Origin of the sequence: Micromonospora parva (assembly GCF_000718515.1) — a bacterium.
Classification (GTDB): domain Bacteria; phylum Actinomycetota; class Actinomycetes; order Mycobacteriales; family Micromonosporaceae; genus Micromonospora; species Micromonospora parva.
Window position 1 is genome coordinate 57033 of sequence record NZ_JNZS01000005.1, and the last position, 57081, is coordinate 114113.

At 72.3% G+C, this 57081-nt stretch carries 51 protein-coding genes (2 of these 51 running past the window's edge); 33 read left to right on the forward strand and 18 right to left on the reverse strand.

The window, feature by feature from the left end; all coding sequences use genetic code 11:
- Window positions 1-1017, forward strand: partial view of a LacI family DNA-binding transcriptional regulator gene (locus IF22_RS0107235; protein ID WP_030329762.1) — the 3' portion only. The gene continues 9 nt to the left of window position 1, outside the view; only the last 1017 of its 1026 coding nucleotides appear in the window; its start codon lies beyond the left edge, outside the window; it ends in the stop codon at window positions 1015-1017.
- Here the strand turns inward: IF22_RS0107235 and IF22_RS0107240 are convergent.
- From IF22_RS0107240 to IF22_RS0107250, 3 genes are all read right to left on the reverse strand, one after another.
- Entirely contained in the window at window positions 997-1722 is a 726-nt protein-coding gene (locus IF22_RS0107240; RefSeq protein WP_030329763.1) for a methyltransferase domain-containing protein, read from the reverse strand. The two genes, IF22_RS0107235 and IF22_RS0107240, sit on opposite strands and share 21 nt — an antisense overlap.
- 385 nt (window positions 1723-2107) lie before the next feature.
- A complete protein-coding gene (locus IF22_RS0107245) occupies window positions 2108-2416 on the reverse strand; it encodes a hypothetical protein (RefSeq protein ID WP_030329764.1) in 309 nt (102 codons plus the stop codon).
- Between the two features lie 38 nt (window positions 2417-2454).
- Window positions 2455-4092 carry an ABC-F family ATP-binding cassette domain-containing protein gene (locus IF22_RS0107250; protein WP_030329765.1) on the reverse strand — a complete coding sequence of 546 codons (1638 nt, stop codon included), beginning with the start codon at window positions 4090-4092 and terminating at the stop codon, window positions 2455-2457.
- 62 nt (window positions 4093-4154) lie between these two features.
- Here IF22_RS0107250 and IF22_RS0107255 point away from each other — a divergent pair, with 62 nt between their 5' ends.
- From IF22_RS0107255 to IF22_RS0107265, 3 genes are all read left to right on the forward strand, one after another.
- Window positions 4155-4925: an ROK family protein gene (locus IF22_RS0107255; protein WP_030329766.1), complete on the forward strand. Its 771-nt coding sequence runs from the start codon at window positions 4155-4157 to the stop codon at window positions 4923-4925.
- Window positions 4926-5044: 119 nt separating this feature from the next.
- Window positions 5045-5413 carry a tetratricopeptide repeat protein gene (locus IF22_RS0107260; protein WP_030329767.1) on the forward strand — a complete coding sequence of 123 codons (369 nt, stop codon included), beginning with the start codon at window positions 5045-5047 and terminating at the stop codon, window positions 5411-5413.
- A 118-nt stretch (window positions 5414-5531) separates the two neighbouring features.
- A complete protein-coding gene (locus IF22_RS0107265) occupies window positions 5532-5786 on the forward strand; it encodes a Smr/MutS family protein (protein WP_030329768.1) in 255 nt (84 codons plus the stop codon).
- Between the two features lie 297 nt (window positions 5787-6083).
- On the opposite strand, the gene IF22_RS0107275 is transcribed toward IF22_RS0107265, so the two are convergent.
- The gene (locus IF22_RS0107275) at window positions 6084-6710 is read right to left on the reverse strand and encodes a class I SAM-dependent methyltransferase (RefSeq protein ID WP_030329769.1); all 627 of its coding nucleotides are present in this window, start codon (window positions 6708-6710) and stop codon (window positions 6084-6086) included.
- Between the two features lie 144 nt (window positions 6711-6854).
- On the opposite strand from IF22_RS0107275, the gene IF22_RS0107280 reads away from it, so the two are divergent.
- Window positions 6855-8303: an ATP-binding protein gene (locus tag IF22_RS0107280; protein ID WP_030329770.1), complete on the forward strand. Its 1449-nt coding sequence runs from the start codon at window positions 6855-6857 to the stop codon at window positions 8301-8303.
- A gap of 84 nt (window positions 8304-8387) precedes the next feature.
- Here the strand turns inward: IF22_RS0107280 and IF22_RS0107285 are convergent, their stop codons facing one another.
- Window positions 8388-8729 carry a hypothetical protein gene (locus tag IF22_RS0107285; protein WP_030329771.1) on the reverse strand — a complete coding sequence of 114 codons (342 nt, stop codon included), beginning with the start codon at window positions 8727-8729 and terminating at the stop codon, window positions 8388-8390.
- Between the two features lie 288 nt (window positions 8730-9017).
- On the opposite strand from IF22_RS0107285, the gene IF22_RS0107290 reads away from it, so the two are divergent.
- Window positions 9018-10625, forward strand: coding sequence for a hypothetical protein (locus IF22_RS0107290; RefSeq protein WP_030329772.1), 1608 nt, complete (start codon window positions 9018-9020; stop codon window positions 10623-10625).
- An 88-nt stretch (window positions 10626-10713) separates the two neighbouring features.
- On the opposite strand, the gene IF22_RS0107295 is transcribed toward IF22_RS0107290, so the two are convergent.
- A complete protein-coding gene (locus tag IF22_RS0107295) occupies window positions 10714-13137 on the reverse strand; it encodes a M28 family peptidase (RefSeq protein ID WP_387219823.1) in 2424 nt (807 codons plus the stop codon).
- A gap of 288 nt (window positions 13138-13425) precedes the next feature.
- On the opposite strand from IF22_RS0107295, the gene IF22_RS0107300 reads away from it, so the two are divergent.
- The 7 genes from IF22_RS0107300 to IF22_RS0107330 all read left to right on the forward strand — a co-directional run bounded on the left by IF22_RS0107300 (window position 13426) and on the right by IF22_RS0107330 (window position 22104).
- Complete coding sequence (locus tag IF22_RS0107300) at window positions 13426-14625, forward strand: PP2C family protein-serine/threonine phosphatase (protein WP_051708243.1); 1200 nt, start codon at window positions 13426-13428, stop codon at window positions 14623-14625.
- Window positions 14622-16355 carry a sensor histidine kinase gene (locus IF22_RS0107305; protein ID WP_030329775.1) on the forward strand — a complete coding sequence of 578 codons (1734 nt, stop codon included), beginning with the start codon at window positions 14622-14624 and terminating at the stop codon, window positions 16353-16355. The genes IF22_RS0107300 and IF22_RS0107305 overlap by 4 nt, the downstream gene beginning before the upstream one ends.
- Complete coding sequence (locus IF22_RS0107310; RefSeq protein ID WP_030329776.1) at window positions 16352-16804, forward strand: response regulator; 453 nt, start codon at window positions 16352-16354, stop codon at window positions 16802-16804. The genes IF22_RS0107305 and IF22_RS0107310 overlap by 4 nt, the downstream gene beginning before the upstream one ends.
- Window positions 16797-17600, forward strand: coding sequence for an inositol monophosphatase family protein (locus IF22_RS0107315; RefSeq protein ID WP_030329777.1), 804 nt, complete (start codon window positions 16797-16799; stop codon window positions 17598-17600). Before IF22_RS0107310 ends, IF22_RS0107315 begins: the two co-directional genes overlap by 8 nt.
- A gap of 180 nt (window positions 17601-17780) precedes the next feature.
- The gene (locus IF22_RS0107320) at window positions 17781-18797 is read left to right on the forward strand and encodes a coiled-coil domain-containing protein (protein WP_030329778.1); all 1017 of its coding nucleotides are present in this window, start codon (window positions 17781-17783) and stop codon (window positions 18795-18797) included.
- Window positions 18798-18833: 36 nt separating this feature from the next.
- Entirely contained in the window at window positions 18834-20396 is a 1563-nt protein-coding gene (locus IF22_RS0107325; protein ID WP_030329779.1) for a fused MFS/spermidine synthase, read from the forward strand.
- Window positions 20397-20466: 70 nt separating this feature from the next.
- The gene (locus tag IF22_RS0107330; protein WP_030329780.1) at window positions 20467-22104 is read left to right on the forward strand and encodes a serine/threonine-protein kinase; all 1638 of its coding nucleotides are present in this window, start codon (window positions 20467-20469) and stop codon (window positions 22102-22104) included.
- Between the two features lie 60 nt (window positions 22105-22164).
- Here the strand turns inward: IF22_RS0107330 and IF22_RS0107335 are convergent, their stop codons facing one another.
- Together IF22_RS0107335 and IF22_RS0107340 are read right to left on the reverse strand one after the other, a co-directional pair.
- Complete coding sequence (locus tag IF22_RS0107335; RefSeq protein ID WP_030329781.1) at window positions 22165-22833, reverse strand: potassium channel family protein; 669 nt, start codon at window positions 22831-22833, stop codon at window positions 22165-22167.
- 17 nt (window positions 22834-22850) lie between these two features.
- Window positions 22851-24185 (reverse strand): TrkH family potassium uptake protein, encoded by a 1335-nt coding sequence (locus IF22_RS0107340; RefSeq protein ID WP_030329782.1) that lies wholly within the window; start codon window positions 24183-24185, stop codon window positions 22851-22853.
- Window positions 24186-24525: 340 nt separating this feature from the next.
- On the opposite strand from IF22_RS0107340, the gene IF22_RS0107345 reads away from it, so the two are divergent.
- The 8 genes from IF22_RS0107345 (at window position 24526) to IF22_RS0107385 (ending at window position 33609) form a co-directional block, all read left to right on the forward strand.
- Window positions 24526-25725, forward strand: a complete 1200-nt coding sequence (locus IF22_RS0107345) for a substrate-binding domain-containing protein (protein WP_030329783.1) — start codon at window positions 24526-24528, stop codon at window positions 25723-25725.
- A gap of 3 nt (window positions 25726-25728) precedes the next feature.
- On the forward strand, window positions 25729-26472 hold the full coding sequence (locus IF22_RS0107350; protein ID WP_030329784.1) for an ABC transporter ATP-binding protein: 744 nt from the start codon (window positions 25729-25731) through the stop codon (window positions 26470-26472).
- Window positions 26472-27251, forward strand: coding sequence for an ABC transporter ATP-binding protein (locus tag IF22_RS0107355; protein ID WP_036411002.1), 780 nt, complete (start codon window positions 26472-26474; stop codon window positions 27249-27251). Before IF22_RS0107350 ends, IF22_RS0107355 begins: the two co-directional genes overlap by 1 nt.
- Complete coding sequence (locus tag IF22_RS0107360) at window positions 27251-28141, forward strand: branched-chain amino acid ABC transporter permease (RefSeq protein WP_030329786.1); 891 nt, start codon at window positions 27251-27253, stop codon at window positions 28139-28141. Before IF22_RS0107355 ends, IF22_RS0107360 begins: the two co-directional genes overlap by 1 nt.
- Window positions 28138-29247 (forward strand): branched-chain amino acid ABC transporter permease, encoded by a 1110-nt coding sequence (locus tag IF22_RS0107365; protein ID WP_030329787.1) that lies wholly within the window; start codon window positions 28138-28140, stop codon window positions 29245-29247. The genes IF22_RS0107360 and IF22_RS0107365 overlap by 4 nt, the downstream gene beginning before the upstream one ends.
- Window positions 29248-29352: 105 nt before the next feature.
- A complete protein-coding gene (locus IF22_RS0107370) occupies window positions 29353-30099 on the forward strand; it encodes an SDR family NAD(P)-dependent oxidoreductase (protein ID WP_030329788.1) in 747 nt (248 codons plus the stop codon).
- 109 nt (window positions 30100-30208) lie between these two features.
- Window positions 30209-32341, forward strand: coding sequence for a RecQ family ATP-dependent DNA helicase (locus IF22_RS0107375; protein WP_030329789.1), 2133 nt, complete (start codon window positions 30209-30211; stop codon window positions 32339-32341).
- 287 nt (window positions 32342-32628) lie between these two features.
- The gene (locus IF22_RS0107385; protein ID WP_425339841.1) at window positions 32629-33609 is read left to right on the forward strand and encodes a hypothetical protein; all 981 of its coding nucleotides are present in this window, start codon (window positions 32629-32631) and stop codon (window positions 33607-33609) included.
- 52 nt (window positions 33610-33661) lie between these two features.
- On the opposite strand, the gene IF22_RS0107390 is transcribed toward IF22_RS0107385, so the two are convergent.
- Window positions 33662-34078, reverse strand: a complete 417-nt coding sequence (locus IF22_RS0107390; protein ID WP_030329791.1) for a helix-turn-helix domain-containing protein — start codon at window positions 34076-34078, stop codon at window positions 33662-33664.
- Between the two features lie 245 nt (window positions 34079-34323).
- Here IF22_RS0107390 and IF22_RS0107395 point away from each other — a divergent pair, with 245 nt between their 5' ends.
- The gene (locus tag IF22_RS0107395) at window positions 34324-34767 is read left to right on the forward strand and encodes a hypothetical protein (protein WP_030329792.1); all 444 of its coding nucleotides are present in this window, start codon (window positions 34324-34326) and stop codon (window positions 34765-34767) included.
- A gap of 15 nt (window positions 34768-34782) precedes the next feature.
- Here the strand turns inward: IF22_RS0107395 and IF22_RS0107400 are convergent, their stop codons facing one another.
- Both IF22_RS0107400 and IF22_RS0107405 read right to left on the reverse strand, forming a co-directional pair.
- Complete coding sequence (locus tag IF22_RS0107400) at window positions 34783-35943, reverse strand: class I SAM-dependent methyltransferase (protein ID WP_030329793.1); 1161 nt, start codon at window positions 35941-35943, stop codon at window positions 34783-34785.
- An 88-nt stretch (window positions 35944-36031) separates the two neighbouring features.
- Window positions 36032-37732 carry a DEAD/DEAH box helicase gene (locus IF22_RS0107405; protein WP_030329794.1) on the reverse strand — a complete coding sequence of 567 codons (1701 nt, stop codon included), beginning with the start codon at window positions 37730-37732 and terminating at the stop codon, window positions 36032-36034.
- Window positions 37733-38124: 392 nt separating this feature from the next.
- Here IF22_RS0107405 and IF22_RS0107410 point away from each other — a divergent pair, with 392 nt between their 5' ends.
- A complete protein-coding gene (locus IF22_RS0107410) occupies window positions 38125-38760 on the forward strand; it encodes a ferritin-like fold-containing protein (protein ID WP_245233560.1) in 636 nt (211 codons plus the stop codon).
- Between the two features lie 100 nt (window positions 38761-38860).
- Here the strand turns inward: IF22_RS0107410 and IF22_RS0107415 are convergent, their stop codons facing one another.
- Window positions 38861-39088 (reverse strand): DUF3107 domain-containing protein, encoded by a 228-nt coding sequence (locus IF22_RS0107415; protein WP_030329796.1) that lies wholly within the window; start codon window positions 39086-39088, stop codon window positions 38861-38863.
- A 64-nt stretch (window positions 39089-39152) separates the two neighbouring features.
- Entirely contained in the window at window positions 39153-39791 is a 639-nt protein-coding gene (locus IF22_RS0107420) for a TetR/AcrR family transcriptional regulator (protein ID WP_030329797.1), read from the reverse strand.
- 1496 nt (window positions 39792-41287) lie between these two features.
- Here IF22_RS0107420 and IF22_RS0107425 point away from each other — a divergent pair.
- The 6 genes from IF22_RS0107425 (at window position 41288) to IF22_RS0107450 (ending at window position 48254) form a co-directional block, all read left to right on the forward strand.
- Window positions 41288-43186, forward strand: a complete 1899-nt coding sequence (locus IF22_RS0107425) for a hypothetical protein (protein ID WP_425339842.1) — start codon at window positions 41288-41290, stop codon at window positions 43184-43186.
- A gap of 23 nt (window positions 43187-43209) precedes the next feature.
- Window positions 43210-44184 carry an alpha/beta fold hydrolase gene (locus IF22_RS0107430; RefSeq protein WP_030329799.1) on the forward strand — a complete coding sequence of 325 codons (975 nt, stop codon included), beginning with the start codon at window positions 43210-43212 and terminating at the stop codon, window positions 44182-44184.
- Between the two features lie 5 nt (window positions 44185-44189).
- Window positions 44190-45044: a DUF3152 domain-containing protein gene (locus IF22_RS0107435; protein WP_030329800.1), complete on the forward strand. Its 855-nt coding sequence runs from the start codon at window positions 44190-44192 to the stop codon at window positions 45042-45044.
- Window positions 45045-45145: 101 nt separating this feature from the next.
- Window positions 45146-45967 (forward strand): DUF3152 domain-containing protein, encoded by an 822-nt coding sequence (locus tag IF22_RS0107440; protein WP_030329801.1) that lies wholly within the window; start codon window positions 45146-45148, stop codon window positions 45965-45967.
- A gap of 123 nt (window positions 45968-46090) precedes the next feature.
- Window positions 46091-47272: an adenylyltransferase/sulfurtransferase MoeZ gene (moeZ, locus tag IF22_RS0107445; protein WP_030329802.1), complete on the forward strand. Its 1182-nt coding sequence runs from the start codon at window positions 46091-46093 to the stop codon at window positions 47270-47272.
- Window positions 47273-47366: 94 nt separating this feature from the next.
- On the forward strand, window positions 47367-48254 hold the full coding sequence (locus tag IF22_RS0107450; RefSeq protein WP_030329803.1) for a prenyltransferase/squalene oxidase repeat-containing protein: 888 nt from the start codon (window positions 47367-47369) through the stop codon (window positions 48252-48254).
- Between the two features lie 12 nt (window positions 48255-48266).
- On the opposite strand, the gene IF22_RS0107455 is transcribed toward IF22_RS0107450, so the two are convergent.
- Together IF22_RS0107455 and proB are read right to left on the reverse strand one after the other, a co-directional pair.
- Window positions 48267-49508 (reverse strand): glutamate-5-semialdehyde dehydrogenase, encoded by a 1242-nt coding sequence (locus IF22_RS0107455; protein WP_030329804.1) that lies wholly within the window; start codon window positions 49506-49508, stop codon window positions 48267-48269.
- A gap of 33 nt (window positions 49509-49541) precedes the next feature.
- The gene (proB, locus tag IF22_RS0107460; RefSeq protein WP_051708244.1) at window positions 49542-50699 is read right to left on the reverse strand and encodes a glutamate 5-kinase; all 1158 of its coding nucleotides are present in this window, start codon (window positions 50697-50699) and stop codon (window positions 49542-49544) included.
- A gap of 13 nt (window positions 50700-50712) precedes the next feature.
- Here proB and IF22_RS0107465 point away from each other — a divergent pair, with 13 nt between their 5' ends.
- Window positions 50713-51027, forward strand: a complete 315-nt coding sequence (locus IF22_RS0107465) for an MGMT family protein (protein ID WP_030329806.1) — start codon at window positions 50713-50715, stop codon at window positions 51025-51027.
- Between the two features lie 87 nt (window positions 51028-51114).
- Here the strand turns inward: IF22_RS0107465 and IF22_RS0107470 are convergent, their stop codons facing one another.
- Both IF22_RS0107470 and IF22_RS0107475 read right to left on the reverse strand, forming a co-directional pair.
- The gene (locus tag IF22_RS0107470) at window positions 51115-52329 is read right to left on the reverse strand and encodes a hypothetical protein (RefSeq protein WP_051708245.1); all 1215 of its coding nucleotides are present in this window, start codon (window positions 52327-52329) and stop codon (window positions 51115-51117) included.
- Window positions 52322-52885 (reverse strand): SigE family RNA polymerase sigma factor, encoded by a 564-nt coding sequence (locus tag IF22_RS0107475; RefSeq protein ID WP_030329808.1) that lies wholly within the window; start codon window positions 52883-52885, stop codon window positions 52322-52324. Before IF22_RS0107475 ends, IF22_RS0107470 begins: the two co-directional genes overlap by 8 nt.
- A 168-nt stretch (window positions 52886-53053) precedes the next feature.
- Between IF22_RS0107475 and IF22_RS0107480 the strand changes: the two genes are divergently transcribed.
- From IF22_RS0107480 to IF22_RS0107490, 3 genes are all read left to right on the forward strand, one after another.
- The gene (locus IF22_RS0107480; RefSeq protein WP_030329809.1) at window positions 53054-54469 is read left to right on the forward strand and encodes an MFS transporter; all 1416 of its coding nucleotides are present in this window, start codon (window positions 53054-53056) and stop codon (window positions 54467-54469) included.
- Window positions 54466-55959, forward strand: a complete 1494-nt coding sequence (locus IF22_RS0107485) for a pyridoxal phosphate-dependent decarboxylase family protein (RefSeq protein ID WP_030329810.1) — start codon at window positions 54466-54468, stop codon at window positions 55957-55959. The genes IF22_RS0107480 and IF22_RS0107485 overlap by 4 nt, the downstream gene beginning before the upstream one ends.
- Window positions 55960-56045: 86 nt before the next feature.
- The gene (locus tag IF22_RS0107490) at window positions 56046-56627 is read left to right on the forward strand and encodes an NADH-quinone oxidoreductase subunit B (protein WP_030329811.1); all 582 of its coding nucleotides are present in this window, start codon (window positions 56046-56048) and stop codon (window positions 56625-56627) included.
- Between the two features lie 59 nt (window positions 56628-56686).
- On the opposite strand, the gene IF22_RS0107495 is transcribed toward IF22_RS0107490, so the two are convergent.
- Window positions 56687-57081, reverse strand: the final stretch of a protein-coding gene (locus IF22_RS0107495; protein WP_030329812.1) for a hypothetical protein. Its footprint extends 529 nt past the window's final position; 395 of the gene's 924 nt are visible here — the last part of the coding sequence; the start codon falls outside the window, past its right edge; its stop codon occupies window positions 56687-56689.

A 57081-nucleotide genomic window follows, 5' to 3' on the forward strand; every position in this document is an offset into this window, starting at 1 on the left:
AGACTCAAGGACGTGGCCGAGCGAGCCGGCGTCTCCGTGAAGACCGTCTCCAACGTGGTGAACGGCCACGTCCATGTCCGACCGGACACCCGGGCACGGGTCGAGGAGGCGATCAGCGAACTCAACTACCGGCCCAACCTCTCCGCCCGGCACCTCCGCAAGGGGCGTACCGGCGTGATCGCGCTGGCCGTTCCGGAGCTGGACATCCCGTACTTCGCCGAGCTGGCCCGCTACGTGGTCACCGCCGCCGCCGAGCACGGCTGGACGGTGCTGATCGACCAGACCGGCGGTCGGCGGGAGCAGGAACGGGTGCTCGCCTCAGGCATCACCGGCCACCTGATCGACGGGCTCATCATCAGCCCGCTGGGGCTCACCGCGGCGGACCTGGCCGGCCTGGACGGCACCCCGATGGTGCTGCTCGGCGAGCGGATCGCAGACGGCCCGGCGGATCGTGTGGTGATCGACAACGTGGCGGCAGCCCGGGAGGTCACCGACCACCTGATCCGGTTGGGGCGTCGCCGGATCGCCGCCGTCGGCGCGCAGCGCACCGACGAGGGCGCCAGCGCCCGGCTGCGCCTGGCCGGTTACCGGGACGCGCTGCGCGCCGCCGGGCTCGACGACGACCAGGCCCTGGTGGCGTCCGCGCCGGCCTGGCACCGCGCGGACGGCGCGGCCGCGATGCGCGGCCTGCTCACCTCCGGAGTACGCCCCGACGCCGTCTTCTGTTTCAACGACACGCTGGCCCTCGGTGTCCTGCGCGCGCTGCACGAGGCCGGCCTGCGGGTGCCCGAGGACGTGGCGGTGGCCGGCTTCGACGACATCGAGGACGGCAGGTTCGCCATCCCGGCCCTGAGCACCGTCGCCCCGGACAAGGAGCAGATCGCCCGCCTGGCCGTCCAACTCCTCGCCGACCGCCTGACCGGCAACCCCACCCTCCCCACCCGGCAACTAACCGCCCCGTACCGCCTCCACCTCCGCGAATCCACCCGGACCGGGTCAGTCGAAGAAGCGGGCTAGGTGGGATTGGGGTGCCGGGTCGGCGTCCGGGGGGAGGGGGGTCAGGTCGGCGAAGATCGAGGCGCCGTCGCAGCCGGCGTGCAGCGGGTACCAGCGCGGGGTGCCCGGGGGCCGGAGCTGACAGATCCCCTTGAACGTCTGCACGTCCATCAGCCGCACGTGGGTCGGGTCGGCCACCGCGTTCACATGCCCCCACCAGGGGCTCATCACGTGCAGCACGCCGCCGGGGCGGAGCACCCGGTGACACTCGTCGACCAGCGGCAGGAAGTCGATCAGGTGCTCCAGGATGTGCACAGCGAAGAGGACGTCCACCGAGTTGTCGGCGAGCGGTAGTGAGCCGGACAGGTCCGCGACGGCGTCCACGCCGGGCGCCGGGTAGATGTCCAGCCCCAGGTTGCTCGACCACTGCTTGGTCGGCCCGCAACCGAGGTCCACGACCACCGGCGCCCGCCCGCCGATGCCGACCCGGCACCAGACGCCGTAGACCCCGGCGAGCCGCCCCACCAGGTCGCGCACCAGCCGCAGTTGGGCGGGCTCGGCCACCTCGCCGCTCAGATGGGCCACCCCCCGGTCGAAGCGCACCTCGACCGTCAGGTCCCGCAACCGCTCATCGTGGCGGACCTGGTCCGCCCATGCCTGGGCGAGGAATTCGTCGATCGCCCGCAGCCGGTCGGCCGAGGGTGGAGTCTGCGCCAAAGCGACCATTCGGGTCACCTCCCGCCGCGCGATACCCGCAATCGCGCCCGTTATGCCCCGCTCGTCCACATCGCTGCTCGCTCGGGCGAGGCCACTCACGCGCGTGTCGCGGGATGCGGGCCGGGGCCGCATCACCTCGCCGCTCACTGGGCGAGGCTGCCCACACGCGTGTCGCGAGATGCGAGCCGGGGCCGCAATCATCGTGATGCCACACCGGCATCACGATGTCTCCTTGGCATCATGCTCAACGCCGGCATCGGCTTCGCGCCGGCATCGGCTTCGCGCCGGCATCGGCTTCGCGCCGGCATCGGCTTCGCGCCGGCATCGGGCTTCGCGCCGGCATCGGGCTTCGCGCCGGCATCGGGCTTCGCGCCGGCACGGGCCGGGCCGCGTGTCAGCCGGAGATGGTGCGGCGTCCGCCGCGCATCCGCTGGCGAGGTGGCGGGTCGGCGGGCTTTGGCCGCTTGAGGTGATAGCGGTGCAGTTCGTGGTTGCCGGGCAGGGACGGGTCCTCGCTCATCGCGACCAACTCCCAGCCCTGGTCGCCGGCCCGGTTCAGGTGGGCCAGCGAGGTGTCGCCGTAGGGCGTCACGTCGACCATCGAGCCGTCCGGGCCGTACCAGACGAAGACGACCTCCCAGCCGAGGTCGTTGGTCGCGGCCTGGCGGCGGCGGACCAGCAGGGCGTACTCCCACTTGAGCATGGCGTCATTCTCACCCCGCGCCGGCCCGCCGGCACGGATCAATCCTCGGCGATCCGCCCGCCGTCGACCCGCAGTCGCCGGTTGGTCTCGATGGCGGCCAGCATCCGCCGGTCGTGGGTGACCAGCAGCAGCGTTCCGGGATAGCTGGCCAGCGCCGATTCGAGCTGCTCGATGGCGGGCAGGTCCAGGTGGTTGGTGGGCTCGTCCAGCACCAGCAGGTTGACCCCACGGCCCTGCAGCAGGGCCAGCGCCGCCCGGGTCCGCTCACCGGGCGAGAGGGTAGCCGCGGGTCGGGGCACGTGCGCCGCGCGCAGCCCGAACTTCGCCAGCAGGGTCCGCGCGTCGGCCGGCGACAGATGGGGTACGGCCGCGTGGAACGCGTCGATCAGTGGCGCGTCGCCGAGGAACAACCCACGGGCCTGGTCCACCTCGCCCACCACCACGCCGGGCCCGAGCGAGGCGGTGCCCTCGTCCAGCGGCAACCGCCCCAGCAGCGCGGCCAGCAGGGTGGACTTGCCCGAGCCGTTGGCCCCGGTCACCGCGACCCGGTCCGCCCAGTCGATCTGGAGGTCCACCGGGCCGAGGGTGAAGCCACCCCGGCGTACCACCGCTGCGCGCAGCGTGGCCACGACGGCGCCGGCGCGGGGCGCGGCGGCGATCTCCATCCGCAGCTCCCACTCCTTGCGGGGCTCCTCGACCACGTCGAGCCGTTCGATCAGCCGTTCGGTCTGCTTGGCCTTGGCGGCCTGCTTCTCGCTCGACTCGCTGCGGAACTTACGGCCGATCTTGTCGTTGTCGGTGGCCTTGCGGCGGGCGTTCTTCACGCCCTTCTCCATCCAGCCACGCTGGGTGCGGGCCCGAGCCTCCAGGCCGGCCTTCGTGTCGGCGTACTCCTCGAAGTCCGCGCGGGCGTGCCGACGGGCCACCTCGCGCTCCTCCAGGTAGGCCGCGTAACCACCGCCGTAGTGATTGACCTGCTGCTGCGGCAGGTCCAGCTCCAGTACCCGGGTCACCGTGCGGGTAAGGAACTCCCGGTCGTGGCTGACCAGCACCGTGCCGGCCCGCAGCCCGGTGACGAACTCCTCCAGCCGTTCCAACCCGGCCAGGTCCAGGTCGTTCGTCGGCTCGTCGAGCAGGAACACGTCGTACCGGCTGAGCAGTAGCGACGCCAGCCCGGCGCGAGCCGCCTGGCCGCCGGAGAGCCCGGTCATCGGGTGGTCCAGGTCGACGGCGAGCCCCAGGTCGGCGCTCACCTGCTCGGCGCGTTCGTCCAGGTCCGCGCCGCCCAGGGCGAGCCAGCGCTCCAACGCGTCGCCGTACGCGTCGTCCGCGCCCGCCGCCCCGGCGGTCAGCGCCTCGGTCGCCGCGTCCAGTGCCGCCTGCGCGCCGGTCACCCCGGTCCGGCGGGCCAGGAAGTCGCGGACCGTCTCGCCCGGCCGCCGCTCCGGCTCCTGTGGCAGGTGTCCGACGCTCGCGGTGGGTGGGCTGAGCCGCACGCTGCCGGCCTCGACCGGCAACAACCCGGCGAGGGTACGCAGCAGCGTCGACTTGCCGGCCCCGTTCGGCCCGACCAGCCCCACCACGTCGCCGGGGGCGACCACCAGGTCCAATCCGGCGAAGAGTTGGCGGTCGCCGTGCCCGGCGGCCAGGTCCTTGACGATCATCGTGGCGCTCATCAGGACGGCAGCCTATCCGGCCGCCCGCATGCCAACCGCCGGCAGCGGGCAGACTCAACGACGTGGTGACCACACTGGCGATCGACTGCGGCGGCGGGGGCATCAAGGCGTCCGTGCTCGACGAGGCGGGAACGATGCGGGCCCGGCCGTTGCGGGTGCCCACTCCGTACCCTCTGCCGCCCGCGTTGTTTGTCCGGACCCTGCTGGATCTGGGCGGGCGCCTGCCGACGGCGGACCGGCTCACGGTCGGCGTACCCGGGATGATCCGGCACGGCGTGGTGGTGAGCACCCCGCACTACGTCACCCGCAACGGCCCCCGCACCCGGATCGACCCGGACCTGCTCGCCGAGTGGTCCGGCTGGGACGCGCGGGGGGCGCTTGCCGACGCGTTCGGGGTGCCGGCGCTGGTGCTCAACGACGCCGAGGTGCACGGCGCCGGGGTGGTCGCCGGCACCGGTTGCGAGCTGGTGCTGACCCTGGGAACGGGGCTGGGCAGCGCGCTCTTCGACGGTGGGGTGCTCGCACCGCACCTGGAGCTGTCGCACGCGCCGGTGCGCTGGGGCACCACCTACGACACGTACGTCGGCGAGCCGGAACGTCGACGGCTCGGCGACGCCTTCTGGTCCCGGCGGATCCGGCAGGTGGTGGACGGGCTCCGCCCGGTGTTCCGCTGGGACCGGCTCTACCTGGGCGGGGGCAACTCCCGACTGATCCGGCCCGAGCAGCTGGCCCGGATGGGCGACGACGTGGTGGTGGTGCCGAACACCGCCGGGATCGTCGGCGGCGTCCGCGCCTGGGAGCTCTCCGCCGGACGCCGGGACGCCCGCACCTGACCCTTCGGCGGCACTGGGCGGCCGGAACTGGCCCGATCTCGACCCCGGGAACAGTCGCCAAACTTCCAGTGTTGTGCCAGCGTCGGAACAGGTGACGGTGCGACCCGAGGAGGTGGCAGATGGATCTTCTGGCGGACTACCGGCGGGCGACCATGTTCTTCGAAACCGGTGACCCCAGCGGGGCAGCCCGACTGCTGGAGCCGATCATCGACGCCGAACCCGGCAACGCGGCGGTTCGGCAGTTGCTGGCCCGGGCGTACTTCCAGTCGGCCCAGCTCACTCGGGCCGAGGAGCACCTGCGCGAGCTTATCGAGCGGGACCCCAGCGACCACTACGCACACCACGTGCTCGGTCGGACGCTGGAACGGCTCAACCGGCACAACGACGCGCTGCGGCACCTGCGCATCGCCGCCGCGATGTACGCGGCCAACGACGACTACCGGACCGCGCTGGAGCGGGTGGAGACCCGCCTGGGCGGCAGGCGCTGAGCCTGACCCGGTGACGAGTGCGGGGGCGGTCCCACGGGGCCGCCCCTTCGTCGTCGGACGACCCGGCGGACGTGCCTAGGATGGCGGACATGGGACCTGACCGGCCGGGGGCTGCGGCATGAAGCTCAAGCTGGACCTGCACGAGATCTTCAACAAGGGCCACGACATCGACCGCGCCCTGCGCGGGATCATGGACGAGGCGGTGGCGAAGAAGGCCACCCTCGTCGAGATCATCCCGGGTAAGGGGTCCGGCCAGCTCAAGAAGCGGGTGCTGCGGTTCCTCGACCAGAAGGATGTCAAGCAGCTCTACCACCGGGTGGAGAAGGACTCGAAGAACTTCGGCCGCCTCTTCGTCCACTTCCGCTGGAAGTAAGACCACGGCCAACGGAAGCACTGCGGACAGGCTGCCCAGCCCGGCCGACGAGCTGGCACTACACACGTCAGGCCCCGACCTCAGCGACCATCGTGTCCGCGTCCTCGAACGACTCGACCGTGCGGAATCCTTCAGCGGCGGTCAGGTATCGGAACCAGGCTGCGCCGACTGACCGCTCAGCTTGGCCGACCGCAACCAGGCCAAAGTCGGTTGGCCGCATCCACCCGATCAGCCGAGGTTGCTGCGCGGACGCCGAGGTCAGTCACCGCCGAAGCCTCGCACACGACTCGGACCAGGTCAGCCCTGTGGGCGCTGCGCCCAGAAGAGGCTGTGCCCGCTGCTGCCCTCCGGGACGAAATCCTCGGCGCTGATCGTCAGCCCCGCCTGCTGCAGCCAGGCGCGGTAACTGGAGGCGTCGGCGTGGCTCCACCACATGGTGGCGGGGCCATCGAGCCAGTTGTCCTCGGTGCCTGTCCAGGCGGTGTTGCCGACGGTGGTGAGCAGCCAGCCGCCGGGGCGTAACCAGGTGGCGATGCTCTTGATGAGCTGCGGCTGGTCGGCCAGGGGCATATGGATGAGGGCGTAGAGGCAAACCACGGCATCGAAGGAGGCCGGCGGCAGGTCGAGCCGGGTGGCGTCCGAGTGGAGAAAGGTGCCGTTTGGCACCAGGCGGCGTGCCCGCTCGATCTGCACGTCGCTGACGTCAACGCCGGTCACGCGGTGTCCCGCGTTGGCGAGGAAGCGGGCGACCGGCACCCCGCAGCCGCACCCGAGGTCGAGGACCCCTGCTGAGGCAGGTAGGCGCTGGTGTAAGTCGGCCAGCCAGGGACCGTACTGGCCGTCGTCGGCGTCGTCCGATCGATAGTGGTAGGAGAGCGTGTCGTACCCCCGTCGTACCAATTCACGCTCGTCGTTCCTGCTCATTCCGGGAACCCTACGAGGCTCGGTGTCGCCTGCCAGCGGTAGAGGTCGCACAGCAGGCAAATCTCGGCGCAGTGGTGGATCAGTTCCCTGCTGAGGTAGGTAGACTGTCTCGAAGTAAGATTGAATCTAGCTTCGGGAGGGTCGATGTTCATCGGCCGCCGGACGGAACTCGACCTGCTCGGCAAGCAGCTTGATCATGTGAAGCGCACCGGTCAGGGCCGTTCCGTCGCCATCCGTGGTCGCCGCCAGGTGGGCAAGTCGCGGCTGGTGCAGGAGTTGTGCGACAGGGTCGACCTGCCGTACTGCTTCTACACTGCGGTCAAGGGCGCATCGAGCATCGAAGCGGTCGGCTACTTTCTCGGTGCCCTGCGCGACTCGTCGCTGCTCACCTCCAGCGGTCGTGACCTGCTGCCGTCCCAGCCACCGGCCGGTGGCTGGGGAGACATGCTGCGGGTCCTGGCGGGCGTCCTGCCCGATACGCCGAGTGTGGTCGTCCTGGACGAACTGCCCTGGATCTCCGAGCAGGACACGACGTTCGACGGGCACCTTCAGGTCGCCTGGGACCGGCTCATCTCCGGCAAGCCGGTGCTACTGCTGCTGCTCGGCAGTGATCTGCACATGATGCAGCGGTTCACCGAGTACGACCGCCCGTTCTACGGCAGGGCCACGAACATGGTCCTCGGCCCGTTCAATCCCGCCGAAACCGCCGCGGTGACCGGGTTGAGCGGCGCGGACGCGATCGATGCGCACCTGATCACCGGCGGGTTGCCCGGTGTGGCTCTGGAGTGGTCCCCGGGTACGCCCCCCGCCGATTTCCTGGGTCAGGAGATCTCCAACAAGACGTCGGCGTTGTTCACCGTCCCCGAGCAGTCTCTGGCGTCGGAGTTTCCCGCCCCGGACACTGCCCGACGCATCCTGGAAGCGGTCGGTGGGGCAGGTAGCCGTACGTTCAGCAACATCGCCGCTGCCGCCGGGGACCGCGGCGGCCCGGTCAGCTCCGGCACCCTGTCCCCGCTGCTGCACCGGCTCGTCGAGGAGAAACAGGTCCTCGCCGTCGACAAGCCGCTGTCCACCAAGCCCAGCAAGCTGGCCCAGTACCGGATCGCCGACAGCAATCTGCGCCTGTATCTCGCCATTCTTCGGGATGTGCACCAACTGGTGCTGCGCGACCGGTCAGCGGCCGCCCGCGCCATCCTCGACAGTCGGTGGTCATCCTGGCGGGGCAACGCCGTCGAGCCGCTCATCCGCGATGCGCTCGCCATCAGCGCCGGGGCCGGCGGTTTGCCCTGGACCGACACCTGGGAAGTCGGCGGCTGGTGGAATCGGCAGTCCAACCCGGAAATCGATCTTGTCGGCGCGGACCGCGCCCCGATCGCCTCCCGCATCGCGTTCGCCGGCTCGATCAAGTGGCAGGACGGCCCCTTCGACCGACGTCATCTCGACGAACTGCGCCGCGATGCCCCGCTGATCCCGGGTTTTCAGCCCGGGGTCAGCGGCCTGGTCGTCGTCAGCCGCTCCGGAGTCGACCTCCCGGCCGAGGCCGTGCACCTGGTGTGGGGGCCGAACGACGTCCTCCAGGCGTGGTCGGCCTGACGCTGTCCAACGGTGGATCGGCACAGGCGGCCGGGGAACGGGCAGGCTGCACCTCGTCTGACCCCGGCACTACAGCAACGGGGGTCAGAGGCTGGCGGTGAGGAGTGCGCAGGCGAGCAGCGGCAGCGCGGAGAGGGTGCCCACCAGGGCTGACGAGCGGATCCGGGCACGGGAGAGGAGCACCGCGAGCGTCGCCAGGCTGACCAACAGCGCGAGGAACGCCGCCGGCAGGGCCACGTAGAGCCCGAAGAGCAGCGCCCTCGACCGTTCGGAGTCGCACGCCTCGCCGCAGTTCGCCGGGACCGAACCGGAGAGCGTGCTGAGGAACAGACCGAACGACACGACGGCGGCCACGTACCAGCCGGCCAGCACCAGGAACGAGGAGCGCGCGTCGGCGAGGTCGGTGCGGGGCGGAGCCAGCGTCATGAGCGAAGTATCCGCTGTTGTGAGCGGGCGAGCAGCCTGGGCCAGGCGCGCCGCACCGTCCAGCCGCGCCGTCCAGCCGCACTGCCTCGTTGCTGCGGCCGCTATTCCCTTTTGCCCGATGGGCCCTTCGTCGCGGGACGGCCGTTCAATTCAGGCTGCGTTATGCTCCGGCGGTCCAAAAACGAGGATCCACGGGGGTCTGGTTTGTTCAGGTGGAATAAGGTTGCCCGGCGAATAGCTGCGGCCACTTTTGTCTGTTTTGTTGGTTCTATCGTTCCTGTCGCGACGGTGCCCGCGCAGGCGTCAGCCGCGGCGCTGCCGCAGTTGAAGGCGGCGATCCCGGCCCAAAGTCTCATCCGGGCAGGCCTGTCATCCACGCTGTACCACCTCGACATTCAGCTTGGGCTGGACAAGCGCCAGGCTACGGAGGTGACGACCAGGTCGGACATCAGCGAAATCAAAGACAAGATGATGTTTTCGTTCGACGACGAGGGTTGCGAACGCGTCGGCGATGTCGTTACGTGCCGGGAGTACGCACGGTTCGGGTTGGGTGCCAGCCAGACGGCGAGCGCATTCGGGTACGCCTCACCGCAAGGCTCGACTCTGCCCAGCGGCGTTGTCGGCACCGTCCGGACGACCGTCGAGGTCAAGGGTTACGCGCCGGCGAATGTGCAGACCGAGATCATCGCGGTTGACCAGTTGACGGTAGGGCGCGTTGTCATGCCGACCCTGACCGCTGCGCCGGGTGACACGGTTACCGCCCGCTTCGGGTTCAAGGTTTCCGGCACGGTGCCGGCGCGCGGCGTGGTCCTCGACTTCAGGGGCGGCGGTCCGCCACGTGGTGTGCAGGACCTGAGCTCAGGCCTGTGGCCGGCTGAGGCGGTGGACCGGTTCTCCAACTGCTCCTACAACGGCGTCGAGTTGCTCTGGTGCCGTTTCGACCAGGAATTTGCGCCGGGTCGGACGTTCGTGGTCCCCGTTCGGGTGAAGGTCAGGGCGGATTCCGGTAAGAAGGTGAGCCTGCTCGCGGGCATCCAGCCGTCGTCGGTCCGCCTGCCGAAGATCGAGGCGGTTCGTGCCGTGGCGCCAACGGAGCTGGGCGTGCCGGGCGGTGGCCCCAAGCTCGTTGTTGATAACGCGCCCGCTGTCACCGAGGCCGCTCCCCACTTGTTCGAGGCATCGGCTGAGCAGACCATCCAGACCGACAGCAAGCTCGCCTCCGACTACGAGAAGGTGAAGCTGTTCGCCAGTACGGTCTATTACCAGAAGACGGGCGACGTGGCGCCGCTGGAAGTGGGATTCGACAACGGTGGCGAAGCGCTCAGCCGTGACCCGTTGCTGCTTGTCCAAATCCCCTTCCGCACCAAGGCGGTAGCGGTTCCGGACTCGTGCTTTGACATAATTCCGCATATGGACTATGTCGAGCCCGCGCTGACAAATCCGGCACCGCTGGGCCGCGAACAGTATCTGTGCGGCTGGCGTGGGGTCGTCGGCAATGGTCAGCGGCTGAGCCTGAAGTTCTCCCTGCGCGTGGAGGAGGACAATGCGTACGGGGGCGAAGTGCGGCGCTATCCGTTCGACTTTTCGGAAAAGTCGAACGTGACGATCAACGTTGTCAAGGGGACGCCGCCCACCCCGTCGCCCTCGGCGTCTGCCACGCCCAGCCCAGGGCCGAGCGGATCGCCACCGGCCACCGCCACTCCGACCCCGAGCGGGTCGGCGTCGGTCCCGGGGGCGGCATCGCCGTCATCGCCCGCGTCGGGTGGCGGTGGCGGCCTGCCCCTGACCGGTCTGCCCCTGGTCACGTTCGGTGCCGTCGGCGTGGGGATGCTGGTGGTCGGGTTCCTCCTGCTGCACTACGGCCGGCGTAAGCGGCTGACCATCCGCAGCGAGTAGGGGCGGACGCGCCAGGAGTCAGGTTCGACCAGCTCTGCTGAGTGACACGGCGGGGGACCGGAGACGGTCCCCCGCCGCCGTCGTCGTTCTAGAACTGGTAGGTGCGGGCGACCGCCAGCATTTCCGAGCTGTGCGACCCGACGACGCCGACGGCCGGCGGCCGGGGCCGGAAGCCGGGCAGCGCGTCCAAGCCGTCGCTGGCGTCCATCGCCCGCAGCGCCACCTGCCCGGCGATCGGCCGCACCGCCAACGTGACCTCGATGCCCTCGGCCGGCGGGGCGTGGAACACCAGCCCGAAGCCCCACTTGCCGTCCCGGGGCTCCACCGGCACCGACCGCCCCGCCACCTCGGCGCGCAGCACCGTGGCGGTCGACGTGTCGACGTGCAGTGTGGCGATCCGGGCGACCCGCTGCGGGGTGAGCCGCAGCCGCAGGGTGCGTACGTTACCGGCGGCGGCGTCGGTCAGCACCAACTCCAGCTTCGGCGCCGGCAGGTTCGCCGCCTGCGCCGGGCCGGCCCGCAGCTCAGCGTCGCCGAGCCCGGGGAAGTCGTCGCCGATGTCGGTCACCCCGTCCACGTAACCGTCGGTCCACGGCTGCGGGTCGCTCTCGTGGCTGAGCCAACGGGCCTGGCCGGTGCCGGCGTCCATGGCGTACATCAGGTGGGTCGGCACCGGGTGGGCGGCGTCGAAGCGGTCGACGGCCAGCCCGACCCCGGCGAGCACCACCGCCGCCACGGCGGCCGCGCCGGCCGGCAGCACCGCGAGCCGCCGGGCCCGCAGCGCGAGCATCCCGCGCTGGCCGCCGGCCTGCGGGTGCAGCAGGTCGACCACCGGCAGGGCGACCAGGCCGAGCAGCACCGCCACCAGCGCGGCCACCCCGCCCATCGCCATCCCCAGCGCGGGGAAGAGCAGCACCACGGTGGGCAGCAGGATGACCACGCCGACGGCCGCGGCGGCCGTCACCGCCACCACCGGCCACGGCCCGGTCTGCCGGGTACGCAGCGCGACCAGCCCGCCGACGGCGCCGGCCAGCGCCGGCAGTGTGGTGAGGTACGCCCCACCCGGCACCGCCACGGCGAGCAGCACCCCGAGCACTGCCAGCCAGGCCAGTCCGCCGACGGCGAGCGCGGCCGGGCCGATCCGGCGGCGGGTCAGCGCGTACCAGGCGAACAGGATGGCGGCGGCGAGCGCCACAACGGCCAGCCGGTACCAGATCGGCCGGTACGGGTCGAGCAGCTCCGCGTACCCCGGTCGGATCGTGGTGATCGCCAGCCAGAGCAGTTGGGCGGCGACCGGCGCGGCGATGATCGGCACCAGGGCCAGCGCGAAGCCGGCGGCCAGCCGGCCGGTGCTGGCCCGGCCGCTGCGGCGGGTCAGCCAGGCCAGGGCGGCCACCGCGACCAGCGCGAGCACTGCCGACGGCAGGGTGAGCGTGCCCGGGTAGCGGACCAGCCCACCGGGGACGGGGAAGTAGGTGGCGTCGTGCCCGGAGCGCAGGTCGGTCAGGTCGACGCCGCCGAACTCCCGGGCCAGGCCCAACGCGTTGTCCCCGTGCTGCTGGAGGCTGCCCCGGTCCAGGGCGGCCGGAGTGTCCAACGGCGTGTGGTAGATCGCCCCGCCGTCGATGTACGCCGAGTTCAGCCCGACGAACTTCTGATCGAGGAAGGCGGTGAAGTCGGTGTCGTTGGGCAGCGCACGGTAGATCTCCACAGCGAACGAGGTGCCGACCGGGTGCGGTGCGGCCCGGCCGAAGATGTCCACCAGCTTCGCGTTGTTCCGGGACGTCTCGAACATGATCACCGGCCCGGTGGAGCCCCGCGCCTCCAGGTTGAGCACCACCCCACCGTCGGCGGCGAGCGGATGACTGGCGGCGAACGCGGCGGCCCCGCAGAGGCACGCCTCCTCGGCGTCGGTCAGCACGAAGACGATGTCGTTGCGGGGCCGGGGGCCGGTGGTCAGCGCGCGGGCCACCTCCAGGATGGCCGACGTGCCGGCCGCATCGTCGTTGCCACCCGGCCCGGTCTGCACCGAGTCGTAGTGGGCGACCAGGAAGACCCGACCGGTCGAGTCGGTACCGGGCAGCCGGGCCACCACGTTGCGGACCCGGGCGACCGTCGCGCCGCCCGCCGCGCCGCTGAGCTGACCGGCCTCCGGCGCCACCGTGTCCTGTACCTCGGTCTCCAGGCCCAGCCCGCGCAGCTGCTGCTCAAGGTGCGCCCGGACCTGCTCGTTGGCGGAGCTGCCGGCGACGTGGGACCGGGCGGCGATCACCTGGACGTCCTCGTACGCCCGGTCGGCGCTGAACGCGTCGGCCGGTGCGTCGGTCGGCCGGGGGGTCGGGGTGCGCAGGTCGAGCAGACTGCCGGCGCCGAGCGCGGTCAGCGCGACGAGCGCCGCCGCGGCGGCCACGAGCCGCCGGCGTGGCCGGGTCAGCGCGCGGTCGGCAGGGGGTACGCCCGGAATGGGACGGGGCCGCGTGCCCGTCTCGGCCGGCGTGGTGGATGCGCCCACGGGGACTCCTCGGGGATGGTGGGGCCTGGGGTGGGATCATCCTGCCCGTCGACGGCCGCGGATGGGACGGCCGGTCGCCCGACGTCCACCAACCGCCCGGTTTGTCACGGGGCGGGCAGTGATGCGGCCCATCCCCGCCCGCGCCGCAGGCGTCGTGTTGTGTGCGACCGTTGTCTAATACAGGATCAGCAGGGCACTCGGAAGGAGCCCGACATCACCAGCGAACTCCCGCGTCTCGCGGCGGTGACCCGGCCGCACCGGGGGGCCGGCTTGGCCGGTTCCCCAGTTGTGCCGTACCCGCACGGTGGCCTGGCGCGGCACGCCAACCTGCCGCCGGGTGAGCGGTTGCGGGTGCTGCTGGTGGAGGACGACGAAGGCGACGCCTTCCTGGTCGGTGAGCTGCTCGCCGAGACGAACTCGATGATCGACCTGCTGGTCGCCACCAGCCTCCGGGAGGCCCGGCAGCGGATCGGCGACGTCGACTGCGTCCTGCTCGACCTGGGCCTGCCGGACGCACAGGGCCTGGACGGGTTGCGCCAGCTGCTGGAGATGTCCAGTGGCGCCGCTGTCTGCGTGCTGACCGGCCGCACCGACGAGCACCTGGGCGTGGTGGCGGTCGCCGAGGGCGCACAGGACTACCTGGTCAAGGGCCAGGTCGACGGGGTGCTGCTGACCCGGGCGCTGCGCTACGCCGTGGAGCGTAAGCGCGCCGACGAGAACGCCCGCCGCCTGCGCGAGGTCGAGCTGCGCCAGGCCGAGTCGGCCCGCCTCGAACGTGGCCTGCTGCCCCAGCCGCTGATGACCACCGACCAGGTGGCGGTGCACACCTTCTACCGGCCAGGTCGGCACGCCGCGTTGATCGGCGGGGACTTCTTCGACGTGGTGCAGACGCACCCGGACCGCCTCGACCTGATCGTCGGCGACGTCTGCGGGCACGGGGTGGACGAGGCCGCGCTCGGGGTCGAGCTGCGGGTGGCCTGGCGGGCCCTGGTGCTCGCCCGGGTGCCGGACGACGAGGTGCTGCCCGCCCTGGAGCAGGTGCTGATGAGTGAGCGCCGCCTCCAGGAGATCTTCGCGACGGTGGCCACCGTCAGACTGGATCTGGACGCCAACCGGGCTACCGTCCGACTGGCCGGGCACCCGCCACCGCTGCTGCTCTCCGGCGGTCGGGTCGCCCCGGTGCCCGCCCCCGGCGGCCGGCTGCTGGGCGTACGACCCCGCCGGCCGACCGCCTACGACCTGGAGTTCGACACCGATGACTGGTCTCTGCTGATGTACACCGACGGCCTGATCGAGGGGCGGGTGGATGCCGGCGACGAACGGCTCGACGTGCCCGGCCTCAGCGGGTTGCTGGGCGAGCCAGCCAGCCGCTCGGTGTCGCTGCCCGAGTTGCCGGCCTGGCTGGTCGGCCGGGCCGAGCAGCTCAACGGTGGCCCGCTCGCCGACGACGTGGCCATGCTGCTGGTCAGCCGGGGTGGTGGCCGGTGAAGCCGGTTGTCGGCGGCTGGAGTCTGCGCCGCCGGGTGATCACCCTGCTCACCGTGGTGGGCCTGTTGCTGATCGGCCTGGCCGGCGCGGAGGCGGCGGTGGCCGCCCGCAACCGCACCCAGATCGACGCCGTGCTGAACCAGACCGGTCCGTTGCGGGTGCAGTCGCAGGAGCTGCTCAACGCGCTCCTCGACCAGGAGACGGCGATCCGGGGGTACGCGGTCAGCGGCGACCCGGCCGACCTGACCCCCTACGAGGAAGGGCTGGATCAGGAGAAGAGCGTGGTCGCCTCGATGCGGACGCTGCTCGACGACTATCCACAGATCGGCCACGAGCTGCGGATGGTCGAGGAGCAGACGGCGCAGTGGCGGCAGTCGGTGGCGGAGCCGGTGATCACCACCACCGAGCAGAGCGGCACCCGCGCCGGCCAGGCGTTGGTCACCGAACAGGCCCGGCAGCAGTTCGACCAGGTGCGGTCGGCGGTGAACGACCTCCAGGAGGAGATCCTGACCGCCCGCGAGCAGGCCGCCGCCAACGTGCGCACCAGCAGCAACGTGCTGGTCGTCCTCCTGATCGTGGCCGCGCTGGTGGTGGTCGTGGCCGGGGCGCTGCTGGTGCTCTCCCTGGACCGCATGGTCATCCGGCCCCTGATCGGGCTGGCCGACCAGGTCCGCGAGGTCGCCGAGGGTGACTACCAGCACGGCATCGCCACCACCGGCCCGCCGGAGTTCGTCCGGCTCGGCGAGGACGTCGACGCGATGCGGCAGAAGATCGCCGCCGACCTGGCCGAGGTCCGGGCCGCCCGCGAGCGCATCGAGTGGGTCAACAGCCAGCTCCAGAAGCAGGCCGAGGAGCTGACCCGGTCCAACCGTGACCTGGAGCAGTTCGCGTACGTGGCGTCCCATGATCTGCAGGAGCCGTTGCGCAAGGTCGCCAGCTTCTGCCAGCTGCTCCAGCGCCGGTACGCCGGGCAGCTCGACGAGCGGGCCGACCAGTACATCGCCTTCGCGGTGGACGGCGCGCAGCGGATGCAGCGCCTGATCAACGACCTGCTCGCGTTCTCCCGGATCGGGCGACTCACCACCGGCTTCGTCGAGGTCGACCTCAACAAGGTGATGGGCGACGTGGCCGGCCAGACCGAGGCCGCCCGGCAGTACGCCGACGCCGAGCTGACCTGGTCCGAGCTGCCGGTGATCTCGGGTGAGGAACCGCTGCTCACCAACCTGCTGGCCAACCTGGTCAGCAACTCGATCAAGTTCCGCCGCCCGGACGTGCCGTCGAAGGTGCACATCTCGGCCCGGTTGGTGGGAGCCGAGTGGGAGATCACCTGTCAGGACAACGGCATCGGGATCGAGCCGGAGTTCGCCGACAAGATCTTCGTGATCTTCCAGCGGCTGCACTCGAAGGACGCGTACCCGGGCACCGGCATCGGGTTGGCGATCGTCAAGAAGATCGTCGAGTACCACGGCGGTCGGGTCTGGGTGGACACCGACGTGCCGGAGGGCACCGCGATCCGGTTCACCCTGCCGGCACTCCCCGAGGACGTCGAGGCGGCCGCCGCAGCCGATGCCGCGGCGCAGCCGAACGCCCTGACCGTGGGCGACTCGACGGCCTCGACCGAGGCTCCGGCAGCGCCGACGGAGCAGGCGGGCGAGGCGGACCAGCCGGACCGGGCCGACGAGGCGACGGAAAGCGGTAGAACGGGTGACATGAGGGAGACGGTGGGATGACCGCGCCGGCGGATGGCAAGAGCCCGATCGAGGTCCTGCTCGTGGAGGACGACCCGGGTGACGTGCTGATGACCCAGGAGGCGTTCGAGGAACACAAGCTGCGCAACCGGCTGACCGTCGTCTCCGACGGGGCCGAGGCGCTCGCCTACCTGCGGCAGGAAGGCCAGTACGCCGACGCTGTGGCGCCCGACCTGATCCTGCTCGACCTCAACCTGCCCCGGCGCGACGGCCGGGAGGTGCTGGAGGAGATCAAGAAGGACGAGACCCTGCGGCGGATCCCGGTGGTGGTGCTCACCACCTCACAGGCCGACGAGGACATCCTGCGCAGCTACCAGCTGCACGCCAACGCCTACGTGACCAAGCCGGTGGACTTCGAGCGCTTCATCTCGGTGGTCCGTCAGATCGACGAGTTCTTCGTCAGCGTGGTCAAGCTGCCGCCGCGTGGCTGACACCCTGCTGGACGACGTCGGCGACCTGCTCTGGGAGGCCGCCGACCAGGTCGTGCTGCCCCTGTTCCGCAAGCTCGACGACGACGACGTGTCGGAGAAGGCGCCCGGCGAGGTGGTCACCGTCGCCGACCGCCGGGCCGAGGAGCTGCTCTCGGCGGGGTTGCGGCGACTGCGGCCGGGCTCGATGGTGGTCGGAGAGGAGGGCGTCGCCGACGACCCGGGGTTGCTGCGGCACCTGCGCGACGGCGGGGACGTCTGGCTGGTCGACCCGGTCGACGGTACTGCCAACTTCGCCGCCGGTCGCCGCCCGTTCGCCCTGATGGTGTCGTTACTGAGCGACGGTCGGCCGACCGCCGGTTGGATCCTCGACCCGCTCGCCGACACGCTCGCCGCAGGGTGGGCGGACGAGGGCACCCTGCTCAACGGTCGGCCCGTCGACAGCACGGTGCCGCCGCTCGGCGAGCTGCGCGGGGCGGCGATGACCAAATTCCTGCCGCCGGAGACCCGCGACCGGGTCCGCGCGGGCGGTCAGCGGCTCGGTGAGCTGCTGCCCGGCCTGCACTGCGCCGGTCGGGAGTACCTGGACATCCTCACCGGCGAGCAGCAGTTCGTCCTCTTCTGGCGCACCCTGCCCTGGGATCACGCCCCGGGCACCCTGCTGGTCCGGGCCGCCGGGGGTGTCGCCCGCCGGTTCGACGGCGTCGACTACCACCCCGCCGACGACGGCCGCGGTCTGCTGGTGGCGGCCAACGAGCAGGTCTGGGCCGAGGTGCACGACGCGCTGCTCACCACCTGATCGGCGCGCTGCGCGACCGCGTTGGGACGCTGCGTCGACATCGGGACAGCCCGAGGGTCAGGGGGCTGGTCACCGGCCCGCAGTCCGGTATCGTGACCGGCGGTCTCCGCCAGCAGGCCGCCGACCGGCGTCGCCGTGCAGTGTCAATCGGGGGCCGGCGGTCTACGGAAGGACGCTTTCGTGCCCAGGACCAGGCTCAGCCCGCGGCTCGGTCGCCGCGCTCTGTTCGCCCTGCTCGCCGCCGTCGCGCTGGTGCTCGGCGGTGCCGTTGCGCCCGCGTACGCGGAGCCGGGTGAGGGTGGCAGCAAGAAGCTGCAGGACGCGCTGGAGCTGACCGCCCGGGGGCACATCGAGGCGAAGGCCAAACTGGACAATTCCAAGCGTCGCCAGACGGCGCTGAACGGCGAGCTGACGACGCTGGAGGGTCGGCTGGTCGGGCTCAGCGCGCAGGTGGGTGAGGTGGCCGCCCAGTCGTACCGGGTGGGTCGGCTGAGCGCGGTCTCGATGCTGCTCAACACCGCCACGCCGGAGGCGTTCCTGCAACGCGCCGGTGACCTCGACCTGATGGCCCAGCGGGACAGCAAGCGGCTGCGTGACCTCACCGAGGCCCGGCAGCAGGCGCAGCAGGCCAAGGTCGCCATCGACGCCGAGGTCCGCGAGCAGCAGAAGCAGCTCGCGGTGATGGCGAAGAAGAAGAAGGAAGCCGAGGAAGCGCTGGCCGAGGTCAGCTCCGGCGGCAGCAACGGTTTCAGCGGTGGCAGCTCCGCCTCGGCGAAGCCCGCGCCGCGCAACTCCGACGGGTCCTGGCCGTCGGAGTCCTGCTCGGTGAAGGACCCGACCACCTCCGGGTGCATCACTCCGCGCACCCTCAACGCGCTCAAGCAGACCCAGGCGGCCGGCTACAAGCGGCACGTCTCCTGCAAGCGCAGCGGCGGCAGCGGCGAGCACCCGAAGGGCAGGGCCTGCGACTTCTCGGCCGCCACGAACGGCTTCGAGGACAAGAACGCGACCGGCGGCGACAAGGCGTACGGGGACAGCCTGGCCGCCTGGCACGTGCGCAACGCCGACCGGCTGGGCGTGCTCTACGTGATCTGGTATCGGCAGATCTGGCATCCCGGCACCGGGTGGCGCTCGTACAGTGGTAGCGGCTCACCGGCGGCGTCCCACACGAACCATGTTCATCTCTCGATGTACTGACCCGAAGCACCAGCTTCGCTGCGTACCATCGCGACGATGAGCTCCCCACCGTCCGACGTAGCGGCCCTGCCAGCGCACCCGGCCCCGCCCGTGCCGACAACCGGCCGGGCGCTGCCCAACGGCCTGGCCGCCTTCCTGGTGTTCTTCTCCAGCGGTGCCGTGCTGGTGCTGGAGACCGTCGCGCTGCGCCTGGTCGGCCCGTACGTCGGGGTGACCCTTCAGGTGACCAGCTCGGTGATCGGCATCGCGTTGGCCGCGATCGCGTACGGAGCGTGGTCCGGCGGTTGGCTCGCCGACCGGCGCAACCCACGAGGTCTGCTGGCGCCGGCGTTGGTGCTGGCCGGCATCGCCACAGCTGTCACCCTGCCCGTCGTCCGGTACGCCGGTGAGGTGCTGCGCGGTGGTGCGGCCAGCGGCATCCTGCTGCTCGTCGCGCTGGCGGTGTTCGTGCCAGCCGCGTTGCTGGCCGCGGTCACCCCGTTGGTGGTGAAACTCCAGCTCGCCGACCTGCGTCGCACCGGCCAGGTGGTCGGTCGGCTCTCCGGGATCGGCACCCTGGGCGGCATCACCGCAACCCTGCTCACCGGGTTCGTGCTGGTCGCCGCCCTGCCCAGCACCGTCATCCTGCTGGCCCTGGCGCTCGCGCTCGGGCTGGTCGGCATCGGCCTCGGCTGGTACCTGCGGCGGCAGGAGCCCACCGAGCTGCCCGGTCCGGCCCGGGCCCGGGCCGCGCTGGCCGTGCTCGGCCTGGTCGGGGCGGGTCTGAGCACCGTGGCACCCAACCCGTGCGACATCGAGACGGCGTACCACTGCGCCCGGGTCACAGCGGACCCGGCCCGGCCCAGCGGGCGGACGTTGCTGCTCAACTCCGCCCAGCACTCGTACGTGGACCTCGCCGACCCGAAGCACCTGGAGTACGCGTACACGAAGTGGATCGGCGCGGTCGCCGACGTCGCCACGCCGGCCGGTCAGCGCCTGGACGCGCTGCACCTGGGCGGCGGTGGCTTCACGGTGCCGCGCTACCTGACCGCCACCCGACCGGGCTCCGACAACCTGGTGTTCGAGATCGACGGTGGGCTGGTCGAGCTGGGTGAGCAGGAGCTTGGCGTACGGCCGGGGTCGCAGCTGCGGGCGGTGGTGGGCGACGCCCGGATGCTGGTCGCCGGCGAGCCGACCGACAGTCGTGACCTGGTGGTCGGTGACGCCTTCGGGCACCTGGTGGTGCCCTGGCACCTGGCCACCCGGGAGATGGCCGCCGACGTCCGCCGAGTGACCCGCCCCGGCGGCGTGTACGTGCAGAACGTCATCGACTACCCGCCGCTGCGGTTCATCCGCGCCGAGCTGGCCACGGTGGCCGCCGAGTTCAGGCACGTCGCGTTGATCGCGCCGCCGGAGGCGCTCGCCGAGGAGCAGGGCGCGAACTTCCTCATCGTCGGCTCCGACGCGCCGCTGCCACTGGAGGCCGTCCGGGCTCGGTTGGACGAGGTGGACCCGAAGGTCAGCCTGCTCAGCGGCGCGGCGTTGACGGACTTCGTCGGTACGGCGATGGTGTTGACCGACGACTACGCCCCGGTGGACCAACTGCTGGCCACCGCCTGAACGGGTGACATCCTGACCGATTCCGATCGTCCAGGTGTAGGTGAAGCGTTCCTGGGCAACAACGCTCACCATGGGTGGTGGGGACCGGAACGGCGCGCAGCTGCTCGATGAGCGGTACCGGCTGATCGAGCAGCTCGGCGCGGGCGGGATGTCGGTGGTCTGGCGTGGCTACGACGAGGTGCTCGGCCGCCAGGTCGCGGTGAAGGTGCTGGCCTCCCGGCTGGCCAGCGATCGGGCGTTCCGCCACCGCATCCGGATCGAGGCGCAGGCCGCCGCGCGGCTCTGTCACCCCAACATCACGAACGTGTACGACTACGGCGAGTCCCAGCAGGTCGGGCTGACCGTGCCGTACGTCGTGATGGAGCTGGTCGACGGCGGTTCGCTGGCCACCCGGTTGGGCCGGGAGAGCCGGCTGTCGTGGCGGGAGGCGGTGACCATCGGCGCCGAGGTCAGCTCGGCGCTGGCCACCGCGCACGCCCGCGGTGTGGTGCACCGCGACGTGACCCCGGGCAACGTCATGCTCACCTCGACCGGGGTGAAGGTGGTCGACTTCGGCATCTCCGCGCTCGTCGGGGAGAGCGAGAAGGGCCCGGACGGCGCGCTGTTGGGCACTCCCGCGTACCTCGCCCCGGAACGGCTGGACAACGGCCAGGTCTCCCCGGCCACCGACGTGTACGCCGTGGGGCTGCTGCTCTACCGGATGCTCACCGGCCGGCTGCCGTGGCAGGCCAGCACCACCACCCAGATGCTGCGCGCCCACATGTACAACGACCCGGACCCGATGCCCCCGGTGCCGGGCCTGCCGGACGAGGTGACCGACCTGGTCCGGCGGTGCCTGGCCAAGCAGCCCGGTGACCGCCCGCCGACCGCCGAGCTGGCCCGGACCCTCGCCGAGTCGGCCGGGATGCTCGCGGCGGTGCCGGTCTCGCCGGCCGCCGGAACGGTGGACCCGGAGACGCTGGCCAGCGCGGGCACCACGATCCTGCCCTGGTCCGCGGCGACCGACGCGTTGCCGTTGTCGCGGACCCGCAACCGGGCCCGGCGGGGGCACCGGCGTCGTCGGCGGGTGGAGGCCGGGGTGGCCGCCGTCGGGCTGATCGCGGTCACCGGGGCGATGTGGGGGTTCACCTCGCGCAGCCCGGCCAGTGGTGGGGACCGGCCGACCACCGAGGCGCGGATGGGTCTGCCGACGACGGTGCCCTGCGAGGTGGCGTACGCGCTGCGCAGCGACTCCGGCAAGGACTTCGCCGCCGAGCTGACCCTGACCAACAGTGGCAAGCAGGAGTTGCGGGACTGGACGATGAGCTTCACGTTCCCCGGCCAGCAGACGGTGACGAAGGCGGATCCGACGCCGGTGCAGCAGCAGGGGAGGACCGTGCTGATCCGACCGGCGGCGCAGCGCACCACGCTGGCGCCCGGCGCCGCCGAGAAGCTCACCCTCACCGGGAAGTACAGCGGCGCGAATCCGCTGCCTGTCGAGTTCCGGCTCGGTGACACGACCTGTGGGGTGCGTGTCTCCGGGGTGGCCGGCAGCATGCCCGTCACCGTCGCGCCGACCAAGGCGGCCACCACGGCGAAGGCTCCGCCGAAGAAGACGACGGTACGCAGCGGTGGCGGTTCGGGCGGCGGCGCGACGAAGGCGAAGCCGCCGAAGGCTCCCGCGAAGCCGGGCAAGGGGAAGGGCGGGGGTGGTCCGGGAAAAGGCTGAAGGACCCCGGTGGCCACCCGGTGAAGGTCACCAAGGGCCACGGCCGCGACACCTGACCGGTCAGCGCAGCCCCGCGAACCGCTGCACCTGGTCGATTCCGCCCTCGACGATGAGCACCCCGCCCTGCGGAAGCGTGGTGTCGTCGGAGGTGTACCGGAAGCGTTCGCCCGGCAGCTTGGCGCCGACCACGCGTATCCCGTAGCGCTCCTCCGGTCTCAGGTCGATCAGGGTGCGCCCGACCAGGGATTCGGGCACCCGGACGGTGGCGATCGCGAAGTCGTCGTCGAACTCGATGAAGTCGAGCAACCGGCTCACGATCAGGTGGGCGACCCGGTCCCCGGTCTCGGCCTCCGGGAAGATCACGTGGTGCGCGCCCACCGACGCCAGGATCTTGGCGTGCTTCTGCGAGGTGGCTCGGGCCCAGATCTGCGGCACACCCAGCTCGACCAGCGCCAACACGGTGAGCACGCTCGCCTCCACCGAGGCCCCGATGGCCACCACGGCCCGTCCGAAACCGGTGATGCCCAGTTGCCGCAGCGCACCGTCCTCGGTCGAGTCTGCCTGAACCACCCGGTCGAGCTGCGCCGACCAGCGCTGCACCTTCTCCGGGCTGCGGTCGATGGCCAACACCTCACGGTTCATCCGGCTCAGCGACCCGGCCAGGTGGCAACCGAACCGACCCAGCCCGATCACCACGATGCCGCCGTTGTCCGCCTGTCTAGCCGACACCTCGGACCTCCCGCCTGCTAGCCGACAATTGGTTGCTCCTGTGGATAGCGGTAGAGCCGGCGTCGGGTGTTCAGGGCGATCGCCGACCCCAGGGTGAGCGTCCCGACCCGGCCGATGAACATCAGCACTGTCAGCACCAGTTGGCCACCGGCCGGCAGGTCGGCCGCCAGGCCGGTGGTCAGGCCGGTGGTGCTGAACGCGCTGGTGACCTCGAACAGGGCCGAGACGAAGCGGACGCCCTCGGTGAGCAGCAGCAACAGCATGGTTCCGGCCGTCACCAATGCGACACTGAGCAGCGCCACCGTGACCGCCTGCCGTTGGCTCGCGGTGGCCCCCCGCCGGTGCCCGATCGTCACGTCGGGCTCCCCCCGCAGTTCCGCCCAGATGGTGAACGCCAGCAGGAAGAACGTGGAGACCTTGATGCCTCCGGCCGTGCTGGCGCTGCCGCCGCCGATGAACATCAACACGATCAGCAGGGGATAGGTCTCCTCCTGGAGGGCGGCGATGTCCAGGACGCTGAAGCCGCCGGTGCGGCTCAGCGCGATCTGGGTGAACGACGCCAGGACCTTGCCGGCCGCGTCGTACTGGCCGATCGTGTCCGTGTTGGTCCACTCGGCGGCGAGCAGGCCCGCGAAGCCGACCAGCAGCAGCACCACGCTGCCCCAGATGGTCAACTTCGTCGCCACCGCCCAGCGCGTCGGCTGCCGCCACTCGCGGACCGCCTCGAACAGCGCGGGAAACCCGAGACCGCCGATGATCGCGCCGAGCGCCAGGGGTAGCGACACCCATGGGTCACGGCTGAAGGCCAGCAGGCCGTCGGTGTAGAGCGCGAAGCCACCGTTGTTGAACGCCTGCACGGCGTGGAAGACACCTGACCAGAGGGCCTGCCCGAACGAGTAGTCGTAGGCCAGCCAGAGCCGACCGGTGACCAGCACTGTCATCACCGCCTCGCAGGCGAAGACGGTCAGCGCGATCCGGCGGAGCAACCGGCCCACCTCGGCGATGCCGAACTCCGCCGTCTCGGCCTGCACCAGCAACCGGTTGCGCAGCCCGAGTTGACGGGAGACCACCAGGATGACCAGCGCCGCGACGGTGAGGATGCCGAGGCCGCCGAGCTGGGTGAGCAGGGTGATCACCACCAGGCCCCAGCCGGACCAGTAGTTCGGCGTGTCAGTGATCGCCATGCCGGTGACCGACACGGCCGAGGTGGCGGTGAAGAGCGCGGTGACCACTGGCGCGTGCTGGTGCTCGACTGTTGCCCAGCGGGCCATGAGCAACCCGGTCCCGAACAGGATCGGCACCAGGAACGCGAACGGCACCAGCCGCACGGGATTGCGGAGAAACCGGCGCACCAGACAATCTTCCTGTCCGCCCACGTCTCTGGAGCGGGAACGGACATTCCGGAGATTCACCTGCCCCCGCCGACGCCGCCCGCCCGGCACGAACCACGACGGGCCCGGCGGCGGCCGAATGGGGCGAATGGCGCGGGGCGACACACGGTTCGGGTGGTCCGTGGAGGTTCGGGCCATCGAGGACGTGGGCTCCCGGCTGGTAGTGCAGGCCGTTGTAACCCTTGGCCACCTCATTCCTGTTACTTGTGTGTTTCCGCCACATAGCTCGTGGGTGACGTCACTTCTAGCGTGGGCCGTCACAAAGAAGTTCTCTCCCTCCGAGTCCTCATGTGGAGTCGCAATGACGGTCCGGACGACGCGGCGGGTGTTCCTCTCCGCCGCCACGATGATGGCCGCGGCGTTGGCCGCCACGGCCTGTGGCAGCCCGCAGGACACCGCCACCGGCGGCGGCGACAGTGCCGCGCCGGTCAAGGTCGGCCTGGTGTACTCCCAGTCGGGAGCCCTGGCCAGCTACGGAAAGCAGTACATCGAGGGGTTCAAGGCGGGGCTGGACTTCGCCACCGAGGGCACCGGCAAGGTCGGTGACCGGAAGATCGAGGTGACCGAGGTCGACGACGCGGGAGACCCCGCCAAGGCGGTCTCCGCGGCAAAGGACCTGATCGGTAAGGGCACGAAGATCATCGCCGGTTCCACCGCCTCCGGCGTGGCGCTCCAGGTCGCGCCGATCGCGGCGCAGAACAAGGTTCTGTTCATCTCCGGCCCGGCCGCCACCGACGCGGTGACCGGTGCGAACAAGTACACGTTCCGCTCCGGCCGGCAGTCCTACCAGGACGTGGTGACCGCCAAGTCGTTCATCGGCGACCCGACCGGCAAGAAGGTGGTGGTCTTCGCCCAGGACGGCGCGTTCGGCGACGCCAACGAGGCGGCCGTCAAGGCCGTCATCGGTAGCGCCGGTGCCACAGTGAGCAGCGTCCGGGCCCCGGCCAGCGCCACCGAGTTCACCCCGTTCGCCAGCCAGATCAAGGCGGCCAAGCCCGACCTGCTCTTCGTCGCCTGGGCCGGCACCACCGCCCCGGCCATGTGGCAGACCCTCGACCAGCAGGGCGTGCTCTCGTCCACCACTGTCGTCACCGGCCTGGACATCCGCGCCTCGTGGCCGACCTTCGGCGCCGCCGGCGCGAAGATCTCCTTCCTGTCGCACTACTTCGACGGCGCCAGCGACACCGAGGCCAGCAAGGCGCTCAAGGCCAAGGTGAACACCATCGACCTGTTCCACCCGGACGGTTTCGCCGCCGCCCAGATGGTGGTCCGCGCGGCGCAGGAGGGCGGGGACGACGTCGACAAGATGGTCACCGCGCTGGAGGGCTGGAGCTTCGACGGGGTCAAGGGCAAGATGACCATCCGCGCCGCCGACCACGCTCTGCTCCAGCCGATGTTCCAGGCCAAGCTCACCGGCAGCGGCACCGACTTCACGGCGACCGCGCAGAAGAGCCTCACCGGTGACGAGTCGGCGCCGCCGGCCGTGGCGATGAAGGGCTGATCCATGCTCGCCACCCGTGGTCTGACCTGGCGGATCGGTGAGGTCGCCATCGTCGACAGCGTCTACCTCGACCTCGCGCCCGGGGAGTTCCTGGGCGTGATCGGGCCGAACGGCGCCGGCAAAACCTCACTGTTCAACCTGATCACCGGCCTGCGTCGGGCCACGGAGGGCCGGGTCACCCTGGACGGGCAGGACATCGGCGCGCTCGCGCCGCACCGGCGGGCCCGCCTCGGCCTGGGTCGTACCTTCCAGGCGTCCTCGGTCTTCGGCTCGCTGAGCGTGCGGGAGAACGTCCGGCTCGCCGTGCAGGCGCACCGCGGGGGTTCGATGGCACTGTGGCGGCGGGCGGCGGCCGACCGGGAGGTCGCCGCCGCCGCCGACGCGGCGCTCGACCGGGTCGGCCTCGCCCACCGGGGTACGGCCCTCGCCGGCACCCTGGCCCATGGTGAGAAGCGCAAGTTGGAGATCGCCCTGCTGCTCGCCGGTGAACCGCGGGTGATGCTGCTGGACGAGCCGATGGCCGGGGTCAGCGCCGAGGACGTGCCCGAACTGGTCGCCGTCATCAAGTCGTTGACCGGCGACGGCGGCCGGGCGGTGCTGATGGTCGAGCACCACATGGACGTCATCCTGGAGTTGGCCGACCGCATCGCCGTCATGCACCACGGCGCGCTGCTGGCCTGCGACACCCCGGAGACGGTGATGGCCAACCCCACTGTGCAAGAGGCCTACCTGGGGGAGTCGCTCTAATGGAACCCGTTCTCAGTGTGGAGGACCTGTCGGTCCGGATCTCCGGGCTGCACATCCTCCAGGGGGTGTCCTTCACTGTCGCCCCGACCGGCGTGACCGTCCTGCTCGGCCGCAACGGCGTCGGCAAGACCACCACTCTGCGCGCGATCGTCGGCCTCACCCCACCCACCGGGGAGGTGCGCGGCACCATCCGGATGGGTGCGCAGAGCCTGCTGGCCCGGCCCACGCACCGGCTGGTCCGCGGTGGGCTCGGCTACGTGCCCGAGGACCGCTGCGTGTTCGCCGGCCTCACCGTCGCCGAGAACCTGCGGCTCGCCGAGCGGCGCGGCACCACCCCGGCGTACGACAAGGTTTTCGCGCTCTTCCCGGAGCTGGACCGGCGCGGACGGCAACGGGCCGGTTCGCTCTCCGGAGGGCAGCAGCAGATGCTCGCCATCGGCCGGGTGCTGCTCAACGACAACCGGCTGCTGCTCGTCGACGAGCCGACCAAGGGGTTGGCCCCGAAGGTGGTGACCGAGGTGGCCGAGGTGTTGGAACGGGTCGCTGAGTCGGTGCCGGTGCTGCTCGTCGAGCAGAACCTGGCAGTGGTCCGTCGACTGGCCCGCGACGCGGTGGTGTTGGCCGCCGGAAAGGTCGCCTGGACCGGCGACGCCCACGAGCTGCTGTTGGAGACCGCGTTGACGAAGTCGTTGCTCGGTGTCGGCTCGGCGGAGGTGTCCACGCCGAGCGCGAGGAGTGAGCTTGCGAGCCCCGCAGTCGCGAGGAAGGACCAGCTCTGATGGGGACCGTGATCCTGTTGACGTTGACCGGGCTGGGCCTGGCGGCGCTGTACTTCCTGGTCGCCTCCGGTCTGTCCCTGGTCTTCGGCCTGGCCGACGTGTTGAACTTCGCGCACGGGCTGTTCCTCGGTGTGGGCGCGTACGGCACCTGGTGGGCGGCGGGCAACCTGCCGGGCGCCGGCCCGGACGGGTTCGGCTTCGTGTTCGCTGTCGCCTTCGGGGTGGCCGCCGGCACGCTGGTGGCGATCCTGGTCGAGCTGGTGCTGATCCGCCCGTTGTACTCCCGCACCATCGAGCAGGTGCTGGTCACCGTCGGCCTGTCCCTGGCCGGGGTGGCGTTGTTGCAGGCCACCTGGGGTGCCGACGCCCGGCCGTTCCCACGTCCGGACTGGACCCGGCAGGTGACCGGGATCCTCGGCGCGCAGGTGCCCAACGGTGGCCTGCTGCTGATCATCGCGGCGGTGCTGGTGCTCGGTGCGATCCTGGCGTTCCTGCGCTGGACCCGGTACGGCCTGGTGATCAGGGCCGGGGTGGAGAACCGGGAGATGGTCACCGCGCTGGGCATCGACGTCCGCAAGGCGTTCACGCTGGTCTTCGCGATCGGTGGGGCGGCGGCGGCGCTCGCCGGCGCGCTCGGCGGGGTCTACTTCGGCACCGTGTCGCCCGGGCAGGGCGGCTCACTGCTGATCTTCGCGTTCATCGTGGTGGTGATCGGCGGGATGGGCTCGGTGGTCGGCTCCGCGTACGCGTCGGTCGTGGTCGGGCTGGTGCAGCAGTTCGTCAACTACTACGGCACGTCCGGGCTGGGCGACATCTGCGTGGTCGGGCTGCTGGCCGTCGTGCTGCTGCTCCGCCCACAGGGCATCGCCGGAAAGGTGGCAACGGCATGACGGTGATCGACGCGCCTCGGGCGCAGGTGCCCGACGAACTGAGTCCGCAGCGGGGGCGGTGGCACCGGGTCCGGCCGTTCCTGCCGCTGGTAGCGCTGGTGGTGCTGGCCATCCTGCCGTACTCCACGATCTCCCTGCCCGGGATCTTCGAGGGGCCGGTCAACTCGCCGGGCACCCTGCAACTGCTCGCCATCTGCCTGATCTTCGGCGGGTTGGCGGCCGGGTACGACCTGCTCTTCGGCCGTACCGGGATGCTCTCCTTCGGGCACGCGCTCTACTTCGCGGCCGGCGTCTACGGCACCGACATTCTCGTCACCCGGGCCGGTCTGCCGCTGTGGCAGGCGGCGTTGCTGACGATCACCGGCGGCACCATCCTCGCCGCGCTGCTCGGCGCGGTGGCGCTGCGGACCGTGGGCATCGCGTTCGCCATGGTCACCCTCGCGTTCGCCCAGGTCGGGGCCATCCTGGTGGCCCGCGACTTCGGTGGGCTGACCGGCGGCGAGGAGGGCCTGCCGCTGGACGTGTCCGGGTTGCCCGCCGGGCTGGTGGGGGTGACCAACACGGTCAATCTGTACTGGCTGGCACTGGCGTACCTGACGCTTGTGGTCTTCGTGGTGCACCGGGTGAGCGGGTCGCCGACCGGGCGGGTGCTCGCCGGGCTGCGCGACGACGAGCGGCGGATCGGTGTGCTCGGGCTGGACCCGTACCGCTACAAGCTGGTGGCGTTCACCCTGGCCGGCGGCTTGGCGTCGGCGGGCGGGGTGGTCTACGTCCTGATCGTCGGCGGCGCGTCGCCGCACATCACGTCGTCCGAGCTGACCCTGTCGCTGCTGGTGATGGTGGTGCTCGGCGGGCCGGGCACCCGGTGGGGGCCGGTGCTCGGCGGTGTCCTGTACATGTACCTGGACCACCGTCTCACCGCGTTCGGCACCAGCGACGCGGTGGACAACCTGCCGGCCGTTCTCAGCCGTCCGTTGAGTCAGCCGCTCTTCGTCCTGGGCACGGTCTTCATCCTGGCCGTCTACTTCTTCCCCGGCGGCATAACCAGCCTGGCCCCCCGCCTGTCCCACCTCACCCGCTCCCTCCGCCCCCGCTCCCCCCGCTAACCCCACCTCCTGCTCGTCGATCATGAAGTTGTGGCCATGACACGCCGTGGCGGATGGCGATAACTTCATGATCGACGAGGTGCTGCGGATGGGGAGGTAGGGGAGATGGACTCGCGGGTTGCGGTTGTCAGCGGGGGCGGGACCGGGATCGGGGCGGCGGTGGCGGGGGCGCTCGCCCGGGATGGGTACGACGTGCTGATCGTCGGGCGGCGGGCCGACGTGTTGGCGGATGCCGCTGCGCGGATCGCCGCCGAATGCGGTCGGCCGGACGCCGTCACCGCCGTGACCGCGGACCTGACCGACCCGGAGCAGCTGGACCGGGTCCTGGCGGCGGTCGACGGTCGGCCGGTCGACGTGGTGGTCAACAACGCTGGCGGCTACCTGAGCGGGGACACCGACACGCTGGCCGGGACGGCCGCGTACTGGCGGGCCAACCTGGACGCCAACGTGCTCACCGCGGTGCTGCTGACCGAGGCGCTGCGCCCGGCTCTGCGTCGACCCGGCGGGCGGGTGATCCTCATCAGCTCGATCTCCGCGCAGCGGGGCGGCGGTGGGCCGTACTCGGCGGCGAAGGCGGCCCTGCACGGCTGGGCGTACGACCTGGCGGCGCAGCTCGGTCCGGAGCAGATCACCGTCAACGTGGTCAGCCCCGGCTACGTCGCCGAGACCGAGTTCTTCGGTGACCGGATGACCGCCGAGGGGCACGCGAAGCGGGTGGCGGCGACCCTGGTCGGGCGGGCCGGGCTGCCGGACGACATCGCCGAAGCGGTCCGCTATCTCGCCAGCCCGTCGGCCGGTTTCGTCACGGGTCAGGTCCTGGGCGTGAACGGCGGCTCGGTCCTCGGCCGCTGACCGGGCCCATCCCCTGTTGATCAAGAGAAATGCGTCAGGATCCAGCCCGGAATGACGCAAACCTCTTGATCAACAGGGTGATGACGGACGGCGCTGGTAGAAATGCCGGGTGGAGACAGCAGAGCGGGCAGGCGTACGGGAGCGGGCCGAGGCGGTGCTGCGCCGGCTGGCCGGTGACCACGCCCGGCTGCGCGAGGATCAGTGGCGCGCCATCGAGGCACTGGTCGTCGACCGGCGACGGGTGCTGTGCGTCCAGCGGACCGGCTGGGGTAAGTCCGCTGTCTACTTCGTGGCCACCGCCCTGCTCCGGGACCACGAGCACGGCGACCAGGCCGGGCCGACAGTCATCGTCTCGCCGCTGCTGGCCCTGATGCGCAACCAGGTCGAGGCGGCCGCCCGGGCCGGCATCCGGGCCCGCACGATCAACTCGGCCAACCTCGACGAGTGGGACGAGATCACCGCCGAGATCCAGACCGGCGCGGTGGACGTGCTGCTGATCAGCCCGGAACGGCTCAACAACCCGGACTTCCGCGACGGCGTCCTGCCGAAGTTGGCCGCCACCACCGGCCTGCTGGTGGTCGACGAGGCACACTGCGTCTCCGACTGGGGGCACGACTTCCGGCCCGACTACCGGCGGCTGCGGACGTTCCTCGCCGAGCTGCCCGACCGCACCCCCGTGCTGGCGACCACCGCCACCGCCAACGCCCGGGTCACCCAGGACGTGGCCGAGCAGTTGGGCGACGCCCTCATCCTGCGCGGCACGCTCGACCGCGAGTCGCTGCGCCTCGGGGTGCTCGACCTGCCCAGCCCCGCACATCGGCTGGCCTGGCTCGCCGACCACCTGGACCAGCTCCCCGGCTCGGGCATCATCTACACGCTGACAGTGGCGGCAGCGGGGGAGACCGCCGAGTTCCTGCGCTCCCGGGGCTACCCGGTCGCCTCCTACAGCGGGCAGTCCGACGACGCCGACCGGCGGGCCGCCGAACAGGACCTGCTCGACAACAAGATCAAGGCGTTGGTGGCGACCAGCGCCCTCGGCATGGGCTTCGACAAGCCCGACCTGGGCTTCGTCGTCCACCTCGGCGCACCACCCTCGCCCATCGCGTACTACCAGCAGGTCGGCCGCGCCGGCCGCGCCGTCGAGCACGCCGAGGTGCTGCTGCTGCCCGGCGTCGAGGACGCCGCCATCTGGCGCTACTTCGCCTCGCTGGCGTTCCCACCGGAGCAGCAGGTCCGCGCCGTGCTGGCCGCCCTGCACACCGACCGTCCGCTCTCCACCCAGGCCCTCGAACCCCTCGTCGACCTGCGCCGGGCCCGGCTGGAGCTGATGCTCAAGGTGCTCGACGTGGACGGCGCGGTCCGCCGGGTGCGCGGTGGGTGGCTCGCCACCGGCGAGCCGTGGGTCTACGACGAGGCCCGGTTGCGCCGCGTCGCCGAGGCGCGCACCGTCGAGCAACAGGCCATGCGGGAGTACGCGACCACGTCCGACTGCCGGATGCGGTATCTACGGGAACGCCTGGACGACACCGGGGCGGCCGACTGCGGCCGGTGCGACAGGTGCGCCGACCCCCTCTTCACCGCCGACGTGTCGACGGCCGCGCTCGCCGCCGCGCAGACCTTCCTGGGCCGCCCCGGTGTGGAGATCGCCCCGAAGAAGCTCTGGCCGACCGGGCTCGACGCGGTCGGCGTACCCCTCAAGGGCCGGATCGCCCCCGCCGAGCAGGCGCTGCCGGGCCGGTCCGTCGGGCGCCTCTCCGACCTGGGCTGGGGTGGTCGGCTGCGTGACCTCGTCGGCCCGGACGCACCCGACACGCCGGTGCCCGACGACGTCGCCGGTGCGGTGGTGGAGGTGCTGAAGGCGTGGGCGCACGGCGACGACCCGTGGCCCCGCCGGCCGGTGGCGGTGGTAGCCGTCGGCTCCCGACGGCGGCCCCGGCTGCTCGGCTCGCTCGCCGACCGGATCGCCACCGTGGGCCGGCTGCCGCTGCTCGGCGAGGTCACCACGGCCGGCCCCGGCGGCCCGGCCGGGCCGCGCGGCAACAGCGCCCAACGGGTACGCGCGCTGCACGACACCTTCACCGTGCCGACCGACCTGGCCGACGCGCTGGCCGGGCTGGACGGCCCGGTGCTGCTCGTCGACGACCTGATCGACTCGGGCTGGACGATGACGCTGGTGGCCCGCGCGCTGCGCCGGGCCGGCGCGACCGACGTGCTCCCGCTCGCCCTCGCCGTGGCCGGCTGACCCCGCTGCCGCTGCCGCTACCGGTGCTGCCGCTGCCACCGCCGCTGCTGCCGCCGTCGCCGGTGGCGGCAGGCGGTGCCGCGGGGTCGATGGCGCAGCTCCGCCCGGTCGGGCGGCGGAAAGTTCCCGGGCACCGGTGAATGCGACAGTCGCCACGCCGTCCGGGCGTCGGCCTGGCCCTGCCGCCGGCGGCGGTAACGTGGGCAGCATGACCGACCAGCAGCCCGTCACCCGCGGCGTCGACGCCGTCATTGACGTGACCGCCGGCCACCCGCTGGGCGCTGGCGGTGCCTGAGCAGCTCTCCGCGGTGCCGGTCCCGGACCAGGTGTCTGCGGCTCCGGTCATCGACGAGGTTCCCGCCGGGCCGGACCGGAGCACTCTCCGGCTGGCGCTGGTGGTTGGCGGGCTGGTGCTCGCGGTGCTGCTCGGCTTCGGCCTCGGCCGGCTCAACGCCACCGGCACCACCACCGGCAGCCCGTCGCTGGCGGCCGAGCACACCGATCCGCCGGGTGTCGCGCCGCACAACCACGGCTCCGCCACGGCCGCCGATCAGGGCGCGGCCACCGAGGCGGGTGGTCTGGCGGTCAGCTCGGCGGGGCTCACCCTGGCCCCTCTGGGCACCGAGTTCGCGGCGGGCCGCGCCGGTCAGCTGCGCTTCCAGGTGCGCGACGCGCAACGTCGGCCGGTCACCCGGTTCGCCATCGTGCACGACAAGCCGATGCACCTCATCGTCGTCCGGCGGGACCTGACCGGTTACCAGCACCTGCACCCGACAATGGCGGCGGACGGCACCTGGTCGGTTCCGTTGACCCTCCCGCAGCCCGGCGTCTGGCGGGCGTACGCCGACTTCACGGTGGTTGCCGACGACGGCGCCCAGACCGCTGTGACCCTCGGCACGGACCTGGTCGCGCCCGGCGACTACCGACCCCGTCCCGTGCCGGGGCCGGCCACCTCGACGACGGTGGACGGCTTCACCGTGGGCTTCCAGGGCACCCCGCAGCCCGGGACGACAGTGCCGCTGACCTTCCGGGTCGACGGTGCCGGTGGTGCCGCCGAGCTGCAGCGGTACCTCGGGGCGTACGGGCACCTGGTGGCGTTGCGCGAGGGCGATCTCGGCTACCTGCACGTGCACCCGGAGACCGAACTGGTGGACGGTCAGATCAAGTTCTGGCTGACGATCCCCGGCCCGGGCCGCTACCGCCTCTACCTCGACTTCCAGGTGAACGACAAAGTTCAAACCGCCGAATTCACCCTCACCACCCCTTAATCCCACCCATCCCCGCCCCACCGCCCTCCGAAGGGGGAGGGGTGGGGTGGGGTTAGCCGGCTCGGCGGATGGGGCGGCGGGCCAGGTAGCGGAGCAGGTCGCGGATGTGGTGCTTCTCCTCGGCGGGGACCGTCGGGTCGGCCAGCCGGTCGAGGATGGCCCGGACATCAGCCTCGACCGGGCCGTCGTCGTGACGTCGGCGCGGTGCGGGGCCGGCGTCGGGCAGCCCGAGCGCGCGGAACGCGGCGGCGACCGGCAGATCCAGGGCGGCGCAGAAGCCGCGCACCTTGGCCAACTCGGGATAGTCCTGCCAGTCACCGGCCAGCCAGCGGAACACTGTGGAGCGCCCCACGCCCGTGTGCGAGGCAAGATCAGTCACTGTCCAGCCACGTTCGTCACGAGCGTCATCGATAGCGCGCCGGACGAAGCGGGCGAAGGCCATCTGCGGTGATACCTCGGCTGATCCCATCCCTGTGTGTCTTCCCCTCCCGCCGGAGCACCGGGACGATGCGCCTTTCGAGGGTAGTACGCCCACAGCCGGAAACAATTGACTGACCGCACAAACTGTCCCGTGGATGAGACTTTTCTCTGCATGCGTGTGTGCAGAACGAAAATTGCATCCAGCGATCATCATCGTTCTCGTTTAGGCTCGGTCCCCGTCCCGACATGGGTCTTTGCCTGCCGCGTCCGACCGGACCACCGCCGAGGAGCACCATGGCCGAACCGAGTCGCCCCCAGCCGTACCAGCCTGGTGCGGTGAGCCTCTTCTTCGTCGCCAAGGCCGGCGTCTTCGCGGCCGCGTTCTGGATCTGGTTGCTGGTCCTGGTGCTCCGCACCGACTCCGCTACCGGACTGCAGGTGCTGGCCGCCACCGGCACCATCACCACCACGCTGGTCGCGGTAGTGCTCGGTGCCCGGATGGCGTTGCAACACAACGCCGCCGTCCGGCACGCCGAGGTGAAGAAGCTGCTGGTGGACATCTCCTGGAACGCCTTCGCGGCAGCCGGCAACGCCGAGGCCGGCGGGGGCAGGGTCGTACCATTCCCGACCGCACCGGGCGACGGGGAGCGGAGCGCCCGTCGGCCCGGCGTCGACCGGGTGCCGGTCCACGACCGTGGTGCCGGCGAGCGTGACCGTGGCCGGGACCGTCGGCGTTAGCGAGCCGGGCCGGCGTTAGGAGGCGGACGCCTCGTCGGCGGCCAGCAGGGTCTCCAGTCGGGGGACGACCTGCCACTGGTCCACCAGCTCGCGGTACTCCGCGCGCTGCGCCCCGGTCGCCCCGGCACCGGTACGACGTGCGCGGATCAGCAGGTTGCGGGGCGTGTGCTGCGAGTCCACGAACTCCACCACCTCGGCCCGGTATCCGTGCAGCCGTAGCAGCCCGGCGCGCAGGGCGTCGGTGAGCACGTCGGCGAACCGCTCGCGCAGGATGCCCTGCCGGGTCAGCAGCTCGTACGGGGCCGGGGCGGGGTGGGCGCGCAGCTGCTTCGCCAGATCGTGGTGGCAGCACGGCGCGGCCAGCACCCAACGGGCCTCCCAGCGCACCGTGCGGGCCAACGCCTCGTCGGTGGCGGTGTCACAGGCGTGCAGTGCCAGCACCAGGTCGGGGGCGGGGTCGACGACGGCGTCGGCGATCGTCCCGGCCACGAAGCTGACCTGGTCGGCCCAGCCGAGCCGCTGCGCCAACTCGGTGTTGCGCCGCCGCTGGTCCTCGCGGACGTCCACGCCGACCAGTTGGACGCCGAGCCCTCGACTCGTCAGGTAGCGGTACGCGGCGAACGTCAGGTAGGCGTTGCCGCAGCCCAGATCGACCACCCGTAGCGGACCGGTCAGGTCGTCGGGCAGGGTCGCGGCCAGGGCCCGCAGGAACGCGTCCACCTGACGGCGCTTGGCCGCCGAGCCGCCGATCTCGGCGAAGATGGGGTCACCGGGGTCGAGCAGGTACTCCTTCGTCCGGTCGTTTCCGGTCGGCGTCGCCGCCGGGCGGGACGTCGCGGCCCGGTGCACCTGCGCCTCGCCGGACTTGGTCACCCGCAGCTGGAGCGTCGCGTCGGCCGTCTCGACGTGCCAGTTGCCGAACGGCTCGGCCAGCAGTTCGTCGACCGCCGCGGCGGCCTCCGGACCGGAGGCGATGTTGCGGGTGTACGGGCGAGCGCCGTCGGACGTGGTGATCTGGATCCGGGGCCCGGCCTTCAGCGTCACCGGCCGCAGTTCGGCCCGCTCGACGGTGGGGCGACGTCCGCGGCGGCGACCGGCGGCGACCGCCCGGGTCAGCGCGGGGTCGAGCAGCAGCGCCCGAACCTCGGTCAGGGCGGCGTCCAGTGGTTGCGGCATCGTTCCATCTTCAGCAGGCGGGGTGGGAGACGGGAACATCCCCCACGCCGCGCGAGGCGGTGCGGGGGATGTCAGGTGTGGCTGGTGGTCAGTCGGCGGTCGCCTCGGCCGGCGTACCCGCACCGGAACCGCCACCACGGCGGCGTCGGCGGCGGCGCGGCTTCGACGGTTCACCGTCGGACGCGGTGGTCGGCTCGGCGGGGCCGGAGTCGGCGGAGATCACCGCGGTGGTCTCGCCCGCGACCACCTCGCCGGCGCGGCGGCGACGCCGGCGGCGGGGGGTACGGGTGCCTTCCTCGGCGGCGTCGACAGCGGGTGCGTCGGCGGCGACCGGCGTGCCGGCGTCGGGGCGGTCGCGGCGACCATCGCCCCGACCACGACGTTCGCCGCGACCCTCGCCGCGACCCTCGCCACGGCTCTCACCGCGTCGGGAGCCTCGGCCGCCGCTGTCGCCCCGGCGGGAGCGGGTCGTCCCACCCAGGTCCTCTTCGATCTCGGCGGACAGCCCGGCCCGGGTGCGCTCGGCCGTGGGCAGCGTGCCGCTGACCTCGGTGGAGATGTGCAGGTCGGTGTAGAGGTGCGGCGACGTGTGGTACGTCTCCGGCGGCTCCGGCATCTCCAGACCGAGGGTCTTGTCGATGATCCGCCAGCGCGGCATGTCGTCCCAGTCGACGAAGGTCACCGCGACACCCGTCGCGCCGGCCCGGCCGGTACGACCGATCCGGTGGGTGTAGGTGTCCTGGTCTTCCGGGCAGTCGTAGTTGATGACGTGGGTGACGCCGGTCACGTCCAATCCGCGGGCCGCCACGTCGGTGGCGACCAGGATGTCGATCTTGCCGGCCCGGAAGGCCCGCAGGGCCCGCTCGCGGGCACCCTGGCCGAGATCACCGTGGACCGCGGCGACCGCGAACCCACGGAAGTCGAGGTCCTCGGCGACCCGGTCGGCGGCCCGCTTGGTACGGGTGAAGATCATGGTCAACCCACGCCCCTCCGCCTGGAGGATGCGCGCCACCACCTCGACCTTGTTCATCGAGTGGGTGCGGTAGACCAGCTGCTGGGTCTGCGGCGACGGGCCGGTCTCGGCGGTGTGCCCGGCGTGGATCGTCATCGGCTGGCGCAGGAAACGCCGCGACAGGGTGACGATCGGGTCCGGCATGGTGGCCGAGAAGAGCATCGTCTGCCGGTCTTCCGGAAGCATCGCCAGGATCTTCTCGACGTCGTCGAGGAAGCCCAGGTCGAGCATCCGGTCGGCCTCGTCGAGGACGAGCGCGCGCACCCGGTCGAGCCGCAGGTGCTTCTGCTTCTGCAGGTCCATCAGTCGCCCGGGGGTGCCGACCAGGATCTCGACACCCTTGCGCAGCGCGTCGATCTGCGGCTCGTACGCCACGCCGCCGTAGATCGGCAGCACCCGGACGCCGCGCGTCCGGCCAGCGGCGGCCAGGTCCTTGGCAACCTGGATGCCCAGCTCACGGGTGGGGACGACGACCAGCGCCTGCGGGACGCCGTCGCTGCCCTCGCTCGGGGCGAAGACCCGGTCGAGCAGCGGAACGCCGAAGCCGAGGGTCTTGCCGGTGCCGGTGGGTGCCTGCCCGATCAGGTCGACGCCGCGCAGCGCGATCGGGATCGCGTACTCCTGGATGGCGAAGGCGCGGGTGATGCCGGCCGAGGCCAGCGCCTCGACGGTCTCGGCGCGGGCGCCGAGTGCGGCGAACGTGGGGGCCTCCGGTCGGACCGGGGCGGTGGGGGCCAGTTCCTGGCCGTCCAGCAAATCTTGAGTCAGGTCGCTCATGTGGATGTGGGGGTGCCCTCTCGTGGGTGCGCCCGTCCTGTCCTCAGGGCGCGTTCGGTATGACGCGGGCCACACGGTCGGCGGCAGATTGCCGAGCTGGACCGGGCCGCACGCGCGCCGCAGGCTGAGCTTCGATCAGATCGGCGCCCACGGCAACTGCTCCATGTTACCTGAACAGGCATGCCTGCGTCCCGATTCCCGGGCGGCCATCCGCCACGCGGGGCAAGTAAATGTGACCTGCATCACGGCTTGACTGACCTGGTTCGCCCCGCCCCCGCAGAGTCGGGTGGGAGTCGTATCAGGTGCGAAGTTGGCGAAAACGGTTACGACGCGCACCGCGGCTTCATGATCGATCGGGCCGGCGCGGGCGCGCGCCCGGTAGCCTGCCGCTCGTGTCCGCCTTTGCCGTCGTCGATCTTCTGGGTCTCGTCGCCTTCGGCGAGCTGCTGGCCTTCGAGCGGATGGCCGGCGACGCCCGCCTCGCTCCCGACCTGCGCCGCCGGGCCGCGCTGAACGAGATGGCCGCGGCCGAGATCGCCAACTACCGACGCCTCGCCGACCGGCTCACCGAACTGGGCGTACCGCCGGAGGACGCGATGGCACCCTATGTCGAGCCGGTGCAGGCGTACCACGACTCGACCGAGCCGCGGGACTGGGCGGAAGTGGTCACCAAGGCGTACGTCGGTGACGCGATCACCGACGACTTCGTCCGCGAGATCGCCGACGCGCTGGCGGAACCGGACCGGGCGTTGGTGCTGGACGTCCTGCACGACTTGCGGTACGCGGACTTCGCCGCGGCGGAGATCAGGATGGCCGTCGCCGACGACCCCCGGGTGGCCGGTCGGCTCTCGATGTGGGCCCGACGGCTGGTCGGAGAGGCGTTGTCCCAGGCCGGCCGGGTCGCCGCCGAGCGGGCCACGCTCACCGCGCTGATCGCACGGGACGGCCGGGTCGACGTGCCGGGGCTGTTCGGCAGGCTCACCGCCGCGCACACCGCACGGATGACCGCCGCCGGGTTGAACAACTGACCGGTCGACCGCTCGGCGCACGCCTGAGCGTCGGCTGGTCGGTCGGTGCCGGCCTGCGGCAGGTGGGCCGGACGCCGACCTGCCGCGATGGCCGGACCGGTCAGCGGACGGTGAACCCGACCGCCCGGGGCGACGCCTCGGCGATCTCGACGTAGGCGACCTTCTCGACGGGAACGATGACCCGCCGGCCCTTCTCGTCGGTCAGGGAGAGCGTGCCGCCGTTGCCGGCGAAGGCGTCGGTCACGATCTGCTCGATCTCGGCCGGCGACTGCGCGCTGTCCAGAACCAGCTCGCGCGGCGCGTACTGCACGCCGATCTTGACCTCCACTGTGCCTCCTCAACTGGGGCGAAAGAACCGCCCTGCGAAGGCTATCCGATCACGGGGTCGACGGTCAGGCTGACTCACCTTGCAGCGGGAAGCTCGCGATGCCCCGCCACGACAGCGCGGCCACCAACGCCTCGGCCTCGGCCTTCGGCACCTGCCGCCCGCCGGCCAGCCAGAACTGCGCGGCCGTCTCCGCGGCCCCGACCAGCCCGGAGGCGAGCAACTCGGCGTGTGCCCGGCTCACCCCGGTGTCGGAGATGATCGTGTCGGTGATCGCCGCGATGCAGCCCTGCTCGACCCGCTCCACCCGCTGCCGCACCGCCGGGTCGTTACGCAGATCCGACTCGAAGACGAGCCGGAACGCCTCACTCTCGTGGTCGACGAAGTCGAAGTACGCCCGCACGGACGCGCTGACCCGCTCCTTGTTGTCGCTGGTGCCGCGCATCGCTTCCTGCACCTGAGCGACGATGGCGTCACAGTGCGTGTCGAGCAGCGCCAGGTAGAGATCCATCTTTCCGGGAAAGTGTTGGTAGAGCACCGGCTTCGAGACCCCGGCCCGCTCGGCGATGTCGTCCATCGCGGCGGCGTGGTAGCCCTGCGCGACGAACACCTCCTGCGCCGCAGCGAGAAGCTGCTTACGACGCGCGGAGCGGGGCAGGCGGGTGGGCCGGCCAGCGGTCTGTGCACCGTTCCCCGCAGCGGTCATGGGATCCTCCGAGTTCTCCGTACGAGCCGGCATTTTCCCCCCAGACCGGGCGAGGCCCGTGACCTCCGTTGTGGAAATGGCCCGCCGCTGTAACTTATCGCCACTCTCGGCACACGGTAGCCTCAGCGGGGGCGACCAAGGAGCGCGCGGTGAGTGAAACAGGGCAACCCGGAGCCGCCACCCCGGGAGAGCACGGTGACGGAGCGGGTCAGCACGACGACCCGAGCCGTTCCGTCAGCGGGTGGGCGCCACCGGCGGGAGGATGGCCCCGGGCCGCCGACCGCGAGGACGCCCGGGATGAGGCGCCGCGCTGGCAGCCCGACCCCGCGTCGGGCTGGCGGGCCGCCTCGGCACGACACGGTGACCTGCCATCGCCGCTGGTCGGACGACCGGACGACCCGGAGCCGCCGGCCCGCGCCAACGGCCACCGCGTCAACGGCGTGCACCCCCCGGACGACGTCAACGGCGTCCACCTCCCCGGTCTCGAACCGCCAGCGGGACGCCCCACGCCGGTGAGCGCCCCGCCCGGGCTGCCCGCCGAGGGTCGCCCCGGGGCGGCCAGCGACCGGCTCGTGGTGCCCGCCCAGCGTCCCGCGCCGTCGGCGGAGCAGGGTGTCGCCGAGCCCGACACCGGTCCCGCCCCGCACCCCACCGTCGATCCGGCCGCCGCGCACCGGGCCCGTTGGGCCGAACCCGGCCTGCCCACCTCGGCCCCACCTGCCGTCCAGGTGCCGCCCGTCGGCACCGCGGCGTCGGGTTTCGAGGTGCCGCCCGGCTTCCACGCTCCGACCGTCGAGCGGGTGGCCGCCGACGACAGCCCGACCGCGCCACGCGACTGGCGGGACCCGGTCGCACCGGACCACGCGGCGAGTTCGGGACGCACCCCGGGCCCGGCCGGGCAGGCCGACGACGGCGAGCCCGGTCGCGCTGCCGAGGCTGCCCGGCCGGCCGACCCGCACCGTCCCGGGGACGCGCACCGGGCCGGGGAGTCGTCGGCCATCGAGCCCGACTGGTCGGGGCCGAGCTGGAACCGTCCGAGTTGGGGTGGGGGATGGGCCCCGCCCTGGTCCCGCCAGGACGACGAGTCGGTTGGCCCGGCAGCCCGGGACGAGTCGGCGCCGGGTTGGGTCGCCGAGCCCAACCAGCCGTACGAGCCGGTGCGCGCCGAGGTGCCCCGTCCGTACGAGCCGGTGCGCGCCGATCCAGGCCGTGGCTACGAACCCGGCCGGGGCGAGTCCGAGTCCGCGCCGGAGTCCCCCGTCGAACCGACGAGCGCGCCACCCGCCGACCGGCCGTCCTGGGCTGGCGGCGGTGCGACGCCGACCAGCGGTCCGCCCGCCGACCGGCCGTCCTGGGCGGCGTCCGGGGCGACCGGCAGACCTCGGGCCGACCCTCCGTCCTGGGCGGGTGGGGGCGACCCCGACCCCACCAGCGCGCCGCCCGCACGGCCCTCCTGGGCCGGGGGTTCCGATCCGACGCCACCCGGTGCGCCGCCGGTGCGGCCGTCCTGGGCGGGCGGGTCCGAGGCGGCGACCAGCGTGCCTCCGGTACGACCGTCCTGGGCGGGCGGGTCCCCACCGCCCACGACCAGCGCGCCGTCGACGCGGCCGTCCTGGGCCGGCGGCTCCGATCCGGCACCGGCCAGCTCGCCGCCCACGCGGCCCTCCTGGGCCGCCAGCCCGTCACCGGCCGACCCGTCAGTCGACGCGCCGGCCGCTGCACCGGCCGGCCCGCCGCCGGCACCGGCCGGGCCACCTCCCGCGCTGGCCGACGCGCCACCGGCCCCGGCCGGCCCGTCGCTGGTGGCGGAGCGCCCGTCCTGGACCGGCGGTTCGCCCGCCGCGAGCAGCTCCCGAACCGAGCGGCCGGACTGGTCCGAGGGCCGGCTCCCCGCGACCCCTGTCGAACGCCCGTCCTGGCCGGCCAGTCGATCGGCCAGCACCGGTGCGGGCGACGGCGGTGAGCCGCCCGCCCGGTCCCGGCCCGAGACCCGGCCGACCGCCCCGTTCCGGCTCCGGCCGGCGACACCCGAGCCCGGTCCCTCGTCCGTCGAGTCGCCCCAGCCGGCCGCGCCCGCCAGCGACCTGCCCTCGAAAGACGTCACACCGCCCGCCGCCGAAAAGGGTTCCGGCCGCACCGGTCAGCCCGCACCGTCGCCCGTCTCTCCGTACGCGGCGCGACGATCCGCCCCGGACCCGACGTCGCCGGCCGACGACGGCCGGCAGTCGGCCCCGAGCGCGGTGGTGCTGCCGCAGCGCGTCCCCGCGGAACCGGACGTGCCCGTCGTGCCGGAGCCGCCAGCCGTGGAGCCCCCCGCCGAAACCCCGGAACTCGCCCGCATCGCCACCCACCTGCGTCGGGACGACGAGCCAGCCCCGCTGCGGGAGCGCCCCGAGGGGTTCGATGTCAACGCCATCCTGGACGCCGTCCGGGAGGTGGCAGGTGTCCGCGACGCGGCCCTGCGCCGTACCCCGGCCGGGGCGCACAGCCTGCGACTGGACCTGGCCGACGGCGCCGACCCGGCCGAGGTGAGCCGGCAGGTGGCCCGGCTTCTCCAGGAGCGGATGGGGTTGGCCGCGGCCCCGCAGAACGTGCCCGGCCTGCCCAGCACGCCGCCTCCGCCGGTGCGCCGCCGCGCTGCCGAACCCCGACCGGCTGAGCGGCGTACCCCGGAAACGCAGAACGCTGCCGCGCGTGATCCCGGCGAGGTTCGGGCGGCCACGTCGCCGACGGCCGCCCGCCCGACCGGCGGTCGGTCCGAGGCCGCGCCGGCTGGCCCTGAACAGCGGACCAGCACGGACCCGACGCGTCGGCGGCGGTCGAACGCTCCGCACCGGGGCCGGGCCACGGTGGAGGAACCCGGATCGGTCTCCGCCGCGCCGGCCGGCGCCGCGACCGGTAGCCCGGCGACGCTCGGCACGTCGTACTCCGGTGGTCAGGTGACCACGACAGAGTCCGCGCCGTCCCGGCCGCTGGAGACCGGCGGCGTCCCGGGGCCCCGGGTGGTGATCGACCACGTGCAGGTCAGCACCTTCGGCCTGGACGCGAACGTCGAGGTCCGGCTGCTGGCCGGGGCCGACAGCGCCTCCGGGTACGCCACCGGGCCGGCGGTGGACGGCTACGTGCTGCGGCTCTGCGCGGTGGCGGCGGCCGCCGCCGTGGACGAGTTGTTGCGCGGCGCGGACAACGCCGAGCGGGGGCGCTGCTTCGTCGAACACGCGGCGGTGGTGCCGTTCGGCAACTGCGAGGTGGCCACCGTGGTGGCGTTGCTGGTCTGTGAGGGCTGGGTCGAGCAGCTCGCCGGGTCGGCCCTGGTCGCCGGTGATCCCCGTCAGGCGGTGGTCCGGGCGACGTTGGCGGCGGTCAACCGTCGGCTGGAGGCGCTGCTGTCCTGAGTGGTCCGGGGCAGACTGGAGCAATGAGACGCGCCACCCTCTGGCCGGACCACCTGCTCCCCGACGACCGCGTCCCGCCGCCGTGGCCGGGCCGGGAAGTCCGGCTCGACGGCCGGGTCACGTACGTGCGGGACACCCCGGCCACCGCCGCTGGCGCGCAGCCGGCGCTGTACGTGCACGGGCTGGGCGGGTCGTCGCAGAACTGGACGGACCTGGCCGGGCTGCTCGCCGACCGACTGGACGGTCAGGCCATCGACCTGCCCGGCTTCGGCCGGAGCGAGCCGGGTCCGCGGTACACGATTCCGGCCTTCGCCGATCTGGTGGTCCGCTGGATCGAGCACTCCGGTCGCGGTCCGGTGCACCTGTTCGGCAACTCGCTGGGCGGCGCGGTCGCGGTCCAGGTCGCCGGGCTCCGGCCGGACCTGGTCCGCACCCTCACATTGATCTCCCCGGCGCTGCCGTTCCTGGACTTCCGGCGCTCGTTGCAGGGGCGGATGCTGCCGGTGCTCGCCATTCCGCGTGGTGAGCGGCTGGTCGCCCGGCACCTCACCCAGCTCGCGCCGGAGGTGATGGCCCAGCAGGTGCTGGAGGCGTGCGTCGCCGACCTGAGCCGGATCTGCGATCAGCGTCGGGCCGAGGCGCTGGAGGAGATCCGGGTGCGGTACGAGGCCGAGCACTACGCCGCCGCGTACGTCCGGACGTTCCGTGGGCTGGTCGCCAGCTTCCTGCGCGCGTACCTGCCGGGGCCGGGGTCGCTGTGGCGCCTCGCCGCGGCGGTACGCGCACCGACCCTGGTGGTGGGCGGCCGGCAGGACCGCCTTGTCGACGTGCGGGTGGCGCCGCAGACCGCCCGTGTCATTCCGGACAGCCGATTGATGATGCTCCACGGTGTCGGCCATGTGGCGCAGTTGGAGGTTCCCCGGCTGGTTGCCCGCGCGGTGGTCGGCCTGCTCGCCGAAACGGAGGACGCGGTGGGGCGCTCTGATCTGGCAGGCTGACCCGGATGCCCAGCTCAGCCCGCCACCCTGTGCGCCGTCGACGGCGTTTCGCGTTGCTCGCCCAACTGGTGGCGGTGGCGGTGGCCGTCGGTGCGGCGGTGACGGTGGTCGCCGAAGGGCGGGGCGGGCAACCCGGTGGTGAACGGCTGGCCGCGGAGGAGGTGGGTACGCCTGCCCCGCTGGTGGCCGGGCCGCTGCCGCCGTCGGCCGACCCGTCGCCCGTCGACGTGGTTTCGCCCAGTCCGTCGCCGGTGTTGCGGGTGCCCGGGCCGGTTCCGAGCGCCGGTACGGGCAGGTTCGGCTATGACGCGCGCTCCGGCAAGGTGCTGGGTCGGGCGGGTGAGGTGCGGCGGTACCGGGTCGCTGTGGAGTCGGGCAGCGCCGAGGACGCCGCCGAGTTCGCCGATGCGGTCCAGGTGGCACTGGCCGGGCCGGGCAGTTGGGTCGAGAGCGGCAGGTTGCGGCTTCAGCAGGTTCCCGGGGCTGCGTCTCGTGACTTCACCGTCTACCTGGCGACCGCCCGGACCGCGGGGCGGATGTGCGCACAGGGTGGGGTGGACATCCGGATCAACGGCCGGCCGTACACGTCCTGTCGGGCACCGGGCAAGGTGATCATCAACCTGGATCGGTGGCGGTTGTCGGTGCCGCACTTCGTCTCGGCCGGTGTGCCGCTGGCGGTCTACCGCACGTACGTGGTCAACCACGAGGTGGGCCACCAGCTCGGGCATCGGCACGAGCGGTGCCCCGGTGCGGGTCGGGCGGCGCCGGTGATGATGCAGCAGACGCTCTTCCTCAACGGGTGCCGGGCCAACCCGTGGCCGTATCTCAACGGGCGTCGGCACGCCGGCCCGGCGCTCTGAGGCGATCGGTCCGACTCGCCAATATCAGTCTCGATCGGGCATCTTGCGGCAATACCGATAAAAACGGTTAAACGCCCGAATAATCTGGCAGGCTCGACGGTATGACGCCGTCGTCCCCTTACGGCCCGGCCCGGCCGCCCGACCACCGGTCGGCGCGGCGGGAGGCGCGTCCCACGTTCGTTCGGATGCGCCGACGGCGTCGCCGCAGCATGCTGCTCGGCCTGCTCGTGCTCGCCGCGGCCATCGGCGTGACGGTGAGCCGGGGCGGCGAGCCGGCAGTCGAGCCGCCGGCCGCCACCCAGGGCGGAATGGGTCACGGCGGTGGGGTGGCCGCGCACCCGGCGCCCACCAGCTACCCGTCGGTCGGAGCGGGACGCTTCACCGCCGCCGACGGCGAGACCCCCGTGCACGGCACTGACGGTCCGCTGCGCCGCTACCGGGTCGTCGTCGAACGCGACGCCGGCCAGGACCCCGACGTCTTCGCCGCAACTGTCGACGAGGTGCTGGCCGACCCGCGCAGTTGGATCGCCTCCGACGAGCTGCGGGTGCAACGGGTGGCCGACCCGGAGGACGCCGACTTCACCATCTACCTGGCCACCCCGGTCACCTCCGAGCGGATGTGCGCGGAGGGCGGGTTGACCACCGAGCGCTACACCTCCTGTCGCCTGCCCGGTCAGGTCATCATCAACCTGGCCCGTTGGATGGAGGCGGTCCCCGACTACGGCGCTTCCCTGGACACCTACCGGACCTACGTCATCAACCACGAGGTGGGTCACGAGTTCGGCGAGGACCACGAGGCGTGCCCCGGCCCGGGGGAGCCCGCTCCGGTGATGCAACAGCAGACGTACGGCCTGGAAGGCTGCGTCGCCAACGCCTGGCCCTACCTCGACGGCCGTCGCTACGCGGGGGACATCGTCCCCTGATCGACGGGGTCGTCGGTTATTCCCGCTCCCGCATAGCGGACCACGTGTCGTCAGTCATGGCCGAGCGGGGCTCCCGCGAGCAACAATGGCGCGGTTCACACCGCCGATCCCGGGGAGTCCACCGTGTCGTTGCCCCCGCTCGTCGAGCCCGCCGCCGAGCTGACCGTAGACGAGATCCGCCGCTACTCACGTCACTTGATCATCCCGGATGTCGGGGTGACCGGGCAGAAGCGGCTGAAGAACGCCAGGGTGCTCTGTGTCGGCGCCGGTGGCCTCGGGTCGCCCGCCCTGTTGTACCTCGCCGCGGCCGGGGTCGGCACGCTCGGCATCATCGACTTCGACACCGTCGACGAGTCCAACCTCCAGCGCCAGGTCATCCACGGGGTGTCCGACATCGGCCGGTCCAAGGCCGAGTCCGCCGCCGCGTCGATCCGCGAGATCAACCCCCTGGTCAACGTGGAGATCCACAACACCGCGCTGGACCGGGAGAACGTCCGCGAGATCTTCGCCCAGTACGACCTGATCGTCGACGGCACCGACAACTTCGCCACCCGCTACATGGTGAACGACGCGGCGGTGCTGCTCGGCAAGCCGTACGTCTGGGGCTCGATCTACCGCTTCGACGGCCAGGCGTCGGTGTTCTGGGCCGAGCACGGCCCCTGCTACCGCTGCCTCTACCCGGAGCCGCCGCCGCCCGGCATGGTCCCCTCCTGCGCCGAGGGCGGCGTGCTGGGGGTGCTCTGCGCGTCGATCGGCTCGATCCAGGTGAACGAGGCGATCAAGCTGCTCACCGGCATCGGTGAGCCGCTGGTCGGCCGCCTGATGGTCTACGACGCCCTGGAGATGGAATACCGCAAGATCAAGGTTCGTAAGGACCCGAACTGCGTGCTCTGCGGCGAGAACCCCACCGTCACCGACCTGCTGGAAGACTACGAGGACTTCTGCGGCGCGGTCTCCGAGGAGGCCCAGGAGGCGACGCTCGACGCGACCATCACCGCGCTGGAGCTCAAGGAGTGGCAGGACGCCGGCAAGGACATCTTCCTCGTCGACGTGCGTGAGCCGGCCGAGTACGAGATCGTCCGGATCCCCGGCGCCACCCTGATCCCCAAGGGCGAGATCCTCTCCGGTGAGGCCCTCGCGAAGCTGCCGCAGGACCGGCAGATCGTGCTGCACTGCAAGTCCGGCGTCCGCTCGGCGGAGGCACTCGCCGCGCTCAAGGCGGCCGGGTTCAAGGACGCCGTGCACGTGCAGGGTGGCGTGCTCTCCTGGATCAAGCAGATCGACCCGTCGCTGCCCGCGTACTGACGATCGGTCCGGGGCGGCCCGTCCGGCCGCCCCGGCAAATCGACGCAGATGACGCCGGGCGGCCGTCCGGCCGGAGCGACGCAGCCATCCCGGGCTGGCCGATTCCCTGAGGCGGCATCGCGTCTGCGCAGGTAGCGTCTCCGCCGTGGTCGACTTGGAAGCCGCGATCGGGTTCGTCGTGGCGCATGGGGATGCGGTGGAACGCGCCCGCCTCTCCTGGCTCCGCAACGGCACCCCCGTACCCGCCGAGTTGCTGGAGACCGCCGAGGTCGGCCAGTCACCGGACGGCGGTTGGCCGGCCACCTGGGGCGGCGGGACCGCCTCGATCGACGCCACCTGCTTCCGGCTCGCCGAGCTCGACGACCTGGGTGCCCTCGGTCGCCCTGCCGCTCGCCGGGCACTGGACTGGCTGGCGTCGCGACAGCAGGCCGACGGCAGTTGGGACGAGGACGCGTCGCTGGCCGACTCGGCCCCGGAGTGGGCCCGGCCCGGCGATCCGGAGGCCGGGTTCCTCCAGTCGGCCAACGCCGGTTTCTGGCTCACCGTCGCCGGCCTCGACGCGCGCGCGTCGGGCCCGCTCGACCACCGCGTCGGTGGGGCGTACGCCGGAGTGGTGCAGGCGGCGGCCCACTCGCTCGCCGCACGGCTGCGCCCGGACGGCAGCTGGCCGTCGTTCCTCGCCGCCGGCTGGCTGAGCGCGGCGGTGCTGCACCGGCAGGAGATGTTCCAGGAGTCGGCGCGGATCCAGGTGGTGCTCGCCGAGCGGATGCCGAAGATGTCCCCGGGGGAGGTGGCGTGGCTGGCGGCCACGCTGCGCCGCGCCGGCGTGGACCCACAGGACTGGACCATGGTGCGGGCGTTACGCCGGCTGACCGAGACCCAGCGCAGCGACGGTGGCTGGGAGAGCGACGACGGCCACCAGTTCGACGTGCACACCACGCTGGCCGCCATCCGGGCGGCCCGCCCCGCGCCGCCCGGCTAGCCGCGGCTGCCGTTAGCGCAGGTGCCCGTCGCCGGTGACGACGTACTTGGTGCTGGTCAGCTCGGGCAGGCCCATCGGGCCGCGCGCGTGCAGCTTCTGGGTGGAGATGCCGATCTCCGCGCCGAAGCCGAACTCGCCTCCGTCGGTGAACCGGGTCGACGCGTTCACCATCACCGCCGCCGCGTCCACCCGGGCGACGAAGTCGCGGGCCGCGCTCGCCGAGTCGGTGAGGATCGCCTCGGTGTGCCCGGTGCCGAAGCGGCGGATGTGCGCGACCGCCGCGTCCAGCGAGTCGACCACCGCCACGGAGATGTCGGCGGACAGGTATTCGGTGGCGAAGTCCTCGTCGGTCGCCGGGACCACGGCGGCGGAGTACGCGGCCACCTCGGGGCAGCCGTGCACTGTCACCCCCGCCTCGGCGAACGCGGCCAGCACCGGGGGCAGGAACGCGTCGGCGATGCCCGCGTGCACCAGCAGCGACTCGGCCGTGTTGCAGGTGGAGAGGCGCTGCGTCTTGGCGTTCAGCGTCACCGCGACGGCCTTCGCCACGTCGGCGGCGGCATCGACGTAGACGTGGCAGTTGCCCACCCCGGTCTCGATCACCGGCACCGTCGACTCCTCGACCACGGTGCGGATCAGCGACGCGCCACCGCGCGGAATGAGCACGTCGACGAGGCCCCGGGCGCGCATCAGCTCCTTTACCGAATCACGGGAGCTGGCGTCGAGCAGCTGCACCGCGTCGGCGGGCAGGCCGGCCGTGGCGACCGCGTCGCGCAGCACCGCGACCAGCGCGGCGTTCGAGTGTGCGGCGGACGACGACCCGCGCAGCAGCGCCGCGTTGCCGGACTTGAGGCAGATCCCGGCGGCGTCCACCGTCACGTTCGGTCGTGCCTCGTAGATGATGCCGACCACCCCGAAGGGCACCCGGATCTGGCGCAACTCCAGGCCGTTGGGCAGGGTGGACCCGCGGACCACCTCGCCCACCGGGTCGGGCAACGCGGCCATCTCGCGCAGCGCGTCGGCGATGCCGGCCACCCGACCCGCGTCGAGCGCGAGCCGGTCCAGCACGGCCGCGCTCAGCCCGGCCTCGCGGCCGGCAGCCAGGTCCGTCTCGTTCGCGGTCAGGATCTCCGGGGTACGCGCCACCAGCGCGTCGGCCATCGCCACCAGCGCGGCGTCCTTGACCGTACGCGTGGCCACGGCCAGCGTCTCCGCCGCCAACCGGGCCCGTCGCGCCTGCTCAACCACGCTCATGCCAGCACTCCTCGTGAAGGTGGGAAGGTCTGCTCACAGCAGCACCAGGTCGTCGCGGTGGACGACCTCTCGTTCGTACGCCGGGCCGAGCGCCGCGGCGAGTTCGGACGTGGAGCGGCCGAGCAGCCCGGGCAACTCCACAGCGTCGTAGTTGACCAGCCCGCGGGCGACCGACGCGCCGGCGGTGTCCACCAGGTCCACCGGGTCGCCGGCCGTGAACGTGCCGTCCACGGCGGTGATGCCGGCCGGCAGCAGCGACTTGCGCCGCCCGACGACGGCGGCGACAGCGCCGGGGTCGAGGTGCAGCCGCCCCCGGGGCGAGGTGGCGTGGGCCAGCCAGAACAGCCGGGCCGTCGGGCGCCGCTGCTGCGGGTGGAAGAGCGTGCCGACCGGTTCGCCGGCCAGCGCCGGTGCGGCCAGGTCGGCGGCGGTGAGCACCACCGGGATGCCGAAGCCGGTGGCGATCCGGGCCGCCTCGACCTTGGTCACCATGCCGCCGGTGCCGACGCCGGACCGGCCGGCCCCGCCGATGGTGATGTCGGCCAGGTCCGTGTCGTCGCGCACCTCGGCGATCCGGGTCGAGTCGGGTTTGGTGGGGTCGCCGGTCCAGAGCGCGTCCACGTCGGAGAGGAGCACCAGCAGGTCGGCGTGGACCAGCGCGGCCACCAGGGCGGCCAGCCGGTCGTTGTCGCCGAAGCGGATCTCCTGGGTGGCCACCGTGTCGTTCTCGTTGACGATCGGCACCGCCCGCAGGTCGAGCAGCTTGCGCAGCGTCCGGTACGCGTTGCGGTAGTGCGCCCGCCGGGTCACGTCGTCGACGGTGAGCAGCACCTGCCCGACGGTGCGGCCGTGCCGGGCGAAGCTGGCCGCGTACCGACCGATCAGCAACCCCTGCCCGACGCTGGCGGCGGCCTGCTGGGTGGCCAGGTCGCGCGGGCGTCGGGACAGCCCGAGCGGGGCGAGCCCGGCGGCGATGGCGCCGGAGGACACCAACACCACCTCGCGCCCTTCGGCGGTGAGCCGACCGAGGGTGTCGACCAGCGTGTCGACGCGCTCGTCGGCCAACCCGCCGGTCGCGGTGGTCAACGAGGAGGATCCGATCTTGACAACGACCCGCCGGGCCGTCGTGACTGCGTCGCGCACCCGACCATTCTGCGTGGTCACGGACGCGCCGCCCGGCGGCGTTCCCATATGGTGGCGGATTGTGACTCCTGACGAGTACGTCGAGGCGGTGCTCGACCTGGTCGAGCGGATCCCGGAGGGCCGGGTCATGTCCTACGGCGGGGTGGCCGACGCGCTCTCCGAACGCTCGGGGCGTGCCTCCGCCCGGTTGGTCGGCAACATCATGGCCCGGCACGGCGGCTCGGTGCCCTGGCACCGGGTGGTGACAGCGAGTGGTCGACTGCCGCCGGGGCACGAGCGGGAGGCGCGGGCCCGACTGCGCGCGGAGGGGGTGCCGCTGCGGGGCGAGGGGGTGGACGTCGCGGCGGCGGCCTGGTCGCCGGAGGAGGAGTTGTGATCATCTGCGGGGGTGACCGGTGACGGCCGGGGCCTGCCACACCGACGGTGCCCCGCCCCGGGCGGGGACGGGGCACCGTGCTGGCGTTCAGAGTGGCAGTGGGGACCGCACCTCGTTGTCGTTGCGTTTCAGGTCGGGCCACTGGCGGTCCGCGGCGTCGCAGTGGACGACGAGGAACCTGCGGACGATCGCGTCGGGCGCCGGCTGGCCGGGCACCAGAAGCACGAACGTGTAGCGGCGCGATTCACCGGCCGGCACCCCGGGGAGCAGGCACGACGGTTGATCGGCCGACGGTTTGGGGTTCGGGTCGCAGCGGGACCAGTCCCCGCCAACCCGTTCGCCGCCCTCAAGGGAGTGGAACGCGACCTGGGCCGCGTCGACCCGTCCGGCGTTGGTGACGGTGAAGACCATGGTGAGTCGGCGTCGACTGTCCGCTCCCGCACCGTCTTCGAGCTGGTGGGTCATGGTCACCCGTAGATCGGTGAGCCGGGGGTCCCTGCCGAACGTCGTGGGGCCGTTCGTCTGGCTGAACCGCTGCCCGTTCCATCGGTACGTTCGTACCTGATCGCGCCGCAGGTACTCAGGGGTGCCGCAGCACGGCACAATGTCGGCCACCCGCACCTCGACCGACCCGGCCGGGGTGGTCTCCATGCCGAGAATGTCGTCGAACCCGTCACCGGTCCGGACCACCCGGCCCACCGTCACGATCCGGCCGTCCCGGTCCCGGTCGAAGGCCACCACCTGCTTGGCCGACGCCTCGCCGTACCGGCAGGCGACGATGGCGACGGTTTCGTCCGCCCCGTCACCATCGAGGTCACCGTGCTCGAACGCGTCGTCGGTCAGCGTCGACACGTAGGCCTTCGTTGTGTCGGTCCGCAGCCGCACGTTCGAGGTGGCGCAGCCGCCCGCCGCGAGGTCCGACGGCCAGCTCGGCAGGTCGATCCGGGCCGCGAGCAGCTGGGCCCGGCTGATCCGCCCGTCCGGGCCGGCCGGGGCTTCGGCGCTCGGCGTCGCCGAGCCGGTCGGCGGTGGCGTCGGCGGTGCCGAGGTCGACGGGGTGGTGGTGGGTTGGACCGATTCCGCCGGCACCGGCGTGTTCTGGGCGTCGCGGAGTGCGGCGTTGGCGACGACGGGGGCCACCACCAGGACGACCGCCGCCGCGGCCACCGCCGCCGCCGTCATCCGTCGGCGTCGGCGCAGGACGTGCCGGGCCTGGTCGGGGCCGGGGCCGGTGACGTGGGTGACCACGTCGTTGCGGTACGCGGTGAACCGCTCGCGCAGTCGCGGGTCGAGGTCAGACATCGCACACCCCCTCGGTGTTCTCGTCGAGCAGCCCGGCCAGGGCGGTCCGGCCACGGTGCAACCAGGACTTCACGGTGCCCTCGGCCACCCCTTCCTGGGCGGCGATCTGGCTGACCGGGAGGTCGGCCAGGTAGTGCAGGATGACCGCTCGGCGGTGGTTGGCGGGCAGCTGCGCCAGCGCCGTGTCGATCGCCACCCGGTCGGGGGTCGGGCCGGCCACCTCCGCCTCGGCGCGGCGCTGCCGCAGCAGGTGGTTGCGGGCGGTACGCAGGCGTCGCCATCGGCTGCGGGCCAGGTTCCAGGCGACCTGCCGGACCCAGGCCACCGGGTCGTCGTACCGGACCAGGCGGTCCCAGCGGGCCAGCGCTCGGCAGAACGCCTCCTGGGCCAGGTCCTGCGCGTGCCCCAGATCCCCGGTGTACGCACTGAGTTGCGCGGTCACGCTGCCGAAGTGTGCGTGGTAGAAGTCGTCGAAGGTGATCGTCGCCGCGACCGCCGCATCGGCTGTCCAGGCCGCCGGTGGCTCATTGGCCCGGGCTCCCATCGTTGCTGCCACTGTCCCTCCCCGTCACCGCCGGGCTGGTCCGCCCTGGGCACCGGTAACACTCCGAAACAGTGACGGCGGTTGCGGGCCCGTGCTGCCGCCAACCTGACTGTTCGGCTGTGCGCACCAGGGCCGGCAGGTTGGTCAGGCCTCCAAATAACGTGAGTAACATTCAGCCCCATGAAAACGCCGCCGGGCGCCGGCTCGTCAGCCAGCGGCTCGCTGCCCCGCTCGGTGCACGCCGGCTACGCGCTCGGTTCGCTGGCCACCGGCGCGTTCGGCACCGTGCCCGGTCTGTTGCTGCTGCCGTACCTGACCGACACCCTGGGCGTGGCCGCCGGGCTGGCCGCCCTGCTGGTGCTGCTGCCCAAGGCCTGGGACGTGCTGGTCAACCCGGTCGCCGGGCGGATCTCCGACCGCACCCGGTCGCGGTGGGGCGCCCGCCGCCCGTACCTGCTCGTCGCCGGCCTCGCGCTCGCCGTCCTGTTCGCGTCGATCTTCGCCGCGCCCTTCGGTAACGGCTCGGCCGCCGCGGCGTACGTGGCGTTCGCCTTCCTCGCCACCGCCACCGCGTTCGCCTTCTTCCAGGTGCCGTACGTGGCGATGCCGGCGGAGCTGACCGACGACTACGCCGAGCGCACCCGGTTGATGACCTGGCGGATCGCGGTGCTGGCACTGGCCATCCTGGTCTCCGGCGCGGTCGCGCCGCTGGTGGTGGGCGCCGGCGGCGACGGCGTCGCCGGGCACCGCTGGATGGGCCTGTTCGTGGCGGCGCTGATCGCCCTCGGCGCCCTCGGCGCGTTCCTGGGCACCCGGTCCGCACCCACCGGCACGGTGGGGGAGAGCGAGCCGACCCTGCGCGCCCAACTCGCCGTGGCCGGTGCCAACCGCCCGTTCCGGGCGCTGCTGATCTGCTTCGTGGTGCAGTCCGCCGGGGTGGCGACGATCCTGGCCGGGGTCAACTACTTCGCCGGGCAGATCCTGCGCGACGACAAGAGCGGGCCGACCCTGCTGTTCGTCTGTTTCGTCGGGCCGGCGCTGCTGGTGATGCCGATCTGGACCCGGGTCGGTGCCCGGCTGGGCAAACGGACCGCGCTGGTCGTCGCCTCGCTGATCCTCGCCGTCGGCGCGTTCACACTGGTCGCCGCGCCGGTGCTGCCGCCGGTCGCCGTCTATCTGGTGGTCGCGCTGATCGGCGTGGGGTACGCCGGCCAGCAGGTCTTCGCGCTGGCGATGTTGCCGGACTGCATCGCCCACGAGACGGCGCGCACCGGTCGACGACAGGCGGGCGTCTTCACCGGGCTGTGGACCGCCGGGGAGACCTTCGGCCTGGCGCTCGGCCCCGGCATCTACGGACTGGTGCTGCAACTGTCCGGCTACGTGTCCTCCGACACCGGCTCGGCGGCCGCCCAGTCCGACACGGCGAGGCTGGGCGTCCTGCTCGGCTTCACGCTGATCCCGGCCCTGCTGATCGCCCCGCCGGTCCTCCTGCTCCGCCAGTACACCCTCACCGCCCACAGCGATCTGGTCGATCATGGAGTTGGGCTGGGCGACAAGGCCGTTGACCGTCACCAGAAGGGCACCATGACTCCATGATCGACGAGAACAGGGTTGAGGCCGGGGCGCTCTCCGCCACCGGGGTACCCGCCGAGGTCGCGCTCGCCGAGGTCCGGCAACTGCGCGGCGCCGACCGGCCCACCCACGGGGGACGGCTCTTCGCGTACGTCTACGACCCGGCGGTACCGGGGTTGGACGAACTGGCCGCCGCCGCCCACCGGGAGAGCGCCCACGTCAACGGGTTGGACCCGACCGCGTTCCCGTCCCTGCTGGCGATGGAGAACGCGCTGGTCGCCGCCGCCGGCCGGGTGCTGGGCGCTGGCCCGGGCAGCACCGCCCCCGACGTCGTCGGCAGCGTCACCAGCGGCGGCACCGAGTCGCTGATCCTCGCCGTCAAGACCGCCCGCGACGCCCACCCGGAGATCGCCGAACCCCGGATCGTGGTGCCGTCGAGCGCACACGCGGCCTTCGCCAAGGCGGCGCACTACCTGCGGGTGGCGCTGGACGTCGTGCCGGTCTCCCCGCAGACGCTGCGTCCCGACCCGGCCGCGATGGCCGCCGCCATCCGCCCGGAGACGGTGCTGGTCGCCTGCTCCGCGCCGTCGTACGCGCACGGGGTGATCGACCCGGTCGCGCAGATCGCTGCCGCCGCCGCCGACGCCGGGGTGCGCTGCCACGTGGATGCCTGCTTCGGAGGTTGGACCCTGCCGTACCTGCGTCGCCTCGGGGAGCCGGTGCCGCCGTTCGACTTCGCGGTGCCCGGGGTCACCTCCATCTCGGTCGACCTGCACAAGTACGCGTACGCGCCGAAGGGGGTGTCGGTGCTGCTGCACCGGGACGCCACGCTGCGCGCCCCGCAGTACTTCGCGTACGCCGACTGGCCCGGCTACACGATGATCAACCCGGTGATCGCGTCCACCCGCTCGGGCGGCCCGATCGCCGCCGCGTACGCCACGGTGCGGCACCTCGGCGACGACGGCTACCTGCGGCTGGCCGGCGTCACCCGGGACGCGGTCGCCGGGCTGGCCGACGCGGTCCGCGCTGTCGACGGGTTGCGGCTGATGGCCGAACCGGAGTCGACAGTGGTCTGCTTCACCGCCACCGAAGACGGCCCCGACCTGTTCGTGCTGGTCGACGAGCTGACCGCGCGGGGCTGGCACACCCAACCCCAGCTGTCGTACGCCGGTCTGCCCGCCAGCGTGCACCTCACGGTGACCGCGGCGGTCGCGCCCCGGGTGGCCGAGTTCGGGCCAGACCTGGCCGAGGCGGTGGCCGCCGCCCAGGCGGCCGGCCCGGTCGCACTCCCGCCCGAACTGACGGCGCTGGCGACGTCGTTGACCCCGGACGCGCTGACCCCGGAGCTGGTCGCGGGTCTCGCCGCCGGGCTGGGCATGGGCGGCGAGACCGACGGTGCGCCGCTGCCCGAGCGGATGGCGGTGGTGAACACGCTGCTCGACGCCGCGCCCCCGGCGCTGCGCGAGCGGCTGTTGGTGGAGTTCGTCGGGCTGCTGCAACGCCCCACCTGGTGACCGGAGCGCCGGCCGGACCGGCCGCTCACTGCCGGACCGCACCGACGGCGCCTGTGATTCACTGTCGGTGAGGAGAGGGGGCGGTCGTGCAGCTGCCGGCAGTGCTCGGTGAGCCGATCCGGTTCGTGCTGAACTGGGGGCGCCGCTACTCGCTCTGGGTGTTCAACTTCGGTCTGGCCTGCTGCGCGATCGAGTTCATCGCCACCAGCATGGGTCGGCACGACTTCATCCGGCTCGGCGTGATCCCGTTCGCCCACGGCCCCCGCCAGGCCGACCTGATGGTGGTCTCCGGCACGGTGACCGACAAGATGGCGCCGGCGATCAAGCGGCTCTACGACCAGATGCCCGAGCCGAAGTACGTCATCTCGTTCGGCGCCTGCTCCAACTGCGGCGGCCCCTACTGGGACTCGTACTCGGTGACCAAGGGTGTCGACCAGATCATCCCGGTCGACGTGTACGTGCCCGGCTGCCCGCCCCGGCCGGAGGCGCTCCTGCACGGCATCCTGCGCCTGCAGGAGAAGATCGCCGCCGAGCAGTCCGGCATCGGGGGTGTGCCGCAGCGGGACGTGCTGGCCGCGCCGCTGGACGCCCCGCCCCGCGAGGCCGCCGCACCGCGCTCGGTCGACTCGCTCACCGCCGCCCCGGTACGCCCACCCGCCGGGAGCTGACGGCGGTCAGCCACCACCCGGAACTGGTCCGGGCGGCGGCCGACCGTCGCACCGTCAGGTCAGCTGGCCGCCACGGCCAGGTTGAACGTGACGGTGTTGTCGCTCGGGTCGACGTCTGGCACCGTCTCGTTCCAGTAGTGGGTGGCCAGCGCCACGGTGATCGGGGTCGACTCGTCCGCCGGGTCGGTCGGTCGGCTGATGAACAGCGCCACGTCTCGCTCCTCACCCTGCATCAGCAGCCCGCCCGGCACGAAAGCCTGGGAGCCGTACACCGGGCCGTCGAAAGGTTCGGTGAAGAGGATCATCGACCCGGCGGGCAGCTGTGCGGCGGTGAGTGAGTTGCCGAGCTGGCGGGCGTCACCGGCGTACCGGACCCGGAGCGGCACCCGCCGGGTGTTCTCGGGGCCGTCGGTCACCGGCCCGATCACCTGGACGGACGCGTTCGCCTGGGTGT

What these genes read in the sequence shown, in the direction of transcription:
- IF22_RS0107390 (WP_030329791.1), bottom strand. Translation starts at nt 34,078, where the DNA reads ATGGGATCAGCCGAGGTATCACCGCAGATGGCCTTCGCCCGCTTCGTC.
- IF22_RS0107440 (WP_030329801.1), top strand. Translation starts at nt 45,146, where the DNA reads ATGACGCCGTCGTCCCCTTACGGCCCGGCCCGGCCGCCCGACCACCGG.
- IF22_RS0107370 (WP_030329788.1), top strand. Translation starts at nt 29,353, where the DNA reads ATGGACTCGCGGGTTGCGGTTGTCAGCGGGGGCGGGACCGGGATCGGG.
- IF22_RS0107455 (WP_030329804.1), bottom strand. Translation starts at nt 49,508, where the DNA reads ATGAGCGTGGTTGAGCAGGCGCGACGGGCCCGGTTGGCGGCGGAGACG.
- IF22_RS0107285 (WP_030329771.1), bottom strand. Translation starts at nt 8,729, where the DNA reads ATGACGCTGGCTCCGCCCCGCACCGACCTCGCCGACGCGCGCTCCTCG.
- IF22_RS0107240 (WP_030329763.1), bottom strand. Translation starts at nt 1,722, where the DNA reads ATGGTCGCTTTGGCGCAGACTCCACCCTCGGCCGACCGGCTGCGGGCG.
- IF22_RS0107400 (WP_030329793.1), bottom strand. Translation starts at nt 35,943, where the DNA reads ATGCCGCAACCACTGGACGCCGCCCTGACCGAGGTTCGGGCGCTGCTG.
- IF22_RS0107395 (WP_030329792.1), top strand. Translation starts at nt 34,324, where the DNA reads ATGGCCGAACCGAGTCGCCCCCAGCCGTACCAGCCTGGTGCGGTGAGC.
- IF22_RS0107430 (WP_030329799.1), top strand. Translation starts at nt 43,210, where the DNA reads ATGAGACGCGCCACCCTCTGGCCGGACCACCTGCTCCCCGACGACCGC.
- IF22_RS0107360 (WP_030329786.1), top strand. Translation starts at nt 27,251, where the DNA reads ATGGGGACCGTGATCCTGTTGACGTTGACCGGGCTGGGCCTGGCGGCG.
- IF22_RS0107365 (WP_030329787.1), top strand. Translation starts at nt 28,138, where the DNA reads ATGACGGTGATCGACGCGCCTCGGGCGCAGGTGCCCGACGAACTGAGT.
- IF22_RS0107265 (WP_030329768.1), top strand. Translation starts at nt 5,532, where the DNA reads ATGAAGCTCAAGCTGGACCTGCACGAGATCTTCAACAAGGGCCACGAC.
- IF22_RS0107260 (WP_030329767.1), top strand. Translation starts at nt 5,045, where the DNA reads ATGGATCTTCTGGCGGACTACCGGCGGGCGACCATGTTCTTCGAAACC.
- IF22_RS0107355 (WP_036411002.1), top strand. Translation starts at nt 26,472, where the DNA reads ATGGAACCCGTTCTCAGTGTGGAGGACCTGTCGGTCCGGATCTCCGGG.
- IF22_RS0107470 (WP_051708245.1), bottom strand. Translation starts at nt 52,329, where the DNA reads ATGTCTGACCTCGACCCGCGACTGCGCGAGCGGTTCACCGCGTACCGC.
- IF22_RS0107245 (WP_030329764.1), bottom strand. Translation starts at nt 2,416, where the DNA reads ATGCTCAAGTGGGAGTACGCCCTGCTGGTCCGCCGCCGCCAGGCCGCG.
- IF22_RS0107350 (WP_030329784.1), top strand. Translation starts at nt 25,729, where the DNA reads ATGCTCGCCACCCGTGGTCTGACCTGGCGGATCGGTGAGGTCGCCATC.
- IF22_RS0107330 (WP_030329780.1), top strand. Translation starts at nt 20,467, where the DNA reads ATGGGTGGTGGGGACCGGAACGGCGCGCAGCTGCTCGATGAGCGGTAC.
- IF22_RS0107480 (WP_030329809.1), top strand. Translation starts at nt 53,054, where the DNA reads ATGAAAACGCCGCCGGGCGCCGGCTCGTCAGCCAGCGGCTCGCTGCCC.
- IF22_RS0107420 (WP_030329797.1), bottom strand. Translation starts at nt 39,791, where the DNA reads ATGACCGCTGCGGGGAACGGTGCACAGACCGCTGGCCGGCCCACCCGC.
- IF22_RS0107435 (WP_030329800.1), top strand. Translation starts at nt 44,190, where the DNA reads ATGCCCAGCTCAGCCCGCCACCCTGTGCGCCGTCGACGGCGTTTCGCG.
- IF22_RS0107345 (WP_030329783.1), top strand. Translation starts at nt 24,526, where the DNA reads ATGACGGTCCGGACGACGCGGCGGGTGTTCCTCTCCGCCGCCACGATG.
- IF22_RS0107280 (WP_030329770.1), top strand. Translation starts at nt 6,855, where the DNA reads ATGTTCATCGGCCGCCGGACGGAACTCGACCTGCTCGGCAAGCAGCTT.
- IF22_RS0107325 (WP_030329779.1), top strand. Translation starts at nt 18,834, where the DNA reads ATGAGCTCCCCACCGTCCGACGTAGCGGCCCTGCCAGCGCACCCGGCC.
- IF22_RS0107405 (WP_030329794.1), bottom strand. Translation starts at nt 37,732, where the DNA reads ATGAGCGACCTGACTCAAGATTTGCTGGACGGCCAGGAACTGGCCCCC.
- IF22_RS0107485 (WP_030329810.1), top strand. Translation starts at nt 54,466, where the DNA reads ATGATCGACGAGAACAGGGTTGAGGCCGGGGCGCTCTCCGCCACCGGG.
- IF22_RS0107250 (WP_030329765.1), bottom strand. Translation starts at nt 4,092, where the DNA reads ATGAGCGCCACGATGATCGTCAAGGACCTGGCCGCCGGGCACGGCGAC.
- proB (WP_051708244.1), bottom strand. Translation starts at nt 50,699, where the DNA reads ATGGGAACGCCGCCGGGCGGCGCGTCCGTGACCACGCAGAATGGTCGG.
- IF22_RS0107310 (WP_030329776.1), top strand. Translation starts at nt 16,352, where the DNA reads ATGACCGCGCCGGCGGATGGCAAGAGCCCGATCGAGGTCCTGCTCGTG.
- IF22_RS0107275 (WP_030329769.1), bottom strand. Translation starts at nt 6,710, where the DNA reads ATGAGCAGGAACGACGAGCGTGAATTGGTACGACGGGGGTACGACACG.